Source organism: Pseudoalteromonas sp. SG44-17 (genome assembly GCF_014164235.1).
GTDB lineage: Bacteria > Pseudomonadota > Gammaproteobacteria > Enterobacterales > Alteromonadaceae > Pseudoalteromonas > Pseudoalteromonas rhizosphaerae.
Genome location: NZ_JACJEV010000009.1, coordinates 115,343 through 161,433 on the forward strand (window position 1 = coordinate 115,343; position 46,091 = coordinate 161,433).

Annotated in this window: 38 protein-coding genes, 1 tRNA gene and 1 pseudogene (1 of these 40 cut by a window edge); 32 read left to right on the forward strand and 8 right to left on the reverse strand. The window is 41.9% G+C overall.

The window, feature by feature from the left end; translation table 11 throughout:
• Together H5182_RS09040 and H5182_RS09045 are read left to right on the forward strand one after the other, a co-directional pair.
• Positions 1-1,060, forward strand: partial view of a serine hydrolase gene (locus H5182_RS09040; protein ID WP_145239207.1) — the 3' portion only. 119 nt of this gene lie to the left of the window's left edge; 1,060 of the gene's 1,179 nt are visible here — the last part of the coding sequence; the start codon falls outside the window, past its left edge; it ends in the stop codon at positions 1,058-1,060.
• A complete protein-coding gene (locus tag H5182_RS09045) occupies positions 1,057-1,533 on the forward strand; it encodes a histidine phosphatase family protein (protein WP_145239204.1) in 477 nt (158 codons plus the stop codon). Before H5182_RS09040 ends, H5182_RS09045 begins: the two co-directional genes overlap by 4 nt.
• Positions 1,534-1,626: 93 nt before the next feature.
• Here the strand turns inward: H5182_RS09045 and yhbY are convergent, their stop codons facing one another.
• Complete coding sequence (yhbY, locus tag H5182_RS09050; protein WP_016707974.1) at positions 1,627-1,923, reverse strand: ribosome assembly RNA-binding protein YhbY; 297 nt, start codon at positions 1,921-1,923, stop codon at positions 1,627-1,629.
• An 88-nt stretch (positions 1,924-2,011) separates the two neighbouring features.
• Here yhbY and rlmE point away from each other — a divergent pair, with 88 nt between their 5' ends.
• From rlmE to H5182_RS09185, 27 genes are all read left to right on the forward strand, one after another.
• Entirely contained in the window at positions 2,012-2,641 is a 630-nt protein-coding gene (gene rlmE, locus H5182_RS09055) for a 23S rRNA (uridine(2552)-2'-O)-methyltransferase RlmE (protein WP_182759899.1), read from the forward strand.
• 66 nt (positions 2,642-2,707) lie between these two features.
• Positions 2,708-4,651 carry an ATP-dependent zinc metalloprotease FtsH gene (ftsH, locus tag H5182_RS09060; protein WP_145239198.1) on the forward strand — a complete coding sequence of 648 codons (1,944 nt, stop codon included), beginning with the start codon at positions 2,708-2,710 and terminating at the stop codon, positions 4,649-4,651.
• Positions 4,652-4,753: 102 nt separating this feature from the next.
• Complete coding sequence (folP, locus tag H5182_RS09065) at positions 4,754-5,608, forward strand: dihydropteroate synthase (protein WP_182719337.1); 855 nt, start codon at positions 4,754-4,756, stop codon at positions 5,606-5,608.
• A 2-nt stretch (positions 5,609-5,610) separates the two neighbouring features.
• Positions 5,611-6,960, forward strand: coding sequence for a phosphoglucosamine mutase (gene glmM, locus H5182_RS09070; RefSeq protein WP_145239192.1), 1,350 nt, complete (start codon positions 5,611-5,613; stop codon positions 6,958-6,960).
• Positions 6,961-7,032: 72 nt separating this feature from the next.
• Positions 7,033-7,782 (forward strand): triose-phosphate isomerase, encoded by a 750-nt coding sequence (tpiA, locus tag H5182_RS09075; RefSeq protein ID WP_145239190.1) that lies wholly within the window; start codon positions 7,033-7,035, stop codon positions 7,780-7,782.
• A gap of 1 nt (position 7,783) precedes the next feature.
• Entirely contained in the window at positions 7,784-8,134 is a 351-nt protein-coding gene (gene secG, locus H5182_RS09080; RefSeq protein ID WP_169019853.1) for a preprotein translocase subunit SecG, read from the forward strand.
• A gap of 82 nt (positions 8,135-8,216) precedes the next feature.
• A tRNA-Leu gene (locus H5182_RS09085) sits at positions 8,217-8,301 on the forward strand.
• Positions 8,302-8,516: 215 nt separating this feature from the next.
• Entirely contained in the window at positions 8,517-9,236 is a 720-nt protein-coding gene (locus H5182_RS22535; protein ID WP_182759900.1) for a Crp/Fnr family transcriptional regulator, read from the forward strand.
• A 203-nt stretch (positions 9,237-9,439) separates the two neighbouring features.
• Positions 9,440-18,031, forward strand: coding sequence for a GH36-type glycosyl hydrolase domain-containing protein (locus H5182_RS09095; RefSeq protein ID WP_182759901.1), 8,592 nt, complete (start codon positions 9,440-9,442; stop codon positions 18,029-18,031).
• Between the two features lie 97 nt (positions 18,032-18,128).
• The gene (locus tag H5182_RS09100) at positions 18,129-19,847 is read left to right on the forward strand and encodes a diguanylate cyclase domain-containing protein (RefSeq protein ID WP_182759902.1); all 1,719 of its coding nucleotides are present in this window, start codon (positions 18,129-18,131) and stop codon (positions 19,845-19,847) included.
• Between the two features lie 466 nt (positions 19,848-20,313).
• Positions 20,314-21,024: a Crp/Fnr family transcriptional regulator gene (locus H5182_RS09105; RefSeq protein WP_182731030.1), complete on the forward strand. Its 711-nt coding sequence runs from the start codon at positions 20,314-20,316 to the stop codon at positions 21,022-21,024.
• Positions 21,025-21,188: 164 nt separating this feature from the next.
• On the forward strand, positions 21,189-21,362 hold the full coding sequence (locus tag H5182_RS09110; protein ID WP_182734899.1) for a hypothetical protein: 174 nt from the start codon (positions 21,189-21,191) through the stop codon (positions 21,360-21,362).
• Between the two features lie 302 nt (positions 21,363-21,664).
• Entirely contained in the window at positions 21,665-22,864 is a 1,200-nt protein-coding gene (locus H5182_RS09115; protein ID WP_182734898.1) for an acetate/propionate family kinase, read from the forward strand.
• A 171-nt stretch (positions 22,865-23,035) separates the two neighbouring features.
• Positions 23,036-23,851 (forward strand): PRC-barrel domain-containing protein, encoded by an 816-nt coding sequence (locus tag H5182_RS09120; RefSeq protein WP_182759903.1) that lies wholly within the window; start codon positions 23,036-23,038, stop codon positions 23,849-23,851.
• Positions 23,852-23,853: 2 nt separating this feature from the next.
• On the forward strand, positions 23,854-25,053 hold the full coding sequence (gene corA / locus H5182_RS09125) for a magnesium/cobalt transporter CorA (RefSeq protein ID WP_182759904.1): 1,200 nt from the start codon (positions 23,854-23,856) through the stop codon (positions 25,051-25,053).
• A gap of 311 nt (positions 25,054-25,364) precedes the next feature.
• A complete protein-coding gene (locus H5182_RS09130) occupies positions 25,365-25,601 on the forward strand; it encodes an SHOCT domain-containing protein (protein ID WP_182731035.1) in 237 nt (78 codons plus the stop codon).
• 74 nt (positions 25,602-25,675) lie between these two features.
• Positions 25,676-28,069 (forward strand): phosphoketolase, encoded by a 2,394-nt coding sequence (locus H5182_RS09135; protein ID WP_182759905.1) that lies wholly within the window; start codon positions 25,676-25,678, stop codon positions 28,067-28,069.
• Positions 28,066-29,586, forward strand: coding sequence for a F0F1 ATP synthase subunit beta (gene atpD / locus H5182_RS09140; protein ID WP_182759906.1), 1,521 nt, complete (start codon positions 28,066-28,068; stop codon positions 29,584-29,586). The genes H5182_RS09135 and atpD overlap by 4 nt, the downstream gene beginning before the upstream one ends.
• Entirely contained in the window at positions 29,570-29,965 is a 396-nt protein-coding gene (locus tag H5182_RS09145) for a F0F1 ATP synthase subunit epsilon (RefSeq protein WP_310741298.1), read from the forward strand. The genes atpD and H5182_RS09145 overlap by 17 nt, the downstream gene beginning before the upstream one ends.
• A 24-nt stretch (positions 29,966-29,989) precedes the next feature.
• Entirely contained in the window at positions 29,990-30,346 is a 357-nt protein-coding gene (locus tag H5182_RS09150; protein ID WP_182731038.1) for an AtpZ/AtpI family protein, read from the forward strand.
• Positions 30,336-30,704, forward strand: a complete 369-nt coding sequence (locus H5182_RS09155; protein ID WP_220493566.1) for an ATP synthase subunit I — start codon at positions 30,336-30,338, stop codon at positions 30,702-30,704. Before H5182_RS09150 ends, H5182_RS09155 begins: the two co-directional genes overlap by 11 nt.
• Positions 30,694-31,386, forward strand: a complete 693-nt coding sequence (locus H5182_RS09160; RefSeq protein WP_182731039.1) for a F0F1 ATP synthase subunit A — start codon at positions 30,694-30,696, stop codon at positions 31,384-31,386. The genes H5182_RS09155 and H5182_RS09160 overlap by 11 nt, the downstream gene beginning before the upstream one ends.
• Positions 31,387-31,464: 78 nt before the next feature.
• Positions 31,465-31,746, forward strand: coding sequence for a F0F1 ATP synthase subunit C (locus H5182_RS09165; RefSeq protein ID WP_145242870.1), 282 nt, complete (start codon positions 31,465-31,467; stop codon positions 31,744-31,746).
• A gap of 3 nt (positions 31,747-31,749) precedes the next feature.
• Positions 31,750-32,655 carry a F0F1 ATP synthase subunit B gene (locus H5182_RS09170; RefSeq protein WP_182759907.1) on the forward strand — a complete coding sequence of 302 codons (906 nt, stop codon included), beginning with the start codon at positions 31,750-31,752 and terminating at the stop codon, positions 32,653-32,655.
• Between the two features lie 151 nt (positions 32,656-32,806).
• Positions 32,807-34,288, forward strand: coding sequence for an alternate F1F0 ATPase, F1 subunit alpha (locus tag H5182_RS09175; RefSeq protein WP_404936212.1), 1,482 nt, complete (start codon positions 32,807-32,809; stop codon positions 34,286-34,288).
• Positions 34,285-35,202: a F0F1 ATP synthase subunit gamma gene (locus H5182_RS09180; RefSeq protein ID WP_182731042.1), complete on the forward strand. Its 918-nt coding sequence runs from the start codon at positions 34,285-34,287 to the stop codon at positions 35,200-35,202. The genes H5182_RS09175 and H5182_RS09180 overlap by 4 nt, the downstream gene beginning before the upstream one ends.
• Before the next feature lie 421 nt (positions 35,203-35,623).
• Entirely contained in the window at positions 35,624-37,249 is a 1,626-nt protein-coding gene (locus H5182_RS09185) for a methyl-accepting chemotaxis protein (protein WP_182731043.1), read from the forward strand.
• A 70-nt stretch (positions 37,250-37,319) separates the two neighbouring features.
• Here H5182_RS09185 and H5182_RS09190 read toward each other — a convergent pair whose 3' ends face one another.
• The 3 genes from H5182_RS09190 to H5182_RS09200 form a co-directional block, all read right to left on the reverse strand.
• A complete protein-coding gene (locus H5182_RS09190) occupies positions 37,320-37,727 on the reverse strand; it encodes a phosphate ABC transporter substrate-binding protein (protein WP_145242880.1) in 408 nt (135 codons plus the stop codon).
• A 10-nt stretch (positions 37,728-37,737) separates the two neighbouring features.
• Positions 37,738-38,883 carry a porin gene (locus H5182_RS09195; protein WP_182734891.1) on the reverse strand — a complete coding sequence of 382 codons (1,146 nt, stop codon included), beginning with the start codon at positions 38,881-38,883 and terminating at the stop codon, positions 37,738-37,740.
• A 296-nt stretch (positions 38,884-39,179) separates the two neighbouring features.
• Positions 39,180-39,548, reverse strand: a complete 369-nt coding sequence (locus H5182_RS09200) for a hypothetical protein (RefSeq protein ID WP_182759909.1) — start codon at positions 39,546-39,548, stop codon at positions 39,180-39,182.
• Between the two features lie 95 nt (positions 39,549-39,643).
• On the opposite strand from H5182_RS09200, the gene H5182_RS09205 reads away from it, so the two are divergent.
• Positions 39,644-40,180: a GNAT family N-acetyltransferase gene (locus H5182_RS09205; protein WP_182759910.1), complete on the forward strand. Its 537-nt coding sequence runs from the start codon at positions 39,644-39,646 to the stop codon at positions 40,178-40,180.
• A gap of 92 nt (positions 40,181-40,272) precedes the next feature.
• On the forward strand, positions 40,273-41,943 hold the full coding sequence (gene ggt / locus H5182_RS09210; RefSeq protein WP_182759911.1) for a gamma-glutamyltransferase: 1,671 nt from the start codon (positions 40,273-40,275) through the stop codon (positions 41,941-41,943).
• A gap of 576 nt (positions 41,944-42,519) precedes the next feature.
• Here ggt and H5182_RS09215 read toward each other — a convergent pair.
• The 4 genes from H5182_RS09215 to H5182_RS09230 form a co-directional block, all read right to left on the reverse strand.
• Positions 42,520-42,936, reverse strand: coding sequence for a hypothetical protein (locus H5182_RS09215; RefSeq protein ID WP_182759912.1), 417 nt, complete (start codon positions 42,934-42,936; stop codon positions 42,520-42,522).
• A gap of 17 nt (positions 42,937-42,953) precedes the next feature.
• Positions 42,954-43,124, reverse strand: a complete 171-nt coding sequence (locus H5182_RS09220) for a hypothetical protein (protein ID WP_182759913.1) — start codon at positions 43,122-43,124, stop codon at positions 42,954-42,956.
• A gap of 767 nt (positions 43,125-43,891) precedes the next feature.
• Positions 43,892-44,260, reverse strand: a complete 369-nt coding sequence (locus tag H5182_RS09225; RefSeq protein ID WP_182759148.1) for a hypothetical protein — start codon at positions 44,258-44,260, stop codon at positions 43,892-43,894.
• 102 nt (positions 44,261-44,362) lie between these two features.
• The gene (locus H5182_RS09230) at positions 44,363-44,827 is read right to left on the reverse strand and encodes a nuclear transport factor 2 family protein (RefSeq protein ID WP_182759147.1); all 465 of its coding nucleotides are present in this window, start codon (positions 44,825-44,827) and stop codon (positions 44,363-44,365) included.
• A 919-nt stretch (positions 44,828-45,746) separates the two neighbouring features.
• Here H5182_RS09230 and H5182_RS22170 point away from each other — a divergent pair.
• A pseudogene (locus H5182_RS22170) lies at positions 45,747-46,083 on the forward strand (group II intron maturase-specific domain-containing protein); the annotation flags it as partial.
• Between the last annotated feature and the right edge of the window lie 8 nt (positions 46,084-46,091).

Sequence of the window (46,091 nt, forward strand, 5' to 3'; positions counted from 1 at the left end):
ACATCTCGAACATAAATTAAAAAGCAAAGGGATCCCAGGGGCTGCGTTGTCGATAGTTAATGGCCCTGATGATACGCATATACAAGGGTTTGGGGTAACAAAGCTAAATAAGGGCTTAGCAGTCAATGCCCATACTCGGTTTCGCTTAGCATCGGTATCTAAAACGTTTGCAGGCTCACTCAGTGCAAAGTTAGCCAATGAGGGGAAGTTTTCTTTAGACGACCCTGTCAGTAAATTTATTCCAGCCTTCGCCAATACGGATTACAAAAATAATTTAAAAGTTTTTCACTTACTCAGTCACTCCAGCGGTTTAGTACCTAATGCGTATGATAACTTGATTGAATCAAGAATGAGTTACCCTGATATAGTGCAAAAGTTGTTGAGTGTGGAACCTATTTGCCAGCCAGGGCAGTGCTATGGCTATCAAAATGTGATGTTTAGCTTAATTGCTGAAGTGATCAAAAGCAGTACTAAATTGGATTACTCTCGGTGGATGAGTGAATTTATATTTTCACCATTAAATATGAATGATGCAAGCCTGGGTTATACAGCGATGGTAACAGATGATAATTATGCTCATCCCCATGTAAGAGGGCGCAAACGCTGGCATACCGCAAAATTGAAAAAAAATTATTACAAGGTACTTCCCGCAGCCGGCGTTAATGCTAGTGCCAGTGATATGGCTATTTGGTTAAAAGCGCAGTTAGGATATTACCCAACGGTATTATCCAGTGCAGTGTTAGCCAGTCAAACTCGTCCTTATACGCATACAAAAAAAGAGTTACGGCGTCGAGTGTGGAAAAAGCACCTTAGCGAGGCCTATTATGGCTTAGGCTGGCGGGTTTACGAATATGATAATGAAACCATTTACTATCATAGCGGCTGGGTGCAAGGATATCGCAGTGACCTTGTAGTAATACCGCACTTAAACATAGGTTTCAGTCTGATCCTTAACGCCGAAACCGGTATCATTAATGAATTAACGACAGAGTTTATTGATCGTGTGTTGCTATTCAAACGCTCACAACAACTAGCAATGTATAAAGAGGAAGACAAATGAACTATATTTTAGCGAGCTTAATATTACTGTTTACTGCGAATTTAACAGCAGCACCGCAAAGTATTTTTTTGTTTCGCCATAGTGAAAAATTAACAGGCAACGATCCCCATCTTACGGATGCCGGCAAGCAACGGGCGCAGCAGTTAGTGAGTCTGCTTAGTAAAGTCCAGCCAACAGCAGTTTTTAGTACGGACTATAATCGCACTATCGAGACCGCAACTCCTATTGCTGAACATTTTAATATTACAATTCAAAGCTACGACCCTCGTGACTTAGCCGCATTTAAACACACTGTTTTAGCGCAAGATGGCGTAGTGGTGATTGTAGGCCATAGTAATACCACGCCAGAATTGGCAAAATTAATAGCGCAAATAGATGTTGAAAAGATGCCTGAAACTGAATTTAACCGCTATTTTATCTTACAAAGCGAAGCGCAAGGTTATCAGTTGAGTGATATGAAGATGAATTTTTGAGCAATGTAATATATTTATTTACAATTTATTGCAGTTGCGTCGCAGATATAAAAAAACCAGCAATTGCTGGTTTTTTTATAGCGGAATAGAAAATTAATTACGTGGTAATTGGATCTTCTTTTCTTCGCTTTGGCGATAAAGCACAAGGGTGTGGCCGATTGACTGTAATTTCTCAGCACCGGTTTCACGAATAATAGCTTCAAAAATCAGTGCTTTAGTCTCACGATCATCAGTAGGTACTTTTACTTTAATAAGTTCGTGGATTTCTAGAGCGCTTTGAATTTCAACTAATACACCTTCAGTTAAACCGTTAGAACCAAGAAGTACAACTGGTTTTAGAGAGTGTGCTTGACCTTTTAAAAACTGCTTTTGTTTGTTCGATAATTTCATGTTGTTACAAATTTTGCTGAATATGGCTTGAATTAAGGGTATTCTAACGCCATCTAGAGAATATTACTAATTAGTTGCGTGTTAATTTATGACGAATAAGAAACTTTCGGCCAGTTCACAGCGATGGTTGAAGGAACATTTTGATGATCCTTATGTTCACGAGGCACAAAAGAAAGGTTGGCGCTCTCGTGCGATTTTTAAACTCGACGAGATCCAAAATAAAGATAAATTACTACGCCCAGCCATGACTGTTGTTGATTTGGGAGCTGCGCCGGGAAGCTGGTCACAGTATTTAGCAGAAAAAGTAGGCGATAAAGGGAAGGTGATCGCTTGTGATATATTACCTATGGATTCATTGGCCGGCGTTGATTTTTTGCAAGGAGATTTCCGAGAAGAAGCTGTTTTAGATGCGTTATTAAATCGCATTAATGGTAAAAATGTTGATGTGGTGCTCTCTGATATGGCACCAAACATGAGTGGTAATAGCTCCGTTGACCAAGCTGGAAGCATGTATTTAGTGGAATTAGCATTAGATATGTGTAGCCAAGTTTTAAAGAAAAATGGTGCATTTGTTGTTAAAGTATTCCAAGGTGAAGGCTTTGATGAATTCTTAAAAACAGTGCGTGATAGCTTTAAAACTGTAAAAATCCGTAAACCCGACGCCTCACGTGCGCGATCACGTGAAGTATATATAGTAGCGACAGGCTACAAACTGTAGTACAGTTGTCAGGCGTTTAGTTGAATTTAAATTAATTGGATACAAGAGGTTAACCCCTTGAGCGATATGGCGAAAAATCTAATACTCTGGCTGGTCATTGCAGTTGTGCTAATGTCAGTATTTCAGAGCTTTAATGGTGGCGATCAAACAGACCGTCAAACTAGTTACAGTCAATTTGTAAAAGATGCCCGAAGTGGCGCTATACAAGAAGTGGCAATCGAAAGTACCAGTGGCACAATTACTGGCACTAAAACCAATGGCGATCGCTTTCAAACGATCATGCCTATTTATGATAAAGACATTCTTAATGACTTATTAAAAAGTGATGTGAATGTAAAAGGTGTGAAGCCAGAAGAGCAATCATTCTTAGCGAGCATCTTAATTTCATGGTTCCCAATGTTATTACTAATTGGGGTATGGATTTTCTTCATGCGTCAAATGCAAGGCGGCGGTGGCAAAGGTGCTATGTCGTTTGGCAAGAGTAAAGCACGCTTAATGAGTGAAGACCAAATTAAAACCACCTTCGCAGATGTTGCCGGTTGTGATGAAGCTAAAGACGATCTAACAGAGCTTGTTGATTTCTTACGTGATCCATCTAAATTCCAAAAACTTGGCGGTAGTATTCCTAAAGGCGTATTAATGGTTGGTCCTCCAGGTACGGGTAAAACCTTGCTTGCTAAGGCCGTTGCTGGTGAAGCGAAAGTACCATTCTTTACGATTTCAGGTTCAGACTTTGTTGAGATGTTTGTTGGTGTGGGTGCTTCGCGTGTTCGTGATATGTTTGAGCAAGCGAAAAAAGCAGCGCCATGTATCATCTTTATCGATGAAATTGATGCCGTAGGCCGTAAACGTGGCGCAGGTATGGGTGGTGGTCACGATGAGCGTGAGCAAACACTTAACCAAATGCTAGTAGAGATGGATGGCTTTGAAGGCAATGAAGGTATTATCGTTATTGCCGCGACTAACCGCCCAGATGTACTTGATCCAGCATTACTTCGTCCTGGTCGTTTTGACCGCCAAGTAGTGGTTGGCTTACCTGATATCCGTGGCCGTGAACAGATCCTTAAAGTACATATGCGAAAAGTGCCATTAGGCGATAACGTAGAAGCTTCTGTTATTGCGCGTGGTACACCGGGATTTTCTGGTGCTGATCTTGCAAACTTAGTCAATGAAGCGGCTCTATATGCTGCACGTGGTAATAAACGTGTTGTTAGCATGGCTGAATTTGATGCTGCTAAAGATAAAATCATGATGGGCGCAGAGCGCAAGACCATGGTGATGAGCGAGAAAGAAAAAGAAATGACTGCGTATCATGAAGCCGGACATGCAATTGTTGGCCGCATAGTACCAGAGCACGATCCTGTTTATAAAGTATCGATTATTCCACGTGGCCGTGCCCTTGGTGTAACGATGTATTTACCAGAGCAAGACCGTGTTAGTCACTCTAAAGAGCTATTGGAATCAATGATTTCAAGCTTATATGGTGGCCGAATTGCTGAAGCGCTGATTTATGGTGAAGATAAAGTAACTACTGGTGCTAGTAACGATATTGAACGTGCTACTGACATTGCGCGTAAAATGGTTACACAGTGGGGCCTAAGTGAAAAATTAGGGCCATTACTATACGCTGAAGATCAAAATGAGATGTACATGGGTGGCGGCGGTGGTCGTGCCATGAGCATGTCGGATGAAACGGCAAAAGTAATTGATGCTGAAGTTCGTTTGTTCTCAGATCGCAACTATCAACGCGCTGAGCAAATCTTGAAAGATCATATTGATATTCTGCATTCAATGAAAGATGCATTAATGAAATATGAAACGATTGATGCTAAGCAAATTGATGATCTAATGGCACGTCAGCCTGTACGTGAACCACGTGATGCGCATGACCGCCGTGATACTGCTGATAAAAAACCAGCAGTTGAAGAGAGCAAAGCAGAGCCAGTTGCTGAAAAAGACGACAAGCCAGCTCAAAAAGATGAAACAAATCTTGATGATAAAGCTGAATAACAGTTAAAATAGCTAAACGAAAAGCCCCGATTGTCGGGGCTTTTTTGTAACTGGTTAAATAAAGTATATATATCAATGCAATGGATGTATTGAAGGTGATAGATGACCACAGTTAAGTTACCTAGAGGTCGCAGTTTACACCTCGACACCCCAGTTATAATGGGGATCTTGAATGTCACTCCTGACTCTTTTTCAGATGGCGGGCGCTACTATCAAACAGACAGCGCTGTCATACAAGCTCAAAAGTTACTCGCAGATGGTGCTACCATATTAGATATTGGTGGCGAATCAACACGTCCTGGTGCGCCTGATGTTAGCCTTGAGGATGAATTAGCCAGAGTAATACCCGCAATCGAGGCAATTCGTGCCCACAGTGATAGCGCCGTTAATGATTGCATCATTTCGATTGATACCAGTAAAAGTGAAGTAATGCGTCAAGCTATTCTAGCTGGTGCTGATATTGTTAATGATGTGCGTGCTTTACAAGAGCCAAACGCACTGGCAACAGTTGCTCAGTATCCAGACGTTGCGGTGTGTTTAATGCACATGCAAGGCCAACCTCGAAGTATGCAAAACTCTCCACATTACGATGATTTATTCAGTGATATAAATGATTTTTTTGTACAGCGGATCAATGCCTGTGAAACAGCGGGTATTCAGCGCCAGCAACTTATTTTAGACCCCGGGTTTGGCTTTGGTAAAACCCTCAGTCACAACTACCAATTACTGGCGCGGTTTAATGAATTTAACCACTTTGGTTTACCTGTTTTAGCAGGACTATCGCGCAAATCAATGATTGGCAACTTATTAAATAGACAAACAAACGAGCGCCTTGCTGGCAGTTTAGCAGGGGCATTAATTGCTGCGCAAAATGGCGCAAAAATTATTCGTGTACATGATGTAAAAGAAACCGCAGATGTGCTTGGCGTGTGGCAAGCTTGCGAACAAGGAATTTAAAAATGAAAGAAAGAAAGTATTTTGGCACCGATGGTGTACGTGGCATGGTGGGTGAATACCCAATTACACCAGAATTTGCACTTAAATTAGGTTGGGCTGCAGGCAAGGTTCTATCAAAAAATGGCACTAAGAAAGTCATTATTGGTAAAGATACTCGCATTTCTGGTTATATGTTAGAGACATCACTTGAAGCAGGTTTGATCGCCGCAGGTATCGATGTGGTGTTACTTGGCCCGATGCCGACGCCAGCCGTTGCGTATTTAACGCAAACATTTCGTGCTGAAGCTGGAATTGTGATCAGTGCATCTCATAACCCATATCATGACAACGGCATTAAGTTTTTTTGTGGCCGAGGTTTGAAGTTGGCTGATGAAGTAGAGCTACAAATTGAAGCAATGCTTGATGAACCAATGACCTGTGTAGCATCCGATAAGCTAGGTAAAGCCCGCCGTTTAGAAAGCGCTGATGGCCGTTATATTGAGTTTTGTAAAAGCCAATTCCCACAAGGCCTGTCGTTAGAAGGTTTAAAGATTGTATTAGATTGTGCCAATGGTGCAACTTATCATATCGCACCATCAGTAATGCGTGAGTTAGGCGCGCAGATAATCAGCCATGCTTGCGAGCCAAATGGTGTAAACATCAACCTAGAATGCGGTGCTACCCATGTTGATGCATTAAAACGCAAAGTATTAGAACATAATGCTGATGTCGGCATTGCCTATGATGGTGATGGCGACCGTGTAATGATGGTTGATCACAATGGCCGCGTCTTTGATGGTGATGATATTGTTTACATTATTGCCTGCCAAGCTGCCAATGATGACATGTTAGGCGGCGGTGTTGTTGGCACGGTAATGTCTAATATGGGTCTTGAAAACGCGCTTAAAGCGAAAGGTATTGAGTTTGCTCGCAGTAAAGTGGGTGACCGTTATGTAATGGAATTACTACAAGAAAAAGGCTGGAAAATCGGCGGTGAAAGCTCAGGGCATGTATTGAATCTGGATTTGATCAGCACCGGTGATGGCATCATTTCAAGCCTACAAGTTTTGGCTGCTATGGTGGCGCAAAATCGTACGCTAAAAGATCTTGGCGCAGGGTTTGTTAAATACCCGATGAAGATGATTAATGTGCGCTATAAAGCGGGCACAGATCCAACACTTGCACCAGAGGTTATTGCTGCGGTTGCTGATGTTGAAAAACAACTTGCTGGTAAAGGCCGTGTGTTATTACGTAAATCTGGCACTGAGCCGGTTGTTCGCGTGATGGTAGAAGCCGAAGAAGAGAAAATAGTCCTTGATAGTGCACAAAAAATTGCTGCAGTTGTCGAATCTATGAGCAAACAAACTGATTAAGAACAATAACCTCTTGTAACTTTGGGCGAGTCGAGTTACTATCTCGCCCGCTTTCTAATGTGGAGTGGAAAAATGGCAATACGCAAGCCAATGGTCGCAGGCAATTGGAAAATGAACGGCTCGAAAGAGTTAGTACAGCAATTATCTGACGCTATCAACAACGTAAAATCAGATCAGATAGACGTTGTGGTATTTCCACCTTACCCATTGTTACCTATGCTAACAGCAACAGGTGTAACAACTGGGGCACAAACGGTTTCTGAAAATGAACCGGGTGCATTTACTGGTGAAGTTGATGCGCAATTAATTAAAGATTTAGGTTGCCAATATACGTTAGTTGGTCACTCTGAACGTCGTAGTATCTACGGCGAAAGCAATGACACTGTTGCAGCTAAATTTGCTCGTGCACAACAAGTGGGTTTAACACCTATCTTATGTGTTGGTGAAAGTGAAGAGCAACGCGAACAAGGTCAAACTGAATTAGTCGTTGCTGCACAAATTGATGCAGTAATTGATAAATTAGGTCTAGCAGCACTGAAAGATTCTGTGATAGCATACGAGCCCGTTTGGGCCATTGGCACAGGTAAGACTGCATCGCCTGAACAAGCACAACATGTGCACAAATTTATCCGTGATAAAATTGCTGCTAACAGTAGTGATTTAGCACAAGGGCTGACCATTCTTTATGGTGGCAGCGTAAATGAAAAAAATAGCGAATTATTATTTGCACAACCAGATATAGACGGCGGCCTGATTGGTGGCGCTAGTCTAAAAGCAGAGTTATTTACTGCAATCTGCGAAAGTGCAAAAGGGACCGTATAAGATGTACGAAATTTTATTAGTAGTTTATTTAGTTGTTGCTTTAGCGCTTGTTGGTATGGTTTTAATTCAACAAGGTAAAGGCGCGGACATGGGTTCATCATTTGGTGCTGGTGCCTCTGCAACCGTTTTCGGTTCGTCAGGTGCAGGTAACTTTATGACAAAAACAACTACAATCTTAGCCAGTGTTTTCTTTGTGCTAAGTATTGTACTAGGTAACTTAACTGCAGGTCAGATCAAAAAGACTGATGAGTGGGAAAACCTAGAAGCAGCACCAGCAGTTGAAACAATTGCTCCTGCAGCTGACGATGTTCCAGTAACATCAACTAAAGAGAAATCTGACGTACCAAATTAATACTTATTAAAAGTATCGTTAAACGATTTATCATCCTCAAATAAATCATATGTTTAACACCTAAAGCGAAAGCTTTAACAATGCGGTTGTGGTGGAATTGGTAGACACGCTACCTTGAGGGGGTAGTGCTTTCGGGCGTGGGGGTTCAAGTCCCCCCAACCGCACCATCTTATAAAAACCAGTAACAGCGATGTTACTGGTTTTTTGCTTTTTGTGGTCTGCAATTAGCACAGACTCTCACCTCGATTAGCTTCCCCGTTTATTTAAATTAGCATCACTTCAAGTATAGCGCTGTAGCGCACAGACGAAAAACGACGGTTAGTCCAAGTTATCAATAACTATTACGTTCTTTGATATATGGATTTATCCATTGGAGGCCTGAGTGACTGCAACGTGCACCTTACCAGTTGTAAGCAATCATTTATTAAACTATTTACCTAGACTCGAATACCAATGGTTTGTTGAAAATTGCACGCCAGTAGAGCTGTTGTTTGGCGAAACACTCAATATTGCTGATGAAGCGATAAAATATGTTTATTTTCCAGTAACGGGCTGTATTTCATTACTTATCGAGGTTGTCGAAAAACAGTCTTTTGCGATGGGATTAATTGGTAATGAGGGCATGCTAGGTGCCACGCTTGCGCTTGAAAACTCAAACGCTGCTATGAAGTCGATCGTCCAAAGTTCAGGACGTGCGCTACGAATGGACGCTGCAAAATTTAATCACAGGTTAGAAAGCAATCCGCTAGTGAGAAAATTAATACTTAATTATCTCTACGTGGTGATGCAACAACTCGCTCAAACGGGCGCATGTAATAACGCTCATGAAGTGAAGCAACGCCTTGCTCGATGGCTATTAATGACACAGGATCGTACTCATTCAGATCATCTGCAGTTAACACATCAGTTGTTAGCGAAAATGCTGGGTGTAAGGCGCAGTGCAGTGACGATTGCGGCAGGTTATTTACAGCAGCAGGGAATTATAAGTTATAACCGCGGACAGATTAGTATTTTGTCCAGAGCTGGCCTCGAACAGTCATCCTGTCAATGCTATTTTGCAGCGGTGAATAGTTACCAAAAAACATCAGCTATTTATAAATAGCAGACAATGCTCTGCGCTATATCGCAACAGATAGTGACTATGTGCGTTGTCGTACCGAATCATAGAAATTTTCCAGTTACATTATCTCTAATGAAACACAGAAAGTATGGCTCTGAAAATTAAGCTGTTCACACACATGAGCTCATTTTAAAAATAGTACTCTCAATTAGCGATCACCAATCAGCAGAGAATTAGGGACAACTATGTCAAATATCATTTCTTCACTATTTTGCTCTCAACTTGTAAAACCACCGTGGAATAGTGTTCAGCCTGTTCGCGAAGAACTCTTCGGAGTTGAGCGATTAGAGCAGCATGCAATCAGTTTGGCTCAAGCACAAGAAGTGTCAAAATCAACTGCCAGAGTTGTATCATTACAGGTTCGTCTCAAACAAAATGCATCAGTATTGTTGGCAGCCTATCATGCTAACGCCAAAGCATTGGCTGCAGGGCACAGTGTCGTTCCTGCGGCGGAATGGCTACTGGATAATTATCATTTAATTGAGCAACAAATTCGTGAAGTCAGAGATGATCTACCAGATGGCTTTTATCGCCAATTACCAAAGCTAGCCAGTGGCCCTTTCGCGGGGTATCCACGAGTTTTTGGTTTGGCGTGGGCGTATGTTGCCCACACGGATAGTCATTTTGACGAGCAGAGCCTTTGTAAGTTTATAAAAGCCTATCAAACCATCAATATTCTCACCATTGGCGAACTATGGGCCGTCGCGATTACGTTGCGTATAGTATTAATTGAAAATTTACGTCGACTTGTTGACCAAATTTCTGTTGGGCGCATTGACCGTGATGATGCGGATCAGCTTACTGACCGTCTTATGGTGTCCGGCAACGCTGATACTGTTTTATTAGCTCAGCTCCAAACGCGTTCCTCAGCCCCTTTATCGGAAGTTTTTGCTGCACAACTTGCGAAACGATTACGCGATCAAGACCCACATATCACTCCCGCGCTGAAATGGTTAGAACAAAAATTAAATGAACAAGGCCTTAGCGTTGATGATGTAGTTCAACATTCGCAGCAACGCGAAGGTGCGTCCAATGTGACTGTTCGAAATATCATAACCAGTATGCGGTTGATCACCGATATGGACTGGACTGATCTTTTTGAAAAGGTCAGTCTCGTTGATGAAAAATTGCGTTGTGCAAGTGCATTTGGTGACATGGATGCCGTTACTCGTAACCTATACCGCAATGCCATTGAACAATTGTCACGAGGCTCAAAGCTTTCTGAAGTTAAGGTCGCTAAACTGGCACTGCAGGCGGGCAGAGATGCAAAGAAAAATACCCACAACCAGCAAGAAGCCGAGCGCCTTGGTGACCCCGGTTATTACTTAATCGACAAAGGCAGAGCACAGTTTGAACAATCACTAAAATTTCGGCCTAATTTAGGGCTTTGGCTCAGCCGATTACATATCAAAATCGGCTTAGTAGGTTATGCCGCATCAATTTTACTCTTAGCACTTGGATTAGTGATTGGATCTATTTCTTTATTTGGTTTTCGCCAGTTGCCACTCGATTTATTCTTAGTATTAATAATTATCGGGTTTTTACCCGCCACCGAAATTTCAACCGCAATTATTAATCGTTCGGTAACTTGGCGGCTAAGAAATGGCACGTTACCTGGGCTTGAATTTAAAACAGGTGTGCCAACGTCATTACGCACTTTGGTCGCGGTGCCAACATTATTGACTAATTCAAGCGATCTTTGTCAACAAGTAGAGCGTTTACAAGTGCACTATTTAGGTGGGGTCGACGGCGATTTAACATTTGCATTATTAGTTGATGGTTTAGATGCCGATCAACAAGTGTTAGAAAGTGATAATCAAATGCTGACAATAGTGGCAGAACAAATCGACCGTTTAAATCATACTTATCCATCCGGTCCTGCGGGTAAGCGATTTTTATTACTGTATCGAGGTAGACAATTTAACCCCAGTGAAAATAAATGGATGGGGTGGGAGCGCAAACGAGGCAAATTACATGAATTAAACCGTTTGCTGCGAGGAGCCACTGATACTAGTTTTATCCCCTTGGCTGGCAGAACATTAGAAGTCCCAGAAAATGTTCGCTATGTGATCACACTTGATGCTGATACGCGGTTACCGCGTGAAACTACCTTACGGCTTATTAGCCGGATGGGGCATCCGCTTAACCGTCCTCGCTTTAATGTTAAGACACAACGGATTGAAGCCGGTTATGGCATTATTCAACCTCGTGTCACGCCTTCATTGCCTATTGGTGCACAGGGGTCTTTTTATCAACGTGTTATTTCCAGTCCGGGAGGAATGGATCCTTACGCAGCGGCAAATTCAGATGTTTATCAAGACTTGTTTGGCGAAGGTTCTTATACCGGAAAAGGCATTTATGATATTGATGCATTTGAAGCAGCCCTTGCTGGGCGAGTAAAAGAAAATGTAATGCTAAGCCATGATTTATTTGAAGGTATATTTGCGCGTGCGGCGTTGGTGTCGGATGTTGAGGTTGTTGAAGAGTTTCCAGCTCGCTACGATGTATTGGAAAAACGGCAACATCGTTGGACTAGAGGAGACTGGCAACTATTACCTTGGATATTCGGTAAATTTTCTGGCGCAGATGCCGTGTCGTGGGTTGGTCGTTGGAAATTATTGGACAACCTAAGACGTTCTTTAATTGCACCAATCACCTTTTTGGCATTGCTGTTATGCTGGCTATTGCCATTACCATTAGCAGCAATAAGTACGGTTTTATTATTAGCTACCATCGCCATTCCAGTATTTACTCCCTGTTTATTTTCACTTATCCCACCAAGACCTAGTGTCGAATTTCGTCACCATATTAGAATGTGGTTTGGTGATTTGCGTCTAGCATCAGCGCAAGTGTTTTTTAAAGTGGCATTTTTACCTGATCAAAGTTGGCGAGCCATGGATGCCATCGGGCGAACATTGATCCGCTTATTTGTCACTCGTAGTCATCTATTAGAATGGACCAGCTCGGCGCAATCCAATGGTGATCCGCGGCTGAATATTCTCGGCTTTTATAAAACAATGTACCAAGGCACACTCGTTAGTCAGCTAATATGCTTTGCGATACTGATCAATATGCCAGCGACTTTGCCGCTCGTGTTGCCATTTTTATTACTATGGCTAACAGCTCCTCTATTAGCTTATTACAGTAGTCGTCCTATTGCGACAAGCGACCTTAATAACGCAGAACCATATGCTGATATGCTTAGATTGACCGCTCGTCGAACATGGCGTTATTTTGAAACCTTTGTGACTGATGAAGACAATATGTTGCCGCCAGACAACTTTCAACAAGAGCCAGAACCGGTGATCGCGCATCGTACATCACCCACTAATATTGGACTTTATTTATTATCAGCCGTTGCTGCGCGAGATTTTGGTTGGATAGGTCTGCAAGCTGTCGTTAATCGTTTAGAAGCAACCTTTGCCACCCTTAATAAGTTAGCTAAGTGCAAAGGGCATTTTTATAATTGGTATGCCACCCAAAACTTAGCAACGTTAAATCCAGCGTACGTTTCCTCAGTAGACAGTGGTAACTTTGCCGGCCACTTGATCACCTTGGCGAACGCTTTAGATGAATGGCAACAGATGACCACAGATCATCATTTCAACACGGGGATGCAAGATAACCTCAGCTTGCTGAGTGAGGCCATTACAACGAATACTTTAATTGACTCACAAGATTCCCAAGTACTGAATGCTATTGTGGCCGAAATAACCGCGCTGATTGATACTGCGGGTACGATAGAGCATATCAGCCCTAGCATAATTAAATTAGTTAACCACGCCTTCGAACTCCCCATATTTGAGTTAACTGCGGATGCTACCTTTGATGATATTAGGTTTTGGCTGCAAGCTATAGCGACCTTGGCTGGTGAGCAATTACAAGATCATCAACTGAAAGTTTATTCGGCTCAAGCAGATGTTAACCTAATGCACCAACTGAAAAAATTAGCAAAAACAGCGCGAGAGATGGCTAACGGGATGAACTTTGCTTTTTTAATTAATCAAGAAAGAAAGTTGCTATCGATTGGTTATTCGCAGTCTGACAATAGTCTTGACGCTAACTGTTATGATTTACTGGCATCTGAAGCGAGATTAGCCAGCTTGTTTGCTATTGCCAAAGGCGATGTGGCTACTAAACATTGGTTTCATTTAGGACGCACAGCAACGCCATTAGGTAAAGGCTCTGCACTGATCTCTTGGTCAGGCTCGATGTTTGAATATCTTATGCCGTCTTTGATCATGCGAGCGCCAGTAGGAAGTTTACTTGAACAAACCAACCGCTTAGTGGTTGAACGCCAACAAAGTTACGCGAGTCAACTGGGGATCCCATGGGGGATCTCTGAGTCAGGTTTTAATGCCCGAGATATTGAATTTACCTATCAATACTCTAATTTTGGCGTGCCAGGTTTGGGCTTAAAGCGAGGGCTGTCAGAAAATAGAGTCATTGCCCCCTATGCAACAGGCTTGGCAAGTATGATTGATCCAGCTGCTGCGGTAGAAAATTATCAACGGCTACACAGTATTGGAGCATGCGGGCGTTATGGTTTCTTTGAAGCGTTAGACTTTACTCCTTCACGTGTGCAGTCGGGCAGCGACGTTGCCATTGTTCGCAGTTTTATGGCGCATCATCAGGGCATGACCATTGTCGCTATTTTAAATTGTTTACGCGATGGCTTAATGCGTTCGCGTTTTCATCGAGAGCCATGTATTCAAGCCTGTGAGTTACTGTTGCAAGAAAGAATGCCCAGAGATGTTGCAATAGGGCATCCTCGCGCTGAAGAAGTCAGGGAATCTGCCAGTGTTGATGCCAGTGAAGCGAATACAGTTAGGCACATAAAGGTTGCAATGGATGTGGAGCCGACCACGCATCTATTATCAAATGGACGCTATACAGTCATGTTAACGGCAACCGGCACAGGGTATAGCCGTTGGGGGAATTTTGCGATTACGCGATGGCATAGCGATCCGAGCTGTGATACCAGTGGTTCATTTATTCTGCTACGAGATGTTGAAACCGCCAAGAACTGGTCTAGTACTGCGCAACCCTTTGTGAGCTCTGGTGGTGAGTTTAATCCGTGTGTTTTTAGCGAAGATCACGCAAGGTTTATGAAAATAGAAGGAAACTTAACCACCACAATGGATGTGTTAGTGTCGGGGGAGGATGATGGTGAAGTAAGAAAAATAGCAATAAGCAATCAAGGTCATTTCAGTCATGAAATAGAGCTTACCTCATTTGCAGAATTAGTACTTGCAACAGCTGCGAATGATAACGCCCATCCCGCATTTGCTAAAATGTTCGTGCAGACCGAGTTTAATCAAGAATATAAAGCGATTATCGCGACGCGGCGCAAACGCTCTGCAGATGACGCTGATATTTGGGTTGGCCATTTTGCGATTATAGAGGGGGAGATAACGGCAGAGCCACAATATGAAACCAGTCGTGCCGAATTTATCGGGCGTGGTAATAACTTAGTCAGTGCACAAGCCATGACTTTAACCGCATGCTCTTCGAGTAAGGAGCTATCAAATACGGTGAGGTGTGTACTGGATCCCATATTGTCCTTACGATATCGTATTAAAGTGCCTGCGCAAGGAGCCGTGAACATCGCATTTTGGACCGTGGTGGCGCCGTCCAAAGAAAAACTAATAGCGATGATAGACAGGCACAACGATGCTAATGCTTATGATAGAGCAAAAACGCTGGCCTGGACCCAAGCGCAAGTACAGCTTCGTCACTTAGGTATTGAATATACCGAGGTGGCAGATTTTCAACGCTTAGCAGCCCCAATTTTATATGCAGATCCGCGCTTTAAAGCGTCATCAGCAGACATCATAAAAGGGATTAAGTGTCAGTCTGAACTGTGGGCGCAGTCAATTTCTGGTGATCTCCCCATCGTGTTGTTATTAATTGATGATATTGAAGATATCGCAAAGGTTAAGCAGCTTTTACGGGCCCATGAATACTGGCGAATGAAGTGTCTAGCGGTCGATCTGGTGATCATCAATGAACACCCCTCGGGTTACATGCAAGACTTACATAATGCAATAGAGACGGCTGTGCGCAGTAGCCAATCTCGACCATCTTTTAATCGTGATTATTTGGCAGAGCAGAGCATTGGGGCAGTGCATGTATTTCGTGCTGACATGATAAACAGCGAGACTCGCGATATGCTGCATGCTATTGCCCGAGTGGTTTTAGTCGCTCGCCATGGCTTTATAAATAAGCAATTTTTTCTACGTACAGCAAAAACGCGCAATCAGGCGGTAACTAGCATGCTAAATCATCAACCACGAACGTTAAACGCGAATACACAATTGCCAAAAGCGAACTTACCAGAGCTGGAGTTTTTTAACGGTTTAGGCGGTTTTGCTGATAATGGGCGTGAATATGTCATTCGTTTGCACAATGGTGAATGCACGCCTGCACCTTGGCTTAATGTTATTGCTAACCCGAGTTTTGGCTTTCATGTTTCGGCTGAAGGCAGTGGCTATACGTGGTCAGAAAACAGCCGAGAAAACCAACTGACCACCTGGTCAAATGATGCCGTGTCAGACCCCATTGGTGAGATTGCTTATGTATGTGATAAAGACAGTGGTGAAATTTATACTGCAACGGCTCAGCCCGCACAGGACAAGGGCAGTTATATAATACATCACGGTTATGGCTTTAGTCGGTTTAAGCATCAGGTTAGCGGACTATCATTAGATTTATTGCATTATGTGCCACTGGACGATGCAATTAAAATCTCTCGATTAACCATACACAACGAGTCAGGTCGAAAACGTCGGCTGTCAGTAACGGCTTATGTGGAATGGGTCCTTGGCACATCGCGTAGTACCTCTGACTGTTTTATTACCAGCTCGTTAGATGCAAACAGCAATACAATTTTATTGCATAATCGGTGGGGAATGGCATTTCCAAAACGTGTTGCTTTTGTTGATATGGCAGGTGCGCAAACCGCATGGACAACCGATAGGAGCGAATTTATTGGCCGCAATGGCACTAAGGCAGCGCCAAGGGCTCTAAGTCAGCAGGTATCTTTATCTGGTACTGTTGGTGCAGGTTATGATCATTGCAGCGCTTTACAAACTGATATTGAGCTTGCTGATGGTGAAAGCCGTGAAGTTATCATGTTTATTGGCCAAGGCGATTGTGAGCAACATGCCTTAGAATTGGTTAGCAATTACCGACAAAGAGATCTGGATGAGGTGTTTGCCGGTGTACAAAACCATTGGCACACCCTATTAAATAAGGTGCAGGTAAAAACCCCGGATCGCGCTATGGATATTATGCTCAACGGCTGGCTGATGTATCAAACTATAGCGTGTCGAATATGGGCGAGATCTTCTTTTTATCAAGCCAGTGGCGCTTATGGATTTCGTGATCAACTGCAAGATGGTATGGCCATAACCTTAAGCCAGCCTGCAATAACCAGAGCGCATATTTTACGTGCGGCGGGTAGGCAGTTTGTTGAAGGTGATGTACAACATTGGTGGTTGCCGCATTCAGGACAAGGGGTACGAACTCATATCTCAGATGATCGCGTTTGGTTAGCATTGGCAACCGCAAACTATATAAAAGTAACGGGTGATAAAGCGATATTAACGCAAGCTATCCCATTTTTAGAGGGCAAGCCGCTTGGCAAAGAGCAGCATGATGCCTACTTTAAACCGAACGTTAGCGAAGAGTCTGCCAGTCTATTTGAACATTGTGCTCGCGCACTGGATCAAAGTATTCAGTTAACGGGTGAACATGGCCTGCCATTGATGGGAACTGGCGACTGGAACGATGGCATGAACTTAGTAGGAGCGGCTGGAAAGGGCGAGAGTGTATGGCTTGGCTGGCTGTTGATACGTGCTATAGACTTATTTGCCGTTTATGCGCTTGAACAAGAAACTGAAGCGGATCGACTACGAGGCAAGCATTGGCAAGAACATGCTGAAAAAGTGCGTATTTGTATTGATGAACAAGCATGGGATGGACAGTGGTATCGTCGAGCAACATTTGATGATGGTACTTGGCTTGGGTCAAAAAGTAATGATGAGTGTCAAATCGACTCTATTGCTCAATCTTGGGCGGTATTAGCAAATGGTACAGATCAACACAAAGTCATGACAGCCATGTCTGCCGTTGAAACTCATCTTATCAAGCAGCAAGAACGGTTGGCCTTGTTATTTACCCCGCCTTTTGATCAAACCACTCATAATCCCGGATATATTAAAGGTTACCCTCCCGGTTTAAGAGAGAATGGTGGTCAATACAGTCATGCTGCTATGTGGTTTATTTTAGCGTTAGCTAAGCAGGGCGAAGGTAAAAAAGCCGTGGATTTATTTGCCATGGTCAACCCGATTAATCACGCCAGCGATAGCGAAAAAGTCCAACGTTATAAAGTTGAACCTTATGCCGTAGCCGCTGATATCTATTCAATTTCACCTTATATTGGCAGAGGTGGTTGGACTTGGTATACCGGTGCTGCTGGTTGGATGTATCAGGCGGGGTTAGAAGGTATTTTAGGTATTCGTCGTGAGGGTAAAAATTTAATTATTCAACCCTGTATCCCCGATCATTGGCCTGAATTTAGCGCTGCAATAAAAATCGCGAATAGCCACCTTGATATAACAGTAAATAATCAAGTACCGCTTGCGAATAATCTATTGCATGCAGAGCTTAATGGTATTTTATTAGCTAACCAAGGGTCATTGGTGAGTGTGGAGCTCAAAGACGGCTATCATCGTTTGATGATATCGGCGAGCGTCAAGTCAGATAAGCATTAGCCGCTGCAGATTGATTAACCGAAGCTCAGGTTAATTAGTCGAGCGCCTAAGGGCATCAGAGCTATAAACTGAAAATCCAACAACCCGTAGGTTAACTATGATAATTAAGACGATAACAGTGCTATTGCTTGCACAGAATTCATCTTTAGCAAAACGCATACGTACCTCTTTGTATTATTCACAACTACGGGTATTTAAAGTGGTTTATGCAAAAGAGCAAACAAAAGCGCTTGAGCTAATAAATAGTAGCTCGATTGATGTCGTGTTGTTAGATTTATCAGTAGCGAATGCTAAAAGCGCAGAGTTTGTAAATCGACTTCGACATAACTCTCCGAAGACGATTATTATGTTACTGTGCAACGCAAATGATAATGCAATTGTATCGCAAGCGATGGCTCAAGGTGCACATGGGTTTATTGATAAGCATAGTTTAGGGCAGCACTGGCTTATGCGGTTGTTGGGCTTTAGCCTTTTACAAACACAGCCTTTAAAATTACAAAAACGCAGTATTAAAACCTTACATGCAATTTGCGACAGCTCACTGCTCGGGATCATGGCTGCTGATTGGTTCGGCAATATTATTTATACCAATCAGGCTTTTAACACCATAACGGCATATAGCGCAGCAACACCGCAAGGCTGTCATTGGATGGCGCAAATCTATGATGATGATAAGAATCGTTTACTAACGGATTTACAAGCAGCTCAGAAAAATAACACAATTGTTTGCTCTGATGTGTGTATCATTTATCAAAGTAAGCAGCTGTGTCAGGTCCGTGTAACCGCGACGCCGATAGCAAAAAATAAAAAATCATATGGCTACATAATTACACTAGAAAAGCTTAGTAAACGAGATAATAAAGCTAAGTTAACCGCTGCAGTTACTAAAACTAGGCGTGATTTACTGCCCGCAACTACGGCGCAATTGACCCTAGATGCTATGAGTGATGCGATATTAAGCACCGATATTAATGACAAGGTATTATATTTAAATCAAGCAGCATCAATACTTACTGGCTGGGACTGCAGTGAGGCTGTTGGTTTATTGTTGTGTGATATTTTCAAGATTAAAGAGTCTGCTTCAGCGGTTATCGCGAAGTCGACGCTTGCACAAAGTCAGCGAGAGCAACGGCCTTTCGATTGTATATTAGTGCGTAAAGACGGTGTTGAGATCCAAATCGAAGAATCTGCTCGTACTATCTTTAATGAGCTTGGTGAAACCATTGGGGTGGTTTTTATATTTCGAGATATCTCGCAGTCGCAACTAAAAGCAATCAAAATGAAATACTTAGCGCAGCATGATCCGCTAACCGGATTACCTAACCGGTTACTTTTTCAGGAGCGGCTAAATCAGGCTCTCGTGTTAGCTAAACGACATAATAAGCGATTGGCGGTACTTTATTTAGATATTGATTTATTTAAAAAAGTGAATGATCTACACGGTCATGAATTAGGAGATAAGTTGCTTTGTTCGATTGCTAACCGAATGACTGATGCGGTGAGACAAAGTGATACTGTCTGTCGACAAGGTGGTGACGAGTTTTTGATATTGCTCTCTGAAATAGAGCACGCTGATGATGCAGCAACATTTACCAGTAAATTACTTCACACGCTGATTAATCCGCATCAGCTTAACGGCAAAAAAATATCCGTGCATATGAGTATAGGTATTCGTATTTTCCATCATGATATTGAGGCTCCGCAACAGGCTAGTGAAGGAAAATTAAGTGATGTTCTTATCGATAATGCTGATAAAGCAATGTATCAGGCAAAATCACGAGGACATGATGGCTATCAAATTTTTAAACAAGCTTAACCCATTGAAGTTTCTTTAAAATTTTAATATAAAAATTAGAAACCATAAATAGCAGCACGCAATAAGCGAAATTTAATAATTTGTCTTGGCAAAGCACTGATTAGCGCGCAAGATGTATATTTACTTTTCGCTAACAAAATGGCATAACGATTTTGTTATATTAATTTTAAGTTAGATGCTAAAAAATGACGTTCAAATCATTTTCCACACATATCAGTTATATAAGCGGCTAAGCTGGAAACATAATGGCCGATAGTCCAATTAATATTCTTTATAATGTTTAGAAATCAGCTTTTGAGGCGAGTTCACACTAAATAAAATAACCCGCAAACTATAATGGCTAATCTAGATCAGTAAATACTAAAAGATGATAGAGTATAATAACGTTGTAGCAATCATTCAGTGCCTTCTGCATTGAGTGTTTACTGCATAAAGAGCGCCTATAATAAAGCGCTCAAGGAATAATATGAATAGTCCAATCGCTAACAAGTTATTAAATTTCTTCCCTTTAGCAGCTAAAAATAAAGTATTTCCTCAACTTAAACTCGTCATGTTGCCTTTGGGAAAGGTGATATATGAGTCTGGGCAAAATCTTACTTGTGTGTATTTTCCGATAGATTGTATTGTTTCGCTTCTTTATGTGACTGAAAATGGCTCATCAGCTGAAATATCAGTTGTCGGAAATGAAGGGTTAGTGGGAATTGCTGTTTTTATGGGGGGAGAAAGTACTCCTAAAAGGGCGGTTGTACAAAGTGCAGGGTACGCGTATTGCCTACCAGCGGCGATATTACGTAGCGAATTTAATAATGATGCCACAATTCGCATGTTGCTATTACGGTACACCCAAACATTAATTGCGCAAATGGCACAAACTGCGGTTTGTAATCGTCATCACTCGATTGACCAACAACTTTGCCGATGGCTATTACTCTCTCTCGATCGGCTGAGAACCAATAACCTAACGATGACTCAAGAGTTAATTGCAAATATGCTAGGCGTTAGAAGAGAAGGCGTCACTGAAGCTGCGGGTAAACTACAAAAGTTAGGCGTGATCACTTATAAGCGAGGTCATATAACGGTGACAGATAGATGCAAACTTGAGACGCTGTGTTGTGAATGTTACGCAGTGGTTAAAAAGGAAACAGACAGATTAGGAGAAATTCCAAGCATGGTATAATTTTTAATCTTACATGTTCAGCACCTATTAACCGCCTTAATCGCAATTGATACAAATTTCAGCATGTAAAGTGCCCTAGCGTACAGATAGTTAAATGAGCTCACCTTAAACTCATCTTGTTAGCCTTTTACAATGACGTAATGGGCAAGATGGTAGAGGTCATTATGAAAATTTCAAATACTCAGGAACAGTCTGTTAAACAAGTGCCAAGTGAACAAAAAGCCGCTGCAGTAGAGACCAGTTATAGCGGGCAAAAACCACAATTTAAACAATCCGCTAATAAACCCAAAAAGACATTAGCAGAGCACCGTAAACACTCAGACATAAGCGATATATAAAGAGTATTACAGCAGCAAGTACACTTACCGTCGACTCTAACGCTTACGTTTTTACACGGAGTTATTAAGAGATTAAGACAATCATAATCCAGAGGTAACTATGAAAAAATTAGCTCATACTGTCAAGCCGAGAGATAAAAAATCAGCTAAAGCTAAAGCCGCTAAAAAAGATTTACCAGATATCATTTACCTAGGTCAACAAAGATTAAAAAGCTAAAAGCCATATTCACCAATCACTAATTTACGCGGTAATAAAGCGAGCATGCAGTTCACTTTACTACCGTTATGCTCAAGGAGTCATAATGTCAGTTGTGAATATGCAGATCCTTACTATTAATGCGGGTTCATCGAGCATCAAATTTGCTGTATTTACTCCTGCGGGTTTAGCAACGCCATTGTTAAGTGGAAAAATTGAGCGCATTGGTATGGCAGGGACTTTATTAACCTTTGTTGATAAGCAGCGTAATCTGGATGGTCGCCTTCAACCTGATTGTGATGATCATCAAGAAGCAGCCAAGTTTCTAATCAATTGGTTGCAGCAACACATTGGTTTTGAAAAAATAACTGCTGTAGGCCATAGATTGGTTCATGGCTGGCAACATGCAAAGCCGGAGCTTATAACGCCTGCACTGTTGGCTGAGCTACGAGATATAATTCCTTATGCGCCAGAGCATTTACCGAATGAAATATTGCTGATTGACACTCTGCAGCAACAATTTCCTAAACTACCGCAGGTCGCTTGCTTTGATACCGCCTTTCACCATTCATTACCACCAGTAGCAAAGTTGCTGCCAATTCCGCGTCGGTTTGATGCATTAGGTATTCAGCGTTATGGCTTTCATGGTATCTCCTATACATATTTAATGACCGCATTGGCTAATAACTATCAAAACACTCCATTGCCGCAACGAATTATTCTCGCCCATTTAGGCAATGGTGCGAGTATGGCTGCAGTACTTGATGGTCGTTGTATTGACACCAGTATGGGGTTTACACCTTGTGGTGGGTTAGTCATGGGGTCACGTTGTGGCGATTTAGATCCTGGGGTTATCCACTACATTAAGCTGCATGAAAATATCAATAGTCAACAATGCAATCATCTCCTTAATCATCAATCCGGTCTGTTAGGGGTATCTGAAATTAGCGCAGATATGCGAGATTTATTACCACTTGAAAATACCGATCAACGCGCAGCACAGGCAATCGAACTATTTTGTTATCAGGCTAAAAAATGGCTCGGGGCTTATAGTGCCTCTTTGAATGGACTAGATACTTTGGTATTTAGTGGGGGGATTGGTGAAAATGCGGCAAGTGTACGGGCAAAAATTTGTGCAGGCATGCAGTACCTTGGTATTGAACTCGACCAAACTCGTAATAATAACCACGAAAGTATAATTTCCATTGCTGGTGGGGCGGTAACCGTCCATGTTATTCATACCGATGAAGAGCAAATGATTGCCAGTATGGTGTGTGAGTTACTTATGCTGGATGGATCTCAGTAATTGTAAGCTGCAATTTTGCCGCGCTATAAGCTGATTTAGAGTATCAGCTAAAGTTATAACCTCTAGTAAAGCTAACTCTTTCGCTAATGTATGCTATCGAACGGAACATCTGATTATTTACCGTAAAATCACGGAAAGAATGTCGAACTTTATGCTACTAGGAGTAAATTTATGTTGCACAGCGCAGATGACTTGAAGGCATGTAAGATCCAATCAGTTGATGGCGATTTAGGTAAAATCAATGATTTATATTTTGATGATGAAGGTTGGGCTATTCGTTATCTTGTGGTTACCACTCATAATTGGTTTTTCAAACGCGAAGTTTTAGTTTCACCCATCGCATTAGATACACCTGATTGGCCAAATAAAATGATGCCGGTGAATTTGAGCCAAAAACAAGTCGATCATAGTCCTGACATTAGCGCCCATAAGCCGGTTTCAAGACAACAAGAAATAAAATATTTTAGTTACTACAGTTACCCTATTTATTGGGGCGGCACTAGTATATGGGGCAATGGTCTTTATCCTGTCGCGGGGATGCTAGAAAACGACACGACTAATCAACAACCCAATACCAGTGAAGCCAAGCAAGATAAAACATCTCAAAACAATGATCCACATTTACGCAGTTGGCAAAAGGTCAAAGGATCCGTCGTTAATGGCTCTGACGGTGAAATAGGACATATACAAGGCTTATTAATTGATGAGCACACCTTTGCCATACGTTATGTCATTGTGCGAGCCAACGATTGGTGGATAGGTCATGATATTTTAGTGGCTCCGCATTGGTTTAATGACCTGAAGTGGGCTGAGTCATCCGTCAAAGTGAATCACACTCGTGCAGAAATTCAAGGTGCTCCCGCTTATGAGCCTTTAGTTAAAATGGACCGTGATTGGGAAATTGCTATGCACGATCATTACGCAAGGGAAGGATATTGGAGTAAGGAATCCGACTTACCAGTAAAACAAAGTTCAACGTCACCATAACCATGAAGCGGATTAAAAAAACAATCAAAGGGCAAGTTTCAAAAGAGCAGCTAGTCGCTTCATTACTTGATTCTACAGTTGATTTATCGCGAACTAATTCAGTCAATAAACAGAACCATCAAATTGAGCCGGGAGAATTACCCGGCATTGAACATGTTGCTGATGCCCAGAATCCGCCCGCCCCCGGCACTGTATTAATTACTTATACGGATTACTCGCCAACACGAATCGAAACCAATGAAATTACTAACCTTGATGAGTTTCTGAAAAAGCCGATGCCCAAATGGGTTAAAGTCAGATGGTTTAATGTCAGTACAATCCATCCGTATATTATTAGTTTGTTTCAACAACATTTTGCCTTTCATACATTGATTGCAGAAGATGTTTTGCACATTCCGCAACGACCCCGCATTGAGTTTTTTGATGATCATTTGTTTGTTGTTTTGCGCATGCTCAAGCCTTCAACACATAAGTCTGACGATACGTTAATAAACTCGGTGCCAGATATCGAACAAGTAAGTATATTTGTGTATGACAAAGTACTCATTTCTTTTCAGGAAGCCCCAGACGATGTTTGGCAACCGATCCGTGATCACCTGCAGAACGAAAATCGTCGCATTCGAAAAAATGGTAGCGGATATTTGCTCTATACCTTGCTTGATGCTGTCGTTGATTATTGTTTTCCCGTACTAGAAAGGTATGGCGATATCCTCGAAGATCTCGAGCTTTTGACCTTAGAAAGTCCATCACCACCGGTGCTACATCGTATTTATTGCATCAAACGAGAGCTGATACTGCTGCGGCGTATTATTTGGCCACTACGGGAAGTTGTTGATCACTTATACCGTGAAGAGGGCGGCAGAATTGAAGAGACCACACGGCCATATTTACGCGATGTTTATGAACACACGATTCAAATTGTTGAAATTGTTGAATCGTATCGGGAGATCGCAAGTGGTTTAACTGACCTGTATATGTCAGCTATCTCTAATCGGATGAATGAGATCATGAAAATGTTGACTATTATGGCGTCGGTATTTATCCCATTAACATTTATTTCCGGAGTTTACGGTATGAATTTTCAATTTATGCCGGAGTTGACGTGGCGTTGGGGTTACCCGCTTATTTGGGCTGTTTTTATTATGATCACTATCGGATTACTCATATTTTTTAGGCGCAAAGGTTGGCTCGGCAATAGCTAATCTTAGCTGTTTTCAAGCTTGTTTTAATAGAATCTAAATGCCTATTAGTTATCTTTAAATTGTTGTAACTGTAATTTGAATACATGTACTTAAGGTAAATGCCAAAGCAACGACGATAGCGAAAAATCTTGTATATTCTTGATTTAGTTTATTGCTCAGGGCAATACCTTTAAGCTTTATAGTATTTCAGCAAAGATTAATGGTGATGAGTACGCTATCGCACAGAGCTTGAAGTTATCTCGTTTTACAATGGTATAGAAGGCGGCAGCAACGTTGTTGTCTTATTTTGATTATTCAATAGGAGAATACAAATGGATCATGGCTATTGGAACGATTGGTATATTGGTTGGGGTTGGTTTTTATGGATCGGTATATGGTTTTTGTTAATTTCGAGTTTTAGTCATTGGGGTTACAGTTATCGCACACATCGTCGTTATGTTGCGAACACTGATAAAACGGCGCTCGACATTCTTAATGAGCGGTATGCGCGTGGTGATATAGAGCAACAAGAATTTGTCAAAATGAAGGAAGAAATCAATAAAAGTTAGTCTTTTAATTGAATAATTTTAAGACTCCTTATGTCTTTATGAGCGTAGCACAAACGCTCTTTGGAGCAGCAAAGATGCAAGCCAAGGATAAGAGTAGAACACTGACATCTGAACAATTATATCTGATTGATGCTTATTGGCGAGCGACTAATTATTTGTCGGTTGGTCAAATTTATTTGTCCAACAACCCTTTGTTAAAACGTCCTTTAGAACTCAGTGATATAAAAGTTATGTTACTTGGACACTGGGGGACAACTCCAGGTCAGAACTTTATTTATGTGCACTTGAATCGAGTGATCAAACAACACGATTTAAATATGATTTATGTTTCAGGTCCTGGTCACGGCGGACCTGCTGTGGTTGCGAATACTTACCTTGAAGGAAGCTACAGCGAAATCTACCCAGACATCAGTCAAGATGAAGCAGGATTACAAAAGCTGTTTTTACAGTTTTCTTTTCCAGGGGGGATCCCTAGCCATGCGTCACCCCAATGCCCGGGCTCGATCCACGAAGGTGGTGAGTTGGGTTATTCCCTAAGCCATGCTTTTGGGGCGGCGTTTGATAATCCCGATTTAATTGTTGCTTGTGTGGTTGGTGATGGTGAAGCTGAAACGGGGCCGCTTGCAACTGCTTGGCATAGTAATAAGTTTCTCAGCCCTGCCACTGACGGCGCTGTATTGCCAATACTGCATCTCAATGGTTATAAAATTGCTAATCCAACAATTCTTGCCCGTATTCCTAAAGACGAATTAACGCAGTTAATGCGTGGTTATGGTTGGACGCCTATTTTTGTTGAGGGTGATGAGCCAACTCTGATGCACCAAGCGATGGCGGCAGCCCTTGATAAAGCCGTGCAGCTTATTAAAAAATTCCAACAAAATGCGCGTGAAAATGGTGACTTAAATCGTCCAGCGTGGCCGATGATCATACTTAATTCGCCAAAGGGCTGGACCGGTCCTAAAGAAGTCGATGGATATAAAATTGAAGGAACCTTCCGCGCTCATCAAGTGCCAATTTCAGCACCGGTGAATCATCCCGGACATTTGGCGTTATTAAGTGACTGGTTAAGTAGTTACCGACCCCAAGAACTGTTTGACGAACGTGGTTGTTTGTTACCAGAGATAGCCGCGTTGGCGCCAACAGGTGAACGCCGTATGGGGGCAAATCCTCATGCTAATGGCGGTTTATTACTACAAGATTTAAAAATGCCCGATTACCGAGATTACGCCTGCGAGGTGACAACGCCTGGTGTACGCGGTGTGGGTGATACCCGAGTGCTTGCGCCATTTCTGCGTGACGTCACTAAGTTAAATGATAAAGAGCAAAACTTTCGGGTGTTTGGTCCCGATGAAACTATTTCCAACGGTTTGGCTGCCTTGTTTGAAACCACCCGTCGGCAATGGGATGTGACCACGTATGCGAATGATGAATATTTAGCACCGAGCGGCCGAGTGGTCGAAATGCTCAGTGAACACCAATGTGAAGGCTGGCTTGAGGGTTACTTGCTGACTGGCCGTCACGGGTTGTTTAACTGTTACGAAGCGTTTATTCATATTATTGATTCTATGTTTAATCAACATGCAAAATGGTTAAAAGTATCATCGGCATTGTCGTGGCGGCCTAAAATTGCCTCGCTTAATTATTTATTGGCATCTCATGTTTGGCGTCAGGATCATAATGGTTTTACCCATCAAGATCCGGGTTTTATCGATGTTGTAGTCAATAAAAAAGCGGAGATTGTTCGCGTTTACTTACCACCCGATGCGAATTGTTTATTGTCTGTGATGGATCATTGTTTACGTAGCCGTCATTACGTCAATGTGGTGATTGCAGGCAAACACCCAGCTCCGCAATGGTTAACAATGGAAGAAGCTGAAAAACATTGCGCACAAGGAATTGGTATTTGGCATTGGGCTGGCAATCTTAGTGACGATGCCATTGAGCAAACGCCTGATGTGGTTATGGCTTGTTGTGGTGACGTGCCTACACTCGAAACATTGGCGGCAGTATCAATTTTGCGTGAATATTTGCCAACGCTTAAAGTGAGGGTGGTTAATGTGGTTGATTTAATGCGTTTACAGCCAGAAACCAAACATCCGCATGGATTAAATTGCCAAGATTTTGATGCGTTGTTTACCACCGACAAGCCAGTAATATTTGCTTTTCATGCTTACCCATCACTTATCCATCAACTCACTTATCGTCGCACTAATCATCACAATATTCATGCTCGCGGCTATAAGGAAGAAGGCACAATTACGACCGCCTTTGATATGACGGTATTAAATGAAATTGACCGTTTTCACTTGGTTATTGATGCACTCGAACGATTACCGCAAACCGGCGCTAAAGGCATCGAGCTTAAGCAGTTATTACATGAAAAGTTAATTGCGCATAAAAAATATATCAACAAAAATGGCCTTGATATGCCAGAAATTCGTGATTGGCACTGGACTTCATCAGTATGACCACATCTGTCCTGCAACCCGCTGATAATAAGTTAAATGTTGGCTGCATAATAGCAATACGTGGCAGTGTCATTGACGTCTGTTTTGCGACAAAATTGCCGCGTATTCACTCAATACTGACCGTAGATCTGAGTGATATCGCGCTAGGTGATATAGAGCAAGTCGTTATTGAAGTGTTAGAGCAACGCAATGCCAAGCAGGTACGGTGTATAGCTTTAACACCAACGCAAGGGCTCGCCCGCGGAATGCAAGTTAAAGACAGTGGTAACCCTTTGTTAGCACCCGTTGGCAGCGGTATTTTATCGCGGATGTTTGATGTGTTTGGTAAACCGATAGACCGTCAAGGCAGTTTGACAGATATTAAATGGCGCTCGGTTCATCGAGCACCACCAACACTTAGTGAGCGCTCTACACAGTCGCAAATTTTCACAACCGGTATCAAAGTAATTGATGTACTCGTGCCGCTAGAAAAAGGCGGCAAAGCAGGGTTATTTGGCGGTGCAGGGGTCGGTAAAACAGTTTTGCTCACTGAAATGATCCATAACATGGTAGGCAAGCATAAAGGGGTGAGCATTTTTTGCGGTATAGGTGAGCGCTGTCGAGAAGGTGAAGAGCTTTATCGGGAAATGAAAGCGGCAGGTGTATTACCTAATATGGTGATGGTGTTTGGTCAAATGAATGAACCACCAGGGAGTCGTTTTCGGGTTGGTCAAGCGGCATTAACCATGGCTGAGTATTTTCGTGATGATGAACACCGTGATGTATTGTTATTGATTGATAATATTTTTCGGTTTATTCAGGCAGGCTCTGAAGTATCTGGTTTGATGGGACAAATGCCGTCACGACTCGGTTATCAACCGACGATGGGCACCGAGTTGGCCAGCTTAGAAGAACGTATTGCGAATACCAATAATGGGGCTATTACCTCTATTCAAGCTGTGTATGTGCCTGCTGATGATTTTACCGATCCGGCTGCGGTACATACGTTTTCTCACCTATCTGCGTCCATTGTATTGTCGCGACAACGCGCCAGTGAAGGACTATTTCCTGCTATTGATCCCCTACAGTCAAACTCCAAAATGGCCAGTCCAGGTATTGTTGGTGAACGGCATTATCAACTGGCGCAAAAAGTGCGCAGCACTTTGGCTCAGTATGCTGAGCTTAAAGATATTATTGCGATGCTTGGCTTAGAGCAACTGTCGCCGGAAGATCGTTCCGTCGTTGGGCGTGCGCGTCGGCTGGAACGTTTTCTTACTCAGCCATTTTTTACCACCGAACAGTTTACTAATCATAAAGGTAAACTTGTTAGTCTTGATGAGTCGTTAGATGGCTGCGAGCGTATCCTCAACGATGAATTTAAAGATTATCCTGAAAGTGCGCTTTATATGATAGGCAATATCGATGAAGCAAAACTAAAGAGCAGACCAAATAAACAGGCATCAAGTGCCACTGACACCGCAAGTACAGTGAAAAATGCCGCCAAAGCGGCTGGAGCAGACAATGAACATGCACCTTAAACTGCTTTTACCCTCACAGGTCTTTATTGATAAAACCGATATTAGCAACATTATTGTCGAAACGAGCAGTGGGTCGTACGGCTTATTACCGCATCGGCTTGACTGTGTGGCGGTGCTTACGCCGGGCATTCTGACTTTCTCAACCATCGCCGAGGGCGAAATATTCGTAGCCGTAGATGAAGGAGTGTTGGTGAAAACAGGACCCGATGTTTTGGTGTCTGTGCGTAATGCCCTAGTTGATAGCGATTTAACTAAGTTACGCGCCGCTGTTGAGCAAGACTTTCTCGCAATCAATGAGCAAGCCCTGCAAGTGCGTGCAGTAATGGCAAAATTGGAAAGCGGTTTTCTGCATAAGTTTGTTAGCTTTAAACAACAGTAAAGCGCCCTCAGCAAGGCAAATAATATGAATGAGCGTAAGTTGAAAACAGCTACTAAAGCAAAGCCGACATTAGCGACAAAAGTCGGCATTAAAGCCACGCGCAAGTTAAAAGCGCGCAGTCATTCGCAGCAACGAGTGTGGTTTGGCTTAGGAATGATGGGGTTAATTGGCTGGTCAGTCGCGATACCTACCTTAGTGGGAGCAAGTATCGGAGTCTATGTTGATGGTCATTATCCCAGTGAAAGATCTTGGACACTAGCCTTGTTAGTCGCAGGTTTGGCACTTGGTTGTTTTAATGCATGGCATTGGATAGAGAAAGAAGATCTGGCAATAGGTGAAGAGCACAAAGTCACCGCAGAGAAGGAACATAATGATGAGTGATACAGTGAACTTAATGCTGATCTGGTGCTTAGGTTTAGCATTGGGTGGTTTTTTTTTCGTAGGTCTTTGGTGGACGGTACAAAAAAGTATTCGTTCAGCGCATCCGGCGTGGTGGTTATTAAGCAGTTTGCTGGTGCGTATGACAGTAACTATCGCAGGCTTTTACTTAGTTGTAAGTCATGAAATGGCTAATGCGTCATTGCTACGTTTACTGATCTGTTTGTTTGGATTTATTTGCGCACGACTTATCACAGCCCGCGTGGTTGCGAAAATGACAGCTAGATTGGATACACCAGTACAGCAAGTAGCCGTTATTGAGCAGCTTAATCCACATGAAGGATCGCAACATGCACCTTAGTCCCGATGTCGTGATTTATTGGCAGCTTGGCTTTGTGAAAATTAATGCAACCATTGCTTTTACATGGGCACTGATGCTGCTGTTGACCCTTGGCTCTATGCTGATCACTCGAAATATATCAACTAACTTGCAACGTTCGCGCTGGCAAAATTTTTTAGAAATTATAGTCACGGGGATTGAAACGCAAATAGAAGAAGTTGGTTTGCAACAGGCGAAAAAATACCTCTATTTTCTTGGTACCTTATTTTTATTTTTGGTTAGTGCAAGTATCTTCACTATTGTTCCCGGCTATGAACCACCCACAGCGTCACTCTCAACGACAGCGGCACTGGCACTTAGTGTATTTATCGCGGTGCCAATGTTTGGCATTGCACAGCAGGGCGTTGTTAACTATCTCAAATCTTATATGGCGCCGACTATGATTATGTTGCCATTTAATATCATTAGTGAATTGTCACGCACATTGGCGTTGGCTGTGCGCTTGTTTGGCAACATGATGAGTGGTGCGATGATTATTGGTATCTTGTTGACCATCACCCCTTTTATTTTCCCTATCGTGATGACAGCACTAGGGCTACTAACTGGCATAGTACAAGCCTATATTTTTACTATTCTTGCAGCCGTCTATATTGCGGCCGCAACACAAACTCGCCAACCGGATAACAGATCAGACAGCAAGTGAATGCCACAATAATGAACATCAATTAATCTTAACATTACATTTTTGCTTACTTTAACAATGAAAGATTTTGGAGATCACATGGACAGTATGACAATGATTGCAATCGCCTCGATAATTATTTCGGGCATCACTACCAGTATTGGGTGTATAGGTCCGGCTCTTGGCGAAGGACGTGCAGTAGCTGCTGCACTGAGTGCCTTAGCTCAACAGCCTGATGCTTCAACGACCATCACGCGCACTTTGTTTGTTGGTCTGGCGATGGTTGAATCCACAGCGATTTATTGTTTTGTGGTATCGATGATCTTACTTTTTGCAAACCCGTTTTGGAATTATGCCATCGCGCAAGCCACAGGATTGTAAGCCATGTTAATTGACTGGTTCACTGTAGCAGCACAGGCTGTTAATTTTTTGATCTTGGTATGGTTGTTAAAACGTTATCTTTACCAACCTATTTTGCATGCTATTGACGACCGTGAGCAACGCATTGCCGATGAGCTCGATGCTGCTGCGGCTAAACAGCAACAGGCCAGCGCTGAGCGAGCTATATTTGAAGATAAAAATAACCAATTTGCTCAAGAGCGTGACACGTTATTACAGCAAGCAAAAGATGATGCTGATGCAAAACGACAGCAGTTACTGGCTCAGGCACAACAAGACGTTGCTGCATTACATGATAAACATCAAGCAATAATGGCCGCAGATGCTGAACATCTGACCAATATACTGAGGCGTAAAACCAGCGATGAAGTATTTGCTATCACCCGCAAAACCTTACACGACCTTGCAAGCGCAAGTTTAGAGCAGCAAGTCACTCAGGTATTTATAGCGCAATTAAGTGAGTTGCAGCCAGCGGCAAAAACGACGCTAGTAAAAGCACTCAAAGCCAGCAAAAAACCGGCATTATTAACGAGTGCATTTGAGTTGCCTGATATAGAGCGCGCTGCTATTGATAAAGCGATTAAAGCAACATTTGGCGCTGACATTGACTTAGAGTTTGCCACCTCAGCAGAGCTTATCAGTGGTATTGAGTTGAGTACTAATGGCCAAAAATTAGGCTGGAATATTGCTGACTACCTGCAGTCGCTTGAACAAGACGTTGTGGCGCTGCTAAAACAAAATGGCAAAGCTGTTGAGCAGGGAGCAGCTGACAACAAAACCAAGCGCAGTAGTGATAATAAACCAAACGATGAGCTGCCTGACCAAGAGCAAGATAAAGGCAAAGTGCTTACTAGCAAACCCATTACTAACATTGAAAACCACCATGAGTGATGCAACTAATACAACTAATACAACTAATAGCAGCCAATCTTCGGCTTTAATTCGCCAAGCAACAACAGCCTATCATAGCGAAACACTCGATAATATTTTCGACAACTCATTCTCTCGAATCGAAAAAGCTCGTAAGGCATTTTCGCCTCAAATGAAATCGTATGAGGTGGGTATAATTACCAATATTGCAACCGGTATTGCCAAAGTATCAGGATTACCCAGTGCCGGTTTTGAAGAGATGTTGATCTTTGCTGGCAATGTGCGAGGTATCGTTTTCAATGTCGATATAGATGAGTTAGGCGTGGTATTACTTGGCGATTACGCACATTTACAAGCTGGTGATGAGGTTCGACGCAGCGGTCATGTTATGGATATCGCTGTGGGTAATGAGTTATTGGGGCGCGTTATTAATCCTCTTGGTCAGGTGCTAGATGATGGGTTGCCTATTCAAGCCACGCAGCATTTACCAATCGAACGCACGGCAACGGCGATAATGGATCGCGCTGCGGTGACAGTGCCGTTACAAACGGGGTTGATTGTTATTGATGCCTTGATCCCAATAGGACGAGGGCAACGGGAGCTTATTCTGGGTGATCGACAGACCGGAAAAACCGCGATTGCCATCGACACTATTCTCAATCAACACGATAAAAATGTGCTCTGTGTTTATTGCGCGATAGGGCAACGGGCTTCGAGTGTGGCAAAGGCTGTGGCGACATTACGTGAACAAGGCGCAATGGCTTATACTGTGGTGGTGGTTACCGAAGGCAATGAACCGGCGGGCTTACAGTACATTGCCCCGTATGCAGCGATGAGTATCGCGGAATATTATATGCAACAGGGGCAAGATGTACTGATTGTTTTTGATGATTTAACCAAACATGCGCGCGCATACCGTGAACTGTCGTTGCTGCTTCGTCGTCCACCTGGGCGTGAAGCATTTCCTGGCGACATTTTTTATATTCACTCACGTTTACTTGAGCGCGCCACTCAATTAAATAAAGCACTTGGCGGTGGCTCACTTACTGCACTGCCTATTATTGAAACAGAAGCACAAAATATCTCAGCTTACATACCCACCAACTTAATTTCGATCACCGATGGGCAAATATATTTATCCCCATCGTTATTTGAATTGGGTGTTTTACCCGCTGTTGATGTTGGTAAATCTGTTTCGCGTGTTGGCGGCAAAGCTCAACTGGCAGCGTTTCGGGCTGTAGCGGGTGACCTAAAATTGACTTATGCACAATTTGAAGAGCTAGAAACATTTGCTCGCTTTGGTGCGCGTTTAGATCAAGATACCGCAAAATCAATTGAACATGGCCGCCGTATTCGCGCCAGTTTACGCCAGCCAGAATCATCTCCGCTTCCAGTCGCTGAACAAATCATATTATTACTTGCTTTGACTTCGGGCCTATTTGATACCATTGCATTAGCAAAAATGAGCGCAGCAAAAAATGCTTTACGAGGTATTATCAATCGTTTGCCTGCTGAATTATCAACGCGATTAGCAACCTCAGGATCATTAAGTGACGAGGATCATCAAAATATCATTGCCCTATCAAAACAAGCGCTGGCGAGTATTGAAGATAGTAATGCGCCATTGCTGGCTGACGGCTCTGAACAACCATGAGTAATACCGCTGCTAATTTGCGTCATAAAATCGACAGTGCCAGCGATTTAAAAGGAGTTGTGCGGACGATGAAGGCGCTTGCCGCATCGAGTATTAGTCAATACGAAAAATCTGTCAGCTCATTAACTGATTACTATCGAACGGTAGAATTAGGATTAAGCGCTACGATACAGGCGGTTGATGTTAATTTACCTGCAGTGGGTGCAATATCGAACACAGATAAGCAGGGCGATAATATAGTCAGTGCTATTGTGTTTGGCTCCGATCAAGGTTTAGTTGGGCAGTTCAATGAAGATATTGCTGACTTTGCAATTAAAGCACTGGCCGATTTAGGCGCGCAATCTCAGACCACACAACTGCAAGTGTGGGCGGTGGGTGAGCGAGTCTACTCACGACTCGCCGATGCCGGTTTATCTATGGAAAAAAGTTTTACGGTGCCCACGAGCATAAATGAGATCACCGCGTTGGTTGGGCAAATTCAAATTGATAGCGAAACACACCTTGCTAATGCAAGCGCTGCACGTGTTTATGTATTTTATAATCAGATGCAATCGGGCGCTCAATATCAGCCAATATCACAACGATTACTGCCGCTTGATCAAAAATGGCAACGAGAGTTAGCACAAATCCCTTGGCCGACAAAACGATTACCCGAAATTTTAGGTAGTAATGATATGACACTACGGGCATTGATCCGCGAATACATATTTATTTCGCTTTATCGCGCCTGTGCCGAGTCGTTGGCCAGTGAAAATGCTAGCCGGCTTGCGGCGATGCAGCGTGCAGAAAAAAACATAGAAGAATTATTAGACAATCTCGGTAAAGAGTTTCATGTGCTAAGGCAAAGCTCTATTGATGCAGAGCTAAGCGATGTACTGGCAGGTTATGAATTACTTAACTTGAATGCTGATTAAATAATCTATTAAGCCTTGTAACTCAAAATGAAGTTAGAACTAAGATATTTGCGTATTTCGCATCTTAATTTGTTGAGTTATTGAGTAACACGTTTTTTATAGTCAAGGTGATGTAATATTTGTTGATATTTCCAGCATAGTGTAGCCATATTTCAGCTCTTTTAACGATAAGTTCTGCTATATTGAAATAAAGAGAGTATATATTGCTAATATTAGTTAGTGATTGTGTGCTCAAATAATAACCTTGCAAGCACAAAAACAACAGATTGCTCTAATTATCTAGTTTTTATCGGGCGATTGATTTATTTTTTGTGCCTTTTGTGAACTTTTATGGCAATAAAGCTAGATAAATTAAAAATATAGTTAACACTTATAACTAATAGGCCGATAATACACATAGTTAAATAATAAGGTAGATCGCATGGCTTCAAGTTTGTCTTTTCAGGACCTAAGCATAAGTAAAAAAATTCACGCTATCACGAGTATTGCTGTTATCGCTTTTGTGGTTATTGTATTAATCAATTATATTTCGATGGTGGACAATCGGGGCTCATTAGACGAACTTGAAAAAACATCTTATCAAGTGGTAAAACTAACATCAGCGAACGTCGGGTTACTTGAAAAATTAGATGAGCTTTATACACAAGCAGTTACATTTGGCGAACAAGATATTGTTGATAAAGCAAAAGAGACGCTGACAGCATTAACTGAGAATCTTGACGCAATAAATAATATTAATAGTACCTACATTGATAGGCAAACACGCACACAGTTAACCGAATACGCTGCTATATCAACAAAAATTGCTAACGATATGATCAGTGGAACTGCTGATTTTAGTAAAATCCAGCAGCAAGCACAATCTAAAACCAATATGTATAACTCGGTGTTGCAAAGTCTTAAAGCTGCTCAGCAACGTGCCGATGCGCGCTTTTTTGAGTTGGTAAAAAATACCAAGTCACGCTCTGATCATGCATTAACGTTAATGCTGGTTGTGTCATCTGTTTCATTGTTATTACTATTATTTATGGCTATTTGGATTGCTCGTGGAATTGCTGCCGCCGCCAGTGATGCGGCTGGCAATTTACGCTTATTAGGTGAGGGGAAAGGCTCTCTTAGCACGCAGCTTACAGTTCGTAGTGAAGATGAAATCGGCCAAGTTGCAATTAACTTCAATACATTTATAGCCTTGTTAAGAGAGTCGGTACTCGAAGTAATGGCGGTGTGTGAACCCTTGATGGAAAACTCAACGCGCTTAGTGCAAGGCATGGAACAAGCAGAAAATGCGACCAGCAAGCAAACCGCAGATGCTGAAATAGTTAAACAGTCGATGGAAGAAATGAAGCAAAGTGTAGGAGACATTTCACATTCGGCAGCAAGTGCCTCACGTGCAGCGCAAACGGCTGAGCAAGAAGTGGAACAAAGCCGTTCACAGATCCGAACATCGGTCACTGAATCTCAGACGTTAAGCGCTGAAATTAATCGTGCCGCTTCGACAATTAACAAGCTAGCGGATGATACAAAAAATGTAACTCAGATACTTAATGTGATCACTTCGATTGCAGAGCAAACCAACTTGTTAGCACTTAATGCTGCTATAGAAGCTGCGCGAGCGGGTGAACAAGGGCGTGGTTTCGCTGTGGTTGCTGATGAAGTCAGAGAGTTGGCATCGCGTACGGCTAAATCAACCAATGAAATTCGTGAATTATTAAACACCTTAACCAGTGCTGCAAACGAGTCGGTTAGCGCTATGACATCGGCGCGTGATATGGCCAGTAATAATGCAACAGCGGCAGAAAATACAGGTATTTCAATTGAAAAAATTGCAGAGCAAATGCTTGAAATTAATGGTATGAACTCACAAATTGCAGCAGCCACTGAAGAGCAAACATCAGTTGCGGCAATGGTGGTCGAAAATGTATCTAATATGCATACATCATTCGAAGATACTATGGCTTCGCTTACTGCAGTTCGTGATGTGGCGAAGAACTTACATTACTTGTCTGATAATCTATTGGATGCGACGGCTAAATTTAAAGTCGAATAACCTTGTGGTTATAATAAAAAACGCCTTGTGGTTAGATACCACAAGGCGTTTTTTATTTAAGTTATAACAGCTAGAAAGTTGCGATTACTTTCACTGCATCACTCACTTTACTGCTATCAATATAGCCAATAGCATCGGCATTACTCGAAACAAAGTCGATTACCGCTTGGTCATTATCTAGTTTTTCTGGCGGTGTACCTTTACCAGTAAAAACCAATTTTGACCAATAGGCATTAAGTTGGCTACTTGATTTACCAACCACTTTGTCATTGAATTCATCAGCAATACTGTTGCCGTTTTGATTTACTGGATTTACTTTCACACCATCCGCGAATGACTTGCTTTTGCCAAGGTAGATTTTTTTGATTTCATCTTGGTCTATCGCGTTGGCATTACCTGTATTTACGATCACAGTAACGCCTGCAAACGCACTAAATGAACAGGCAGACATAAGACCCGCTAAAATTAGTTTTTTCATAACCATCCCCTTAAAAAACCAAATCAACAGCAACGGCAATAACATCCGTTTCAGTATCTGAGATATCATCATTAAAACGGCTAAAATCAACTTTTAGTGCCGCAGATGGGTGAAAGTCGTAACGAGTTCCGATAGTGTATACATTACTTTGTGCACGAACACCATCGAGTGCCTGATTAATCCCATTATTGAGAGGAGGCACTTGGGTTACTTGATCAAAGCGAGATTTGTCATGTTTGTCGTCATTATCTTCATAGGTAAAATGAACGATCCACTCATCCATACGATAACCAATCGACGCATAATATTGTGATTGTTTTGCTAAGATACTTTTTTCAACTTCAAACTGTGTATATTCGGCATCAAATAATATGTTGTTATAGTCAATCGAAAAACCCACACCAATAAATGTACCGTCATCTTCATTTATAGCAATATCATCAGCTTGAGTTATTAGGCCGTTGTCGCGCAGTAATTGTTCAAGGCCATTAATAGCTTGTCCGCCAGCTTCACCATTGCTTAAATCAATAGAGGTTTCAGCAACTAAGTAAGCAGCGCGAACACTAAACCAATCATACGATAGAGTCCAGTTAACCCCTGCGATGTCGTTTAGTTTGGCTTCATCATTGTTTGTAACTGCTGCAATGTCACCATCAAAGCCACCATAAATGACTTGTAAGGTTGAATCCCAATCTCCTATTTGTGAAGTGTGCAGTAGGCTCAAGCCTTCATAGGTAGAAAATGGAATACTATAAACAGACTGCGGTGGTCTTACCCAGCGATAAGCATAGCCAACATCTAAGAAGTCAGAGTAGCGATAAAAAGGCACACGCATTTTACCCGCACTGAGTTGCAGCTCATCGGTAAATTCGTATGTTAAATAAGCCCATTCAAATTCGGCATCAAAGCTATTGTTACCACGGGCTACAATTTGTGCAGTTGCACTGAGCTTATCTTGTAAATCAGCCGATAATTGTAAAGCAAAAACGCTTTCATTTTTAAATGAAATGTCGTTGTCGTACCCGTATCGAGTTGTATTATCATCCAATGTTTTGCCACCAACAATAGAGGCAAAACCATTAATACGCACTTCTGCAAATGAGCTTGCAGATGCGCATACAGCACATAAAGCAATTGCGAGAGGAAGTTTTTTCATTGTGTATCCTAAGTTTTTAGTATGTTGATTTCAGCTAGAGTATAGGAGTAAATATGTGAATTATCGACAATTTAACAGTATCATTTTGATTTTATATATGTATTTTTTAAAATGAGGTAAGTGTGGTAGGTAACTTGAAAACAACCCGTACGATCAGCCGAGCTGATCTAATTATATTGCGAATGTAGGCTCCCCTAATAGCAGCCTAATCAGATAAAATAGGTGTTAACATCAACTCTGACGAGAAATTCAGTAATGCAGCGAACTATAAAAATAGCAGTTTAAAGTGCAGGGGGTTAGTTATTACTTTCTTTGTAATGTTCTTCACGTGCGGCTTGTAATTCTTCAACGAGCTGTTGGGCTTTTTGCTTGGTTTTTTCGGTTAACTCGCCTGCTGCTTCTTTACTTTCAAGCCAGGCATCTAAAGCCACCTCTTTGCCATCATCATACATATCAAGGCCAAGTTTTTTACTTTCTTGCAGTAGCTCATCAAGTGATTCACCTTTAAATTGATTGCTGGTTTCTTTTACTTCATCCCATGCATCATTAAGTGCTTTTTTAACCTCAGCTTTTGCTTCAGCCGCTTCTTTTTTTGCTTCGCTGGCGTCTTCGCAACCGGTTAGTGCTACACAGCCTAATAAAACTAAACTTGCTAATTTGTTCATATTTGTTCCTTTGTATAATAATGATGTCCCGAGGAATATTTCCTCTGGTACAGTATTGATGGCAATCTTAAAACAAGCAATATACAGGCTAGAAAATGAATATACCTCGAACAGCACGACTTAATTTTAAATTAATGGATGAAAATGACAGTGCGCTACTGTTTGAACTCGATAACGACCCACAGGTTATGGAGTACCTTACTCGTGGCAAGACGACGACCATGAGCACCATCAAAGACGTTTTTATTCCGCGCATGCAAGCCTACCGCAATCCACAACAGGGCTGGGGGCTTTGGCAAGTTAACCTTAATGATAATGACAGCTTTATTGGTTGGATATTAATTCGGCCAATGGGGTTTTTTACTGCAGAGCCTGATTTTAGTGATATTGAAATTGGCTGGCGTTTTAAACGCACAAGTTGGGGTAAAGGTTACGCCAGTGAAGCCGCGCAAGCCGTTGCCGATGTGATCACCGCCAATGCTGAGATCAAGGCACTTAGCGCCACTGCACTAAAAGACAATAACGGCTCGATTAAAGTGATGGAAAAGCTGGGTCTGCAGTTTATTGAACAATATACCCATAGCGACGAGTTCGGCGAGTTACCAGCCGTGTTATATCGAAAATCTGTGTAAAGCTGTTTATTGTAGTTTGACCCTTGTTAACTGAATGTGTATTAATGGGGTTAATAAAATAATCAAAAAATAAAATCAACAAGGAATTAAATATGTTTGCAGGTGTAAAACATTTACTGATTTTTAGTGTCATTGTAATGCAGTTACACATAACGGCATTGGCAGCTAGTGGCAAAACAGCCCAAGCGGCAGTGGCTATGCCCGATAGTTACAGTAGTGACGTAGCAAGAGCCATTTTGGAGCAGGGCGGTAACGCGGTTGATGCAGCCATTGCTGCGCAGTTTGTATTAGCCGTTACTTTGCCTGAAGCGGGAAACATTGGCGGTGGTGGTTTTATGCTGATCCAAAAAGACGGGCAAGGCGACTTTATAGATTACCGCGAAACAGGTCCAATTGCCGCCCATCGCGATATGTATTTGGATGACAAAGGTAATGTGGTTGCAAATAAATCGATATACGGCATTCACGCCAGTGGTGTACCCGGTAGTGTGGCTGGCATGTGGCTTGCTCATCAAAAACACGGCACACTTGATTGGAAAACCCTTGTTGAGCCTGCAGTAAAGTTAGCCGAGCAGGGTTTTATTGTTCACCCTAAATTAGCCAGCAGTATTGAGCGCTACATTGCCCGCATGGCTAAAAAAGACGTAACAATTAACTTTGCTGATTATTTTGCCAACGCTAAAGCGAATCAAAACTTTAAGCAACCTGAGCTTGCAGCCACGTTAAAACGTATTCGCGAGCAAGGTAAGGCAGGATTTTATGAAGGCGAAACGGCTAAAATCATTGCCGATTTTATGGCTGAACATGGCGGGATCATTACGCAAGCGGATTTAAAAGCCTATCAAGCAAAATCACGTACCCCGATGAAAGCCGCTTGGAACGGTTACCAAGTACTTACATCACCACCACCAAGCTCCGGCGGTATTGCAATAATACAATGGTTAAAAATGTACGAGCTGACTAAACCCAAAGCAGGGCTTGAGCACAACTCCACAGCATATATTCATTTATTAGCAGAAATTGGCAAACGCGTATTTGCTGATAGAGCAGAGTACTTAGGTGATCCAGACTTTTTTGATGTGCCAAAGAGCGAACTAATCGCCATGGATTATCTTAAAAAGCGCAGTAGCAGCATCACACTCGATAAAATATCGACGACTGAAAACATTAAACCAGGGTTACATGAAAGCGAACAAACCACGCATTTTTCTATAGTTGATAAATGGGGTAATGCAGTATCGAATACCACCACCATTAACTTAGGTTATGGCAGTGGTGTAGTCGTTGCTGGCGCGGGCTTTTTGCTTAACGATGAAATGGATGACTTTAGTGCCAAACCAGGGGTGATGAATGTATTTGGCGCGCTCGGTGGTAAAGCTAACGAAATCCAGCCGTATAAGCGTATGCTTAGCTCAATGACGCCAACTATCTTACTCAAAGGCAATAAAGTTAAAATGGTCACCGGCTCACCTGGCGGCACCACCATAATAAGCTCGGTGTACGAATCTATTTTAAACGCGGTTGAATTTAATATGAGCGCCGATGAAGTGGTAAATAGCCCGCGTTTTCATCATCAACTTTGGCCTAAAAATGTCATACGTCATCATGCAGGGTTAGATGCAAACGTTGTTAAAGCACTAGAGAAAATGGGCTACACCTTAGACGAGCGCCATTTTGGTGATATGCATGTGATCATCGAACGTGATGGCAAACTAGATGCCGGCTCAGAAGCATCAGGGCGCGGTAAGGCGATGGTGTTTTGATCGCAGCTTTAAGCGGTAAGTCATAAGTTGTAAGATTGCTTGGTGTTAAATTAGGCGATTGTAGTTGGGGGGAGGGTAACGAAGCCCAATTACAAAAAGGTTTTAGGAGCTAGGTAACTAGGTGTTAGGGGAGTGACTCGTAGGCGCGAGTTTACCTCGCGCAGTACACAGTTTAATAAAATTGGGTGTCAGCGAACGACTCGCCATAGCATATGGTATCACCAGTACCAAAAGTAGGCGCTTGGAAGCGAAGGCCCTTGTCGAAGCTCAAAAACAAAAGGAATTAACATTGCGCTGAGCAATAACTATTTAGTGTCACAAGGTTTAGCGTCATTGAGAAATATTTGGATCAATATTGATAACGGGAGATGAACCGCCCATAGCACTTCCTGTTAATGAAAAGCGCATGATGGGTGGTGTGAGGGCTGGAGGTTAGAGACCTCCGACTACCGATTATGTTTTGTTTTAACTTGTTAATAATTTTGAAAACAATACATTGGAAACATCTTTACCAAATTTCTCAATATTTTCGGGACCGCCATAAGGGTAATCTTCACTCGACTGTTCCTTGAGATATTAATGAAGAGCAATAGCACTATCATGAGCAATATCAAAAAAAGGAACTGCTGGGTGTTTATAGTTTGGATCAAAGTGAACAACCCATTTGTTCCTAAATTCAACTATTTTACTTTGATATTCCGTGAACTCTTGTTGTGTTTTATCAATTGATTTAAAAAGGTAACTACGAAAATGATCGTGGTCTTTTACAACCTTTTTCCAATGGCACTCTTCACTATAAGACCCAAAAATTTTGCACCAATTTATTACAGTGTCATATAAAAGAACATTATTTAAATGTGTAAATGGACTCAAATCTTTATACGAACTATCTAACTCAATACATTTATCTTCAATAACTAAAAATGAGTGGTACGAACGAAAAAAAGCATTTAACCATTCAAACCTACTTTGTATCTCATTAAATTTTGGCAAGCAACGCTCCTTGAACATTAGATTTTGTAGAATATATAATCTACAGAACCATTCCATTTTTTAATTAAATGACCACATTCTTCACATTCAAATTTTCTCTTTTCACGAGAAATTTGTATTTCTTCAACAACTCGATAGCCCTGCTCACAATTAGAACATTGCTCTTTAAATTCAGATTTACGCTTCATTGCTCATCTCACATTAAATTACTTAAATTTATAAGGGTAGCTGTTTTAAAACTTGGAGTTTTAGAAGCTGATTAAAAAAATAACGCCCGCATTTGCGGCTGGTTTGGAGCGCAGCGGAAAACCAGTCCAACAACATGCGTTTGTGTACGCCCGACATGGGCATTAACTTATGAGGTGAAAGTCCTCTGTAGGAAGATCACCGTTTAAATAACATACTGTTATTAAACGATAGACACTCGCGAATGGCAAGGGCTAAATCGCAAGAGATAGTCTGGAGGAAGCCACTAGCATTCTTTATGATAAATAAAAGTGAGCTGATGAACAAAAACATCATATGAGGCGTAGGCTTGAGACGAGCTAGCACAAGATAGCGAAGTCATGTGATCTAACGGCCACCGTAAATGATGCAGTTGTGCAGAGAAAGTCGATGCACCTGTTCTTTATAGGTAAAAAAGGGGGAGATCTGATAAACACGCATTCGCGCTAACGCTTGGAGGAGGGTTAGCGAACGACTCGCCATAGCCTGTGGTATCACCAGTACCAAAAGTAGGCGCTTGGAAGCGAAGGCCCTTGTCGAAGCTCAAAAACAAAAGTAATTAATATTGCGCTAGGCAATGACTACTTAGCTTCACAAGGTTTAGTGTCATTGAGAGATATTTGGATCAATATTCATTACGGGAGATGAACCGCCCATTGCACTTCCTGTTAATGAAAAGCGCATTATGGGTGGTGTGGGGGCTGGAGGTTAGAGACCTCCGGCTACCCGATTAGTTGTACTTTTCTTTGTTAAGCATTTTAGGTACACGTAGTGCCATTACAAAAGCCAAAGAACAAACAACTGCTAAATATGCAAACCATGATAATTGGTATAAACCGAGTAAATTACTTAAATTATGTGACATAAAGAAAACAAATAACGCAGAAAATGCTAAGTATTTTACGGGTAATGTTTCTTGTATTTTAAGCTGACCAAAATAAAAACCTACACCGCCAATTAAACCAGCAACTATAACGCTTAATGCTACACCTAAAATATTAATATCAACATCCGATTTATAGACCGCGTAGTAACGAAAGGCAAAACCGAAAACTATTAGAAACGATGTAAATAGGCTTGATTGTTTAAAAATGCTCAATGTAACTCCTTGTACAGCTAACGCTTTAAACAGCGGAAAACGCTAGCGTTTTGGCGCAGCCAGCGAGTGGTTTTTCGATGATTTAACTTATTAGGCAAACACTTACGCATGATGTCTACGAATATGTTTGATAAGACCATTATCATCAAACTCTAGAGACATTATATTAGTACTTGTATACTCAATGACCTTATCCATGTGGCTTGGTTTGACTTTAGCGTGTTCCGTATATTTGACGAATACCACATTGCTTCCAATCATCATCTGGTCAATTTTAATTTCACTGAATGTTACTTTGTCTTTCATCTTCGCAATCATCCCTTGTCGAAGCTCTTCCTTACTCGTGATAGTGACATTAAATTTCAGATGTTCATCAATAAATTCATCAGCCAAAAATGAAATGAAATGATCTATGTCTTCGACGGTAGTGTTTGGCTGTTGCCTCGCATTTTTTGCTTGTATGAATGCTTCAGCCTTTTGTTTTAATACACTTTCAGGCAGTGTCTCATCTGCAAGAGCAGATAGTGAGAAAATAATTAAGGTAATTAACGATATTAAAAATTTCATTGGACTATCCTTGTTTGCTTAACTGTTTAATGATGCGGACCCAAAGAACCGCATATTAATTTTTAGGGTTACTACTAAAATGCTTTGCATAAGGTGCCCTGATGGAAGATCATTTGCCACCTCCCATTTATCAGAGCCCATATTGAACATCGTAATGAGTAAATAGCGGTTGTTTCACCACCTTTTACCATTACAGCTTTATAAAGTAACTGGGCACAATTTGGCGCTAAATGTCTCAATTCATATTCAGATGCACTGATCTTAGGTGGCAATTCTGATGGCAGACGCTCCAGAGCTTCTTTTTTCCAAATCGAACTCCAGAGCCACCAATTTCAGTGAACTCATCCGCAATTAGTTCATCCAATTCGCCGTATGAAGCTCTGGTCTCAGCCTTAAATAAATGCTCTTCTAATTCGATGAGCTTCGCCTTTAAATTTTCCACCAAATCTCCAAGTAACCCTAACGAGTCTGTAGAATAACCCGTTTTTAATTTATTTTTATTGATGCATTAACCATAGCTGAGTTCCTATTTTGATTCAATCGACAACTGACTTTTACGTAAAATATAAAAAGAGGACTTGGTGTTGCTTTAATTGGCGTTTTGGAAGGTATAACAGGTGTTTAAGTGGCTTATTTGGAGAGGTAGCAGCTTACCTTTATTAATGCATCGTGTTTTACAGCTTTTCTATCTGATGAACTAAGCAATACAGTTGTCGCAGAATGAAGTGAGGCATTCACTTTCGTTTGACCGCGCAAGGTCAATTTATTCATGCCTTTGTTAACTGTAATATTCCGCTTTTTACCATAAGGAAAGCAGGCTCAATACAACCGAGTCTTTTACCATTCCTTAATAAAACATTTTCGTTGCTAAATTAGGCTATCTATTTTGACAGTCTATTTTAATCTTTATTTTGTCGGTGTAGCTCATTTTCCGTCTGCCAATGCTTATCAGCTAACGGTGGATTTAGATCATTGGATCCGCCGCAGGATAAGAATGTGCTACTGGCGGCAATGGCGCTCTTTATAAAAGGAATAGCACGCACTAAAGTACGCAGTTTAATGAAATTGGTGGTCAGTGAGCGACTGGCCATAGCATGCGGTATCACCAGTACCAAAAGTAGGCGCTTGGAAGCGAAGGCCCTTGTAGAAGCTCAAAAACAAAAGGAATTAACATTGCGATAGGCAATGACTATCTAGCGTCACAAGGTTTAGCGTCATTAAGAGATATTTGGATCAATATTCACTACGGGAGATGAACCGCCCA

What these genes read in the sequence shown, in the direction of transcription:
- corA (WP_182759904.1), top strand. Translation starts at nt 23,854, where the DNA reads ATGAAGCGGATTAAAAAAACAATCAAAGGGCAAGTTTCAAAAGAGCAG.
- H5182_RS09095 (WP_182759901.1), top strand. Translation starts at nt 9,440, where the DNA reads ATGTCAAATATCATTTCTTCACTATTTTGCTCTCAACTTGTAAAACCA.
- H5182_RS09130 (WP_182731035.1), top strand. Translation starts at nt 25,365, where the DNA reads ATGGATCATGGCTATTGGAACGATTGGTATATTGGTTGGGGTTGGTTT.
- H5182_RS09160 (WP_182731039.1), top strand. Translation starts at nt 30,694, where the DNA reads ATGCACCTTAGTCCCGATGTCGTGATTTATTGGCAGCTTGGCTTTGTG.
- ggt (WP_182759911.1), top strand. Translation starts at nt 40,273, where the DNA reads ATGTTTGCAGGTGTAAAACATTTACTGATTTTTAGTGTCATTGTAATG.
- H5182_RS09190 (WP_145242880.1), bottom strand. Translation starts at nt 37,727, where the DNA reads ATGAAAAAACTAATTTTAGCGGGTCTTATGTCTGCCTGTTCATTTAGT.
- H5182_RS09045 (WP_145239204.1), top strand. Translation starts at nt 1,057, where the DNA reads ATGAACTATATTTTAGCGAGCTTAATATTACTGTTTACTGCGAATTTA.
- rlmE (WP_182759899.1), top strand. Translation starts at nt 2,012, where the DNA reads ATGACGAATAAGAAACTTTCGGCCAGTTCACAGCGATGGTTGAAGGAA.
- ftsH (WP_145239198.1), top strand. Translation starts at nt 2,708, where the DNA reads ATGGCGAAAAATCTAATACTCTGGCTGGTCATTGCAGTTGTGCTAATG.
- H5182_RS09145 (WP_310741298.1), top strand. Translation starts at nt 29,570, where the DNA reads ATGAACATGCACCTTAAACTGCTTTTACCCTCACAGGTCTTTATTGAT.
- H5182_RS09175 (WP_404936212.1), top strand. Translation starts at nt 32,807, where the DNA reads ATGAAATCGTATGAGGTGGGTATAATTACCAATATTGCAACCGGTATT.
- H5182_RS09150 (WP_182731038.1), top strand. Translation starts at nt 29,990, where the DNA reads ATGAATGAGCGTAAGTTGAAAACAGCTACTAAAGCAAAGCCGACATTA.
- H5182_RS09200 (WP_182759909.1), bottom strand. Translation starts at nt 39,548, where the DNA reads ATGAACAAATTAGCAAGTTTAGTTTTATTAGGCTGTGTAGCACTAACC.
- H5182_RS09185 (WP_182731043.1), top strand. Translation starts at nt 35,624, where the DNA reads ATGGCTTCAAGTTTGTCTTTTCAGGACCTAAGCATAAGTAAAAAAATT.
- glmM (WP_145239192.1), top strand. Translation starts at nt 5,611, where the DNA reads ATGAAAGAAAGAAAGTATTTTGGCACCGATGGTGTACGTGGCATGGTG.
- H5182_RS09105 (WP_182731030.1), top strand. Translation starts at nt 20,314, where the DNA reads ATGAATAGTCCAATCGCTAACAAGTTATTAAATTTCTTCCCTTTAGCA.
- H5182_RS09100 (WP_182759902.1), top strand. Translation starts at nt 18,129, where the DNA reads ATGATAATTAAGACGATAACAGTGCTATTGCTTGCACAGAATTCATCT.
- H5182_RS09155 (WP_220493566.1), top strand. Translation starts at nt 30,336, where the DNA reads ATGATGAGTGATACAGTGAACTTAATGCTGATCTGGTGCTTAGGTTTA.
- H5182_RS09170 (WP_182759907.1), top strand. Translation starts at nt 31,750, where the DNA reads ATGTTAATTGACTGGTTCACTGTAGCAGCACAGGCTGTTAATTTTTTG.
- H5182_RS09230 (WP_182759147.1), bottom strand. Translation starts at nt 44,827, where the DNA reads ATGAAATTTTTAATATCGTTAATTACCTTAATTATTTTCTCACTATCT.
- H5182_RS09120 (WP_182759903.1), top strand. Translation starts at nt 23,036, where the DNA reads ATGTTGCACAGCGCAGATGACTTGAAGGCATGTAAGATCCAATCAGTT.
- H5182_RS09135 (WP_182759905.1), top strand. Translation starts at nt 25,676, where the DNA reads ATGCAAGCCAAGGATAAGAGTAGAACACTGACATCTGAACAATTATAT.
- secG (WP_169019853.1), top strand. Translation starts at nt 7,784, where the DNA reads ATGTACGAAATTTTATTAGTAGTTTATTTAGTTGTTGCTTTAGCGCTT.
- H5182_RS09110 (WP_182734899.1), top strand. Translation starts at nt 21,189, where the DNA reads ATGAAAATTTCAAATACTCAGGAACAGTCTGTTAAACAAGTGCCAAGT.
- yhbY (WP_016707974.1), bottom strand. Translation starts at nt 1,923, where the DNA reads ATGAAATTATCGAACAAACAAAAGCAGTTTTTAAAAGGTCAAGCACAC.
- tpiA (WP_145239190.1), top strand. Translation starts at nt 7,033, where the DNA reads ATGGCAATACGCAAGCCAATGGTCGCAGGCAATTGGAAAATGAACGGC.
- H5182_RS09165 (WP_145242870.1), top strand. Translation starts at nt 31,465, where the DNA reads ATGGACAGTATGACAATGATTGCAATCGCCTCGATAATTATTTCGGGC.
- atpD (WP_182759906.1), top strand. Translation starts at nt 28,066, where the DNA reads ATGACCACATCTGTCCTGCAACCCGCTGATAATAAGTTAAATGTTGGC.
- H5182_RS09115 (WP_182734898.1), top strand. Translation starts at nt 21,665, where the DNA reads ATGTCAGTTGTGAATATGCAGATCCTTACTATTAATGCGGGTTCATCG.
- H5182_RS09195 (WP_182734891.1), bottom strand. Translation starts at nt 38,883, where the DNA reads ATGAAAAAACTTCCTCTCGCAATTGCTTTATGTGCTGTATGCGCATCT.
- H5182_RS09205 (WP_182759910.1), top strand. Translation starts at nt 39,644, where the DNA reads ATGAATATACCTCGAACAGCACGACTTAATTTTAAATTAATGGATGAA.
- H5182_RS09180 (WP_182731042.1), top strand. Translation starts at nt 34,285, where the DNA reads ATGAGTAATACCGCTGCTAATTTGCGTCATAAAATCGACAGTGCCAGC.
- folP (WP_182719337.1), top strand. Translation starts at nt 4,754, where the DNA reads ATGACCACAGTTAAGTTACCTAGAGGTCGCAGTTTACACCTCGACACC.
- H5182_RS09220 (WP_182759913.1), bottom strand. Translation starts at nt 43,124, where the DNA reads ATGAAGCGTAAATCTGAATTTAAAGAGCAATGTTCTAATTGTGAGCAG.